At 60.7% G+C, this 55,718-nt stretch carries 57 protein-coding genes (2 of these 57 cut by a window edge); 13 read left to right on the top strand and 44 right to left on the bottom strand.

Annotated features, from left to right (window positions below; all coding sequences use genetic code 11):
* A protein-coding gene (locus V1T76_RS12915; RefSeq protein ID WP_330561444.1) for a DNA-3-methyladenine glycosylase family protein crosses the window boundary here: on the bottom strand, positions 1–64 show its 5' portion. The gene continues 578 nt to the left of window position 1, outside the view; the window shows 64 of its 642 coding nt (coding positions 1–64); it begins with the start codon at positions 62–64; its stop codon lies beyond the left edge, outside the window.
* A 127-nt stretch (positions 65–191) separates the two neighbouring features.
* Between V1T76_RS12915 and gluQRS the strand changes: the two genes are divergently transcribed.
* Positions 192–1,076 (top strand): tRNA glutamyl-Q(34) synthetase GluQRS, encoded by an 885-nt coding sequence (gluQRS, locus tag V1T76_RS12910; RefSeq protein ID WP_330561063.1) that lies wholly within the window; start codon positions 192–194, stop codon positions 1,074–1,076.
* 9 nt (positions 1,077–1,085) lie between these two features.
* On the opposite strand, the gene V1T76_RS12905 is transcribed toward gluQRS, so the two are convergent.
* Positions 1,086–2,060: an AEC family transporter gene (locus tag V1T76_RS12905; RefSeq protein ID WP_330561062.1), complete on the bottom strand. Its 975-nt coding sequence runs from the start codon at positions 2,058–2,060 to the stop codon at positions 1,086–1,088.
* 174 nt (positions 2,061–2,234) lie between these two features.
* Here V1T76_RS12905 and V1T76_RS12900 point away from each other — a divergent pair, with 174 nt between their 5' ends.
* Entirely contained in the window at positions 2,235–3,428 is a 1,194-nt protein-coding gene (locus V1T76_RS12900) for a hybrid sensor histidine kinase/response regulator (protein ID WP_330561061.1), read from the top strand.
* Between the two features lie 18 nt (positions 3,429–3,446).
* Here the strand turns inward: V1T76_RS12900 and map are convergent, their stop codons facing one another.
* From map to V1T76_RS12885, 3 genes are all read right to left on the bottom strand, one after another.
* Positions 3,447–4,217, bottom strand: a complete 771-nt coding sequence (gene map, locus V1T76_RS12895) for a type I methionyl aminopeptidase (protein ID WP_330561443.1) — start codon at positions 4,215–4,217, stop codon at positions 3,447–3,449.
* A gap of 1 nt (position 4,218) precedes the next feature.
* Positions 4,219–4,425 carry a ParD-like family protein gene (locus V1T76_RS12890; protein WP_148583704.1) on the bottom strand — a complete coding sequence of 69 codons (207 nt, stop codon included), beginning with the start codon at positions 4,423–4,425 and terminating at the stop codon, positions 4,219–4,221.
* Positions 4,426–4,540: 115 nt separating this feature from the next.
* Positions 4,541–5,524 (bottom strand): 2-hydroxychromene-2-carboxylate isomerase, encoded by a 984-nt coding sequence (locus tag V1T76_RS12885; RefSeq protein ID WP_330561060.1) that lies wholly within the window; start codon positions 5,522–5,524, stop codon positions 4,541–4,543.
* Here V1T76_RS12885 and V1T76_RS12880 point away from each other — a divergent pair.
* Positions 5,507–6,160 carry a phosphatase PAP2 family protein gene (locus tag V1T76_RS12880; protein WP_330561059.1) on the top strand — a complete coding sequence of 218 codons (654 nt, stop codon included), beginning with the start codon at positions 5,507–5,509 and terminating at the stop codon, positions 6,158–6,160. The genes V1T76_RS12885 and V1T76_RS12880 overlap by 18 nt on opposite strands.
* Before the next feature lie 7 nt (positions 6,161–6,167).
* Here the strand turns inward: V1T76_RS12880 and V1T76_RS12875 are convergent, their stop codons facing one another.
* The gene (locus V1T76_RS12875; RefSeq protein ID WP_040440926.1) at positions 6,168–6,428 is read right to left on the bottom strand and encodes a hypothetical protein; all 261 of its coding nucleotides are present in this window, start codon (positions 6,426–6,428) and stop codon (positions 6,168–6,170) included.
* A gap of 121 nt (positions 6,429–6,549) precedes the next feature.
* On the bottom strand, positions 6,550–7,008 hold the full coding sequence (locus V1T76_RS12870) for a low molecular weight protein-tyrosine-phosphatase (protein ID WP_330561058.1): 459 nt from the start codon (positions 7,006–7,008) through the stop codon (positions 6,550–6,552).
* A gap of 98 nt (positions 7,009–7,106) precedes the next feature.
* On the opposite strand from V1T76_RS12870, the gene V1T76_RS12865 reads away from it, so the two are divergent.
* The gene (locus V1T76_RS12865; protein ID WP_330561057.1) at positions 7,107–7,442 is read left to right on the top strand and encodes a 4a-hydroxytetrahydrobiopterin dehydratase; all 336 of its coding nucleotides are present in this window, start codon (positions 7,107–7,109) and stop codon (positions 7,440–7,442) included.
* Between the two features lie 47 nt (positions 7,443–7,489).
* Here the strand turns inward: V1T76_RS12865 and V1T76_RS12860 are convergent, their stop codons facing one another.
* Positions 7,490–7,720, bottom strand: coding sequence for a sulfurtransferase TusA family protein (locus V1T76_RS12860; RefSeq protein WP_330561056.1), 231 nt, complete (start codon positions 7,718–7,720; stop codon positions 7,490–7,492).
* Positions 7,721–7,902: 182 nt separating this feature from the next.
* Between V1T76_RS12860 and V1T76_RS12855 the strand changes: the two genes are divergently transcribed.
* Positions 7,903–8,454 carry a DUF924 family protein gene (locus V1T76_RS12855; RefSeq protein WP_330561055.1) on the top strand — a complete coding sequence of 184 codons (552 nt, stop codon included), beginning with the start codon at positions 7,903–7,905 and terminating at the stop codon, positions 8,452–8,454.
* 184 nt (positions 8,455–8,638) lie between these two features.
* On the opposite strand, the gene V1T76_RS12850 is transcribed toward V1T76_RS12855, so the two are convergent.
* Entirely contained in the window at positions 8,639–10,117 is a 1,479-nt protein-coding gene (locus tag V1T76_RS12850; RefSeq protein ID WP_330561054.1) for a methyl-accepting chemotaxis protein, read from the bottom strand.
* Positions 10,118–10,571: 454 nt separating this feature from the next.
* Positions 10,572–11,003: a nucleoside triphosphatase NudI gene (nudI, locus tag V1T76_RS12845; protein WP_330561053.1), complete on the bottom strand. Its 432-nt coding sequence runs from the start codon at positions 11,001–11,003 to the stop codon at positions 10,572–10,574.
* A 656-nt stretch (positions 11,004–11,659) separates the two neighbouring features.
* On the opposite strand from nudI, the gene V1T76_RS12840 reads away from it, so the two are divergent.
* From V1T76_RS12840 to V1T76_RS12830, 3 genes are all read left to right on the top strand, one after another.
* Positions 11,660–11,998 carry a P-II family nitrogen regulator gene (locus V1T76_RS12840; protein ID WP_006938248.1) on the top strand — a complete coding sequence of 113 codons (339 nt, stop codon included), beginning with the start codon at positions 11,660–11,662 and terminating at the stop codon, positions 11,996–11,998.
* Between the two features lie 20 nt (positions 11,999–12,018).
* Entirely contained in the window at positions 12,019–13,386 is a 1,368-nt protein-coding gene (locus V1T76_RS12835) for an ammonium transporter (protein ID WP_330561052.1), read from the top strand.
* 308 nt (positions 13,387–13,694) lie between these two features.
* Positions 13,695–14,915 (top strand): ammonium transporter, encoded by a 1,221-nt coding sequence (locus tag V1T76_RS12830; protein ID WP_330561051.1) that lies wholly within the window; start codon positions 13,695–13,697, stop codon positions 14,913–14,915.
* A gap of 78 nt (positions 14,916–14,993) precedes the next feature.
* Here V1T76_RS12830 and V1T76_RS12825 read toward each other — a convergent pair whose 3' ends face one another.
* The 4 genes from V1T76_RS12825 to V1T76_RS12810 form a co-directional block, all read right to left on the bottom strand.
* Positions 14,994–15,677, bottom strand: a complete 684-nt coding sequence (locus V1T76_RS12825) for an HAD family hydrolase (RefSeq protein WP_330561050.1) — start codon at positions 15,675–15,677, stop codon at positions 14,994–14,996.
* Between the two features lie 70 nt (positions 15,678–15,747).
* Positions 15,748–16,572: a carbohydrate ABC transporter permease gene (locus tag V1T76_RS12820; RefSeq protein ID WP_330561049.1), complete on the bottom strand. Its 825-nt coding sequence runs from the start codon at positions 16,570–16,572 to the stop codon at positions 15,748–15,750.
* A gap of 362 nt (positions 16,573–16,934) precedes the next feature.
* Positions 16,935–17,828, bottom strand: coding sequence for a cation diffusion facilitator family transporter (locus V1T76_RS12815; RefSeq protein ID WP_330561048.1), 894 nt, complete (start codon positions 17,826–17,828; stop codon positions 16,935–16,937).
* 222 nt (positions 17,829–18,050) lie between these two features.
* Positions 18,051–18,779 (bottom strand): DUF1223 domain-containing protein, encoded by a 729-nt coding sequence (locus V1T76_RS12810; RefSeq protein WP_330561047.1) that lies wholly within the window; start codon positions 18,777–18,779, stop codon positions 18,051–18,053.
* A gap of 440 nt (positions 18,780–19,219) precedes the next feature.
* Here V1T76_RS12810 and V1T76_RS12805 point away from each other — a divergent pair, with 440 nt between their 5' ends.
* Positions 19,220–20,323 carry a hypothetical protein gene (locus V1T76_RS12805; protein WP_330561046.1) on the top strand — a complete coding sequence of 368 codons (1,104 nt, stop codon included), beginning with the start codon at positions 19,220–19,222 and terminating at the stop codon, positions 20,321–20,323.
* 24 nt (positions 20,324–20,347) lie between these two features.
* Here V1T76_RS12805 and V1T76_RS12800 read toward each other — a convergent pair whose 3' ends face one another.
* The 11 genes from V1T76_RS12800 to V1T76_RS12750 all read right to left on the bottom strand — a co-directional run bounded on the left by V1T76_RS12800 (position 20,348) and on the right by V1T76_RS12750 (position 30,592).
* The gene (locus tag V1T76_RS12800) at positions 20,348–21,280 is read right to left on the bottom strand and encodes a diacylglycerol/lipid kinase family protein (protein WP_330561045.1); all 933 of its coding nucleotides are present in this window, start codon (positions 21,278–21,280) and stop codon (positions 20,348–20,350) included.
* 3 nt (positions 21,281–21,283) lie between these two features.
* Positions 21,284–22,501 (bottom strand): glycosyltransferase, encoded by a 1,218-nt coding sequence (locus V1T76_RS12795; RefSeq protein WP_330561044.1) that lies wholly within the window; start codon positions 22,499–22,501, stop codon positions 21,284–21,286.
* Complete coding sequence (locus tag V1T76_RS12790) at positions 22,498–23,730, bottom strand: cyclopropane-fatty-acyl-phospholipid synthase family protein (RefSeq protein ID WP_330561043.1); 1,233 nt, start codon at positions 23,728–23,730, stop codon at positions 22,498–22,500. Before V1T76_RS12790 ends, V1T76_RS12795 begins: the two co-directional genes overlap by 4 nt.
* A 16-nt stretch (positions 23,731–23,746) precedes the next feature.
* The gene (locus V1T76_RS12785; RefSeq protein ID WP_330561042.1) at positions 23,747–24,682 is read right to left on the bottom strand and encodes a fatty acid desaturase family protein; all 936 of its coding nucleotides are present in this window, start codon (positions 24,680–24,682) and stop codon (positions 23,747–23,749) included.
* A 57-nt stretch (positions 24,683–24,739) separates the two neighbouring features.
* The gene (locus tag V1T76_RS12780; RefSeq protein WP_330561041.1) at positions 24,740–25,879 is read right to left on the bottom strand and encodes a cyclic nucleotide-binding domain-containing protein; all 1,140 of its coding nucleotides are present in this window, start codon (positions 25,877–25,879) and stop codon (positions 24,740–24,742) included.
* A gap of 9 nt (positions 25,880–25,888) precedes the next feature.
* Positions 25,889–26,515 carry a DUF6962 family protein gene (locus V1T76_RS12775; protein WP_330561040.1) on the bottom strand — a complete coding sequence of 209 codons (627 nt, stop codon included), beginning with the start codon at positions 26,513–26,515 and terminating at the stop codon, positions 25,889–25,891.
* A 145-nt stretch (positions 26,516–26,660) separates the two neighbouring features.
* Positions 26,661–27,779 (bottom strand): acyltransferase family protein, encoded by a 1,119-nt coding sequence (locus tag V1T76_RS12770; protein WP_330561039.1) that lies wholly within the window; start codon positions 27,777–27,779, stop codon positions 26,661–26,663.
* A 128-nt stretch (positions 27,780–27,907) separates the two neighbouring features.
* Positions 27,908–28,828 (bottom strand): NAD-dependent epimerase/dehydratase family protein, encoded by a 921-nt coding sequence (locus V1T76_RS12765; protein WP_330561038.1) that lies wholly within the window; start codon positions 28,826–28,828, stop codon positions 27,908–27,910.
* Positions 28,829–29,019: 191 nt separating this feature from the next.
* A complete protein-coding gene (locus V1T76_RS12760) occupies positions 29,020–29,640 on the bottom strand; it encodes a DsbE family thiol:disulfide interchange protein (protein ID WP_330561037.1) in 621 nt (206 codons plus the stop codon).
* Complete coding sequence (gene ccmD, locus V1T76_RS12755) at positions 29,637–29,819, bottom strand: heme exporter protein CcmD (RefSeq protein ID WP_330561036.1); 183 nt, start codon at positions 29,817–29,819, stop codon at positions 29,637–29,639. The genes V1T76_RS12760 and ccmD overlap by 4 nt, the downstream gene beginning before the upstream one ends.
* Positions 29,820–29,824: 5 nt before the next feature.
* Positions 29,825–30,592, bottom strand: a complete 768-nt coding sequence (locus tag V1T76_RS12750; protein WP_330561035.1) for a heme ABC transporter permease — start codon at positions 30,590–30,592, stop codon at positions 29,825–29,827.
* A 174-nt stretch (positions 30,593–30,766) separates the two neighbouring features.
* Here V1T76_RS12750 and V1T76_RS12745 point away from each other — a divergent pair, with 174 nt between their 5' ends.
* Entirely contained in the window at positions 30,767–31,399 is a 633-nt protein-coding gene (locus V1T76_RS12745) for a LysE family translocator (RefSeq protein ID WP_330561442.1), read from the top strand.
* A 6-nt stretch (positions 31,400–31,405) separates the two neighbouring features.
* Here the strand turns inward: V1T76_RS12745 and ccmB are convergent, their stop codons facing one another.
* The 12 genes from ccmB to acnA all read right to left on the bottom strand — a co-directional run bounded on the left by ccmB (position 31,406) and on the right by acnA (position 44,621).
* The gene (ccmB, locus tag V1T76_RS12740) at positions 31,406–32,077 is read right to left on the bottom strand and encodes a heme exporter protein CcmB (RefSeq protein ID WP_006938206.1); all 672 of its coding nucleotides are present in this window, start codon (positions 32,075–32,077) and stop codon (positions 31,406–31,408) included.
* A complete protein-coding gene (gene ccmA, locus V1T76_RS12735) occupies positions 32,074–32,727 on the bottom strand; it encodes a heme ABC exporter ATP-binding protein CcmA (RefSeq protein WP_330561441.1) in 654 nt (217 codons plus the stop codon). Before ccmA ends, ccmB begins: the two co-directional genes overlap by 4 nt.
* Before the next feature lie 201 nt (positions 32,728–32,928).
* Positions 32,929–33,711 carry a hypothetical protein gene (locus tag V1T76_RS12730; RefSeq protein WP_330561034.1) on the bottom strand — a complete coding sequence of 261 codons (783 nt, stop codon included), beginning with the start codon at positions 33,709–33,711 and terminating at the stop codon, positions 32,929–32,931.
* 261 nt (positions 33,712–33,972) lie between these two features.
* Complete coding sequence (locus V1T76_RS12725; protein ID WP_330561033.1) at positions 33,973–34,863, bottom strand: hypothetical protein; 891 nt, start codon at positions 34,861–34,863, stop codon at positions 33,973–33,975.
* Positions 34,864–34,911: 48 nt separating this feature from the next.
* Entirely contained in the window at positions 34,912–35,835 is a 924-nt protein-coding gene (locus V1T76_RS12720; protein ID WP_330561032.1) for an RDD family protein, read from the bottom strand.
* The gene (locus V1T76_RS12715; RefSeq protein ID WP_330561031.1) at positions 35,832–36,827 is read right to left on the bottom strand and encodes a stage II sporulation protein M; all 996 of its coding nucleotides are present in this window, start codon (positions 36,825–36,827) and stop codon (positions 35,832–35,834) included. The genes V1T76_RS12720 and V1T76_RS12715 overlap by 4 nt, the downstream gene beginning before the upstream one ends.
* A complete protein-coding gene (locus tag V1T76_RS12710) occupies positions 36,827–38,068 on the bottom strand; it encodes a DUF58 domain-containing protein (protein ID WP_330561030.1) in 1,242 nt (413 codons plus the stop codon). Before V1T76_RS12710 ends, V1T76_RS12715 begins: the two co-directional genes overlap by 1 nt.
* Before the next feature lie 53 nt (positions 38,069–38,121).
* On the bottom strand, positions 38,122–39,078 hold the full coding sequence (locus V1T76_RS12705) for an AAA family ATPase (protein ID WP_330561029.1): 957 nt from the start codon (positions 39,076–39,078) through the stop codon (positions 38,122–38,124).
* On the bottom strand, positions 39,068–40,390 hold the full coding sequence (locus V1T76_RS12700) for a hypothetical protein (RefSeq protein WP_330561028.1): 1,323 nt from the start codon (positions 40,388–40,390) through the stop codon (positions 39,068–39,070). Before V1T76_RS12700 ends, V1T76_RS12705 begins: the two co-directional genes overlap by 11 nt.
* On the bottom strand, positions 40,387–41,043 hold the full coding sequence (locus V1T76_RS12695; RefSeq protein WP_330561027.1) for a DUF4129 domain-containing protein: 657 nt from the start codon (positions 41,041–41,043) through the stop codon (positions 40,387–40,389). Before V1T76_RS12695 ends, V1T76_RS12700 begins: the two co-directional genes overlap by 4 nt.
* A gap of 142 nt (positions 41,044–41,185) precedes the next feature.
* Positions 41,186–41,575 carry a bleomycin resistance protein gene (locus V1T76_RS12690; protein ID WP_330561026.1) on the bottom strand — a complete coding sequence of 130 codons (390 nt, stop codon included), beginning with the start codon at positions 41,573–41,575 and terminating at the stop codon, positions 41,186–41,188.
* A 370-nt stretch (positions 41,576–41,945) separates the two neighbouring features.
* Positions 41,946–44,621, bottom strand: a complete 2,676-nt coding sequence (acnA, locus tag V1T76_RS12685) for an aconitate hydratase AcnA (RefSeq protein ID WP_330561025.1) — start codon at positions 44,619–44,621, stop codon at positions 41,946–41,948.
* A gap of 485 nt (positions 44,622–45,106) precedes the next feature.
* On the opposite strand from acnA, the gene V1T76_RS12680 reads away from it, so the two are divergent.
* Both V1T76_RS12680 and V1T76_RS12675 read left to right on the top strand, forming a co-directional pair.
* Complete coding sequence (locus V1T76_RS12680; RefSeq protein WP_330561024.1) at positions 45,107–47,899, top strand: bifunctional aconitate hydratase 2/2-methylisocitrate dehydratase; 2,793 nt, start codon at positions 45,107–45,109, stop codon at positions 47,897–47,899.
* Between the two features lie 185 nt (positions 47,900–48,084).
* A complete protein-coding gene (locus tag V1T76_RS12675) occupies positions 48,085–48,684 on the top strand; it encodes a hypothetical protein (protein WP_330561023.1) in 600 nt (199 codons plus the stop codon).
* Between the two features lie 357 nt (positions 48,685–49,041).
* Here V1T76_RS12675 and queF read toward each other — a convergent pair whose 3' ends face one another.
* From queF to queC, 4 genes are all read right to left on the bottom strand, one after another.
* Complete coding sequence (queF, locus tag V1T76_RS12670; protein WP_330561022.1) at positions 49,042–49,509, bottom strand: preQ(1) synthase; 468 nt, start codon at positions 49,507–49,509, stop codon at positions 49,042–49,044.
* A 244-nt stretch (positions 49,510–49,753) separates the two neighbouring features.
* A complete protein-coding gene (gene queE / locus V1T76_RS12665; protein ID WP_330561021.1) occupies positions 49,754–50,482 on the bottom strand; it encodes a 7-carboxy-7-deazaguanine synthase QueE in 729 nt (242 codons plus the stop codon).
* Positions 50,479–50,862 carry a 6-carboxytetrahydropterin synthase QueD gene (gene queD, locus V1T76_RS12660; protein ID WP_330561020.1) on the bottom strand — a complete coding sequence of 128 codons (384 nt, stop codon included), beginning with the start codon at positions 50,860–50,862 and terminating at the stop codon, positions 50,479–50,481. The genes queE and queD overlap by 4 nt, the downstream gene beginning before the upstream one ends.
* Positions 50,855–51,544, bottom strand: a complete 690-nt coding sequence (queC, locus tag V1T76_RS12655; RefSeq protein WP_330561019.1) for a 7-cyano-7-deazaguanine synthase QueC — start codon at positions 51,542–51,544, stop codon at positions 50,855–50,857. The genes queD and queC overlap by 8 nt, the downstream gene beginning before the upstream one ends.
* Positions 51,545–51,868: 324 nt before the next feature.
* On the opposite strand from queC, the gene V1T76_RS12650 reads away from it, so the two are divergent.
* A complete protein-coding gene (locus V1T76_RS12650) occupies positions 51,869–52,915 on the top strand; it encodes a DNA topoisomerase IB (RefSeq protein WP_330561018.1) in 1,047 nt (348 codons plus the stop codon).
* Positions 52,916–53,025: 110 nt separating this feature from the next.
* Here the strand turns inward: V1T76_RS12650 and V1T76_RS12645 are convergent, their stop codons facing one another.
* The 3 genes in view from V1T76_RS12645 to ispG are tightly spaced (at most 21 nt apart) and all read right to left on the bottom strand, a layout consistent with a single transcriptional unit that may run on beyond the window.
* A complete protein-coding gene (locus V1T76_RS12645; RefSeq protein WP_330561017.1) occupies positions 53,026–53,763 on the bottom strand; it encodes a DUF429 domain-containing protein in 738 nt (245 codons plus the stop codon).
* Entirely contained in the window at positions 53,756–54,652 is an 897-nt protein-coding gene (gene pdxY, locus V1T76_RS12640; protein WP_330561016.1) for a pyridoxal kinase, read from the bottom strand. The genes V1T76_RS12645 and pdxY overlap by 8 nt, the downstream gene beginning before the upstream one ends.
* Positions 54,653–54,673: 21 nt before the next feature.
* On the bottom strand, positions 54,674–55,718 hold the 3' portion of the coding sequence (gene ispG / locus V1T76_RS12635; RefSeq protein WP_330561015.1) for a flavodoxin-dependent (E)-4-hydroxy-3-methylbut-2-enyl-diphosphate synthase. The gene runs 215 nt beyond the window's last position; the window shows 1,045 of its 1,260 coding nt (coding positions 216–1,260); its start codon lies off the right edge, out of view; the stop codon is at positions 54,674–54,676.

The raw sequence follows: 55,718 nt of genomic DNA, 5'->3' as shown, positions 1-55,718 counted from the left end.
GGTCAAGACGGATCAGTGCCTCAAGGCCGGCTTCGATGTCCTTTACGGTCGCAATAGGCGTCATGTCGGTTGGGCTTTGCCGGAAATGTCTGAGGTCGCCGGGCAAGACTGTCTCTTGCGCGGCCGCGCGGGAATGATAGGTAGGACTTCACCCATCAGCCCGTTCCGCGTCAACAGACTTTAAAGATCTCATGACCCAGCCCGTGTTCCGCTTCGCGCCTTCGCCCAATGGGCACCTGCATCTGGGGCATGCGCTATCGGCTCTGCTCAACGCGCGGGCGGCTGTCGCGCTCAGTGGCCGGTTTCTCGTGCGCGTGGAAGACATCGACCAGACCCGCTGCACGCCGGAGCTTGAGCGGGACATGTTCGAGGATCTTGCCTGGTTAGGCGTGCCGCTTGATCAGCCCGTGCTGCGCCAATCGGAAAACTTTCCGCAGTACAGGGCAGCCCTGGAACAGCTGCAGGACATGGGGCTGGTTTACCCCGCCTATCTGACGCGTGCAGAAATCAAGGCCTTTGTTTCTGCTGCCGAGGCCGATGGGGAAAGCTGGCCCCGCGACCCCGATGGGGCGCCGCTTTATCCAGGCGATGCAAAGGTTTTGCCGCCGGAGGAATTGAAAAGCCGGGCTGCCAGCGACGCACCGTTTTCACTGCGCCTCGACATGAAACGCGCTCTTGAACAGATCGGCGGTCCGCTGACATGGCAGGAAACGGGCGCGGAAGGCGATGCTATTTTTGCCGAGCCGGTCGCCGTTCCGGTCGATGCGGCTGCCTGGGGCGATGTTGTGCTTGCTCGCAAGGATACGCCGACAAGCTATCACCTGTCCGTTGTCGTGGATGATGCCAGACAAGGCATCACTGACGTGCTGCGCGGACAGGATCTCTATCATGCCACCAGCGTGCACAGGGTCTTGCAGGTGCTGCTTGGTCTGCCGGCGCCGGTCTACCGGCATCATCGGCTGATCCTCGGGCCGGACGGGCGCAAACTGTCGAAATCCAGCAAGGATACCAGCCTCAGGTCGCTGCGGGAGGCGGGCATGACGCATACCGAATTACGCAAGCAGATCGGACTTTAGGGTGTGGATTCAGCGCAGGCTCATGCCGAACCAGTGATCCAGGAACCAAATCCACAAGCTGGCCGTGACGATGGCGCAGAGCGTGGTCATGGTGATCGCATTTGCAGACATGGAATGGCCGGTGCCATAGCGGTTGGCGAAAATATAGGCGTTGACGCCCGTCGGGCAGCTTGCCGTCAGGGTCGCAACCGCCGTCCACAAGGGCGGCAGGTGGAATACGAAGGCCCCGACCGCGAAAACGACGATCGGCATGAGCAGCATCTTGATGACGCTGAGCAGCAGGCCTGGCACAATATTGCCGCGCATGCCGTATTGCACGAGGCTCATACCCAGGGACAGCAGGGCCAGAGGCAGGGCCGTTGCGGCGACGCGGCTGAGCACGTCAAGGGCGATCTCAGGCAGGTTCAGTCCAGTCAGTCGCCAGAGAAAGGCGGCGACGATGGTGACGACAAGCGGGTTTTTCACCAGGCTTTTTCCCGCGCCCATCAGCAATTGGGAGGTGGGGGGGGAGGTCGTGCCATTGTCGATTGCCGCCGCCCGTTCCATCGTCACTGCCATCAGCACCGTCATCGTGGCAAGGTGGATCGAGATGATCAGCAGCAGCGGAGCAAGGCCTTCGTCGCCATACACCGAAGCCACCAGCGGCAGGCCGACCAGAACCGTGTTGGCGAAGGCAGCGGAAATGCCGCCGATTGCGCTTGCCCTGGCATCGCGGCCGAACACCTTTCGAATGATCAGCGACCCCAGAACCCATGCAAAGCCGACGCCAATGAAGTAAGTTGCCCAAAGCGCCAGCGGTACGCCCGCGCTCAGGTCTGCGCTGATCAGCGTTCGGAAGATCAGCACCGGAATTGCCACCACATAGACGAACTGCCCCAGAGCTTCACTGACGCTCTGGGCAAGGATGCGTGTTTTGGCGAGGCAGTAGCCGATTCCGATCAGAAGGAATACCGGGGCGACGATCGTAAGTGTTTGTGCAAGCATCTAAGCGGCAACCCGAAGGCTGTTTCCGGTTTTTGGGACAGGGCAATGGTGGATGCCGGTGTGGATGGACAGCGGCCACACGGCAAGGTAAGCAGAATTTCGACCAACTTGGCTTTTTGCCGCTTGTCTGGCAAGCCCGGTTGAGCCCCGTTCAGGCGAAGGATCTCTGGCCGTATGGCAAATCATGACGAGGATAGCGTCAAGCTTGCGCTTCTGGCCCACGATCTCAGAACGCCGCTTGCCGCCATGCGTCTGACCGCGGAACTTATCGGGACAGGCCCTTTGAACGGGACGCAGAAGGAGCAGTTGTCGATCCTGATTCGCTCCATCGACGCCTTGACGCAGATGACGGGTGAACTGGTCACGGCCGCCGAACCGGGATCGCACGGCGAATTGACCCCTGCCCGGATCGCCGACGTGGTCACGGAAATCGCCGATCTCTTCAAGGTGGCGGCGGAAGCGAAAAACCTGACGTTGACGCTTGAAATCGACGGGGAGGCCGGCGAAGCGGTGACCCCCAGCGGCGGCACCTTGCGCCGGGTGATCATGACATTGCTGGACAATGCGGTGAAATACACCGCCGAAGGTGGCGTAACAGTCCAGGTTCAGGCAAGCGGCGGCGGTCCAGATGATATGCTCGGGCCAGACGTTGCTCCAGACGATGACCCGGGCGAAGCCAAGCCCTCTTCCATCCTGATTTCCGTTTCAGACAGCGGGCCGGGCATCGAACCGGAGGAAGGGGCGCGGCTGTTCCGTCCATTCGTGCGGGGCCGACATGGCCGGGAAACCGCGCCTGGAACAGGTCTCGGTCTTTGGGGCACGGCCCAATTCGTTCGCGACATGAACGGCCGTCTGACGCTGGAGCGTTCGGAAACCGGCGGCAGCCGTTTCAACGTCGAAATTCCGCTTCATGCAGACGATGAGGATCTGTTGCGGGCCGAGGGCCTGGCGTCCGGGGCATCGGCAGCAACCGCAAACGCTTCACCCACCGGGCCGCTGTCGGCGCACGTGCTTATCGTCGATGACAACGAAACCAATTGCCGTCTGCTGGCAGCGCTGCTGGAATCCTTCGGCATTTCGTCAGAGGCCGCCAGATCCGGCGAACAGGCCATAGGCCTTGTTCAGAAAACCGACTTCGATGCGGCGCTGCTCGACCTGCACATGCCCGGGATGAGCGGTGTTGAAACGGCTGTGGCACTTCGGTCTCTTCGTCCGGACCTGCCGCTGATTGCCGTGACAGCGGCGCTGGAATCGGTTGGCGACAAGCGCCTGCGCGAGGCCGGGTTCCGGGAAACCCTGACGAAACCCCTGTCCCCTGCTGCCCTTTTCGAGGCGATGAAACAGGCTAGCAGGCACAAAGTGGGTTAGGGGCTCCCCCAGGAGACCCTAGCTCGTCAGGGCTGTTTCGCCGCGGCGCAGGGTCAGGACCTCGACACCATCGGCGGTGACCGCGACCGTGTGTTCGAACTGCGCGGACAGCTTGCCGTCTTTTGTCACCACCTTCCAACCGTCCTCTTCGGTCAACACCCTGCTGGTGCCCTGGTTGATCATGGGCTCGACGGTGAAGACCATGCCTTCGCGCAGCCTCATGCCGGTGCCGCGCCGCCCGAAATTCAGCACGCTGGGTTCTTCGTGCATTTCCCGGCCGATGCCGTGCCCGCAATAATCGCGAACCACCGAATAGCCGTTCTTCTTTGCGTGTTTTTCGATCGCGTGGCCGATGTCGCCCAGATAGGCTCCCGGCTTCACCTGTTCGATCCCCTTCCACATAGCGTTCTGGGCAACGCGCACAAGACGTCTTGCGGCCGCACTGGCGTTTCCGACCACGTAGGTCTTGCTGGAATCGGCAATGAAACCGTTCTTTTCCAGCGTGATGTCCAGATTGATGATGTCGCCGTCACGGATGATCTCGTTCTGATCCGGAATGCCGTGGCAGACCACCTGGTTGATCGAGCAGTTCAGGACATATTGAAACCCGTATTGCCCCTTGCTGGCCGGACGGGCGGCAAGGTCCTCGGTGATGAAGCGCTCCACCATGTCGTTGACCGCAAGGGTCGACAGGCCGCAGAGGTCGACGCCATCGAGCATCTCGAAGACGGAGGCAAGCAACCTGCCCGAGTTGCGCATGAGGTCCAGTTCTTCCGGGCTCTTGACCATGTCAGGCAACCGCCGCATCTGCTGACGGAACCTGCGCTGCCTCGAGCTGCATCTTCACGATGTCGCTGTAGGAGAGGGTCGGGTTGGCCTCTGCCAGCATGCCGATCTTCATCCAGAATTCGGCCTGCGCATTGATGGAGCGGCACATGACCGTGCTGGCCCGGCGGACTTGCTCGTGCAGATCTTCATCGATCTTGACGATGCCCATGAGTGTCTCCTGAAGTGAGTGAATATATGAAACGTATATGTTTCATATATATTGTTCAATCCAGGATCCCGCAAGCCCGGTTTTGTGGGGGGGCTGGAACGGTTGCGATGCGGCCCTAAACGTCCGTGGCAACCATATTTCTTGCTGCTTCAAGGGCTTGTTCCAGCCGGTCATCCCCCCAGTAAAGCTCACCGTCCGGAAGGACAAAGCTCGGAGCGCCGAAAATGCCCAGTTTCTCCGCCTCAGCCACGGCGGCGCGCAGACTTATCTTGGTTTCCCGGCTGTGCGCGGCTTCCAGAACCTTCTTTGCCGGAGCGCTGGTTTCCAGAAGCAGCTCGGCCATCAGGCTTTCCTCGGCAATATCCAGCCCCTGTCCGAACTCGGCGATATAGACCGCCCGCGTAAAAGCGCCAATCCAGGGCTGGTTCTGACCTGCATGCGCAATGCGGGCCGCCAGCAGGGAATCCTGCGGAAAGGGCATAGGCATGGTGAGCGGCAGGCCGTAGCGTTCGCAAAGCCGTTCCATGTCGCGCCACATATAGCGACCCTTGGCGGGGAATAAATTGAAAGGGGAGGTCGGCCAGCCCTGTTTCTTGAAAATGGGTCCCAGCAGGAACGGCTTCCACGCTATGGTGACGCCATAGTCACTTGCCAGCGTTTCGATCCGCATGGCCGAGAGATAACTGTAAGTGGATGCAAACTCGTACCAGAATTCCACCACCGGTTTCCGGTCCTGCTGCAATGACACAATATTCGTGCCTGTAGGGGCCGCAGGCGGCTGAGTATTTTTCACATTCCGCAACTCCGCAAAATCTGAACCGGCCGGTATCAGGAAGGGATTGGACAGGACCATCGGATGCGCTAAAGAGCAGCCATGTCGCAGACCCGTCACCAACAGCATAATCCCAAGACCGGCTTGAGCAAAACTGCCAAGTGGTGCGTCACGCATCCAATGCTGTGCGCCGGGCTTTACATCTGTCTTGTGTCGCTGTTTTTTCTGGCCTTTCCCGGCGTCGACCTGAGGGCGAGCGGGCTTTTTCATTTCGGTGATGAGGGCTTCAAGGCCGAGAACATCGCGTTTTTGCGCGATGTCCGCCATCTGGGGCCGTTCCTCGTGCGGGTGATTGCCATTGCCTGCGTGGCGGTTCTGCTCATCAAGTTGCTGGTACCGGGACGCCCGCCGCTGATGCCCCTGCGCCAGCCTGTGTTTCTGCTGTCCACGCTGATCCTTGGTCCAGGGGTGCTGGTCAACCTGGTCCTGAAGGACAACTGGGGCCGCCCGCGGCCGCGGAATGTCGAGATCTTCGGTGGGGACCTGCCTTACCAGCCGGTCTGGAAAATCTCGAATTATTGCGACAGCAACTGTTCCTTCGTTTCCGGCGAAGGTTCGGCTGCCATGTGGCTGGTGGCGGCGGTTGCGTTGCTTGTGCCCGCGACCTGGCGGAAGGGCACCCTTGCCTTTCTGATCCCGCTTGGCCTGATCCTGTCGGCCAACCGTGTCGCCTTCGGCGGTCACTTCCTGTCCGATACGCTGTTGTCCTGGGGGGTAACGCTGCTGCTGATCCTTGCGGTCTACCATCTGCTGTACCGCAAGACCCCGCCCCTGGTGAGCGATCGTCAGCTCGATGAATGGCTTACTGTGTGGGGGCGGCGGCTGCAGCACATGTTGCAAAGGCTGGCATTTCGGGCGCGGCGGACGTTTCGCAAGGTCGGCCAGGTCTTTTCCGAGCGCTAAGTGCTTTTCATTTCTTGCGCGGCCTGGTGCGTTTCAGAATGCGGGCAAAGCGCAGGGGCGAGCGGTCTTCCACCCAGGTGATGGCCATGTTGAGCGGAGGCGTCTTGCGCCTGCGGCTGCGCAGCATACGCGCGGCGCTCCGGTTCGTGCCGACAATGATAATCATGCCAAGCGCAAGCAGCGGAACGCCGGTCGGGATCGGCAGCCAGACCGTTATCAGTCCGGCCAGGATCAGCGCGGCCGCAAGGGACCACCACAGAATTTTCATTTTCGTGCCAAGGAAGCCGTGCAGGTCAGACACCCTTACATCAGTGTCTGAGACGGATTTATGAACCCGGACCCGGCAATCCTCGGTCACGTGGTCTTTTCAAAACAAGATCCGGGGCTTCTTAAACGCGTGCTGTAAGATCCTGCAGAAGCCGTTCACCGCCGGTCCGCACAAGCTGGAACACCTGCTCGAAGCCGTCCGGCCCGCCGTAATAGGGATCGGGAACGTCCTGCGGCGGCGCGTTCAATAGAAGCCGCAGCCCGCTAGAGCCTGCCCCGCCCAGACGCTTGAGGGCGGCGAGATTGTCCCGGTCCATCGCGACGATGGTTTCGAAACGGCGGAAATCTCCGGCACTTACCTGCCGGGCCCGTTGGGAGGAGATGTCGATGCTGTGCTGCGCCGCGATCTCGATGGAGCGCGGGTCCGGCGGGTTGCCGACGTGCCAGGCGCCTGTTCCCGCAGAATCGATCTCGAACCTGTCTTCCAGGCCAGCTTCGCTTACGATGGTCCGGAAGACACCTTCGGCAAGCGGCGACCGGCAGATGTTGCCAAGGCAAACGAAGAGGACGGTGTGGGCCATGAGAGGTATCCTTAGAACAGACGCGGGGCCGAAGATGTCAGTCCGCCTTCGGGCTGACACAGAACTGGATTAGACGCACGGCAGGCGCAGGGTTCGCTTTGAAGCCGGCCCTCGCGCAAAACAAGGAGGATCATATGGTTGAACGACTGAAGCCGGAAGACCGCGCTGCCGGACTGAGCGACTTGCCGGATTGGCAAATGTGTGATGGCCGCGAAGCAATATCGAAATCCTTCAAGTTTCAAGATTTTCGTGAAGCCTTCGGGTTCATGACCCAGGTCGCGCTGGTGGCGGAAAAGATGAACCATCATCCCGAGTGGTTCAATGTCTACCGCAGCGTCGACATTACCCTGTCGACGCATGACGTCGGTGGCCTCAGCAAGCTGGATCTGAAGCTTGCGGTCGAGATCGACAATATTGCCGGCAAGATGCAGTGATGCTTCTAGCCGGGCACTGATTGTTTGGTGATTTATGGGGCCACACCCTAGCTGCCCTTGATCAGCACGAACCGGTGACCGCCCTCAACGCGTTCGGCCTCCAGCAGGGTATGACCCTGCTCATTGCAGAAATGAGGAATGTCGATTTCCGCCATCGGGTCGGTGGTCAGCACGGTCAGCTGCTCGCCGCTGGCAAGGCGGGTGAGGGCCTTGCGGGTCTTGAGCACAGGCAGCGGGCATTTCAGACCCTTCAGGTCGAGTGTCGTTCCGGTCGTCAAGAAAGTCTCCGTGACAGGGGCCGTTTCAACTCGGCCGGGGTGTTCCCTATATTAGGCTCTTCATACAAGAAGGGGTCGTCAGCCGCCAGAGTTTGACTTGTGCTGCGTTGACAGCGGGCAAGGGAAGCTGGCAGGAACGGATTCCGCCCGTTTCACCGTCTCACTTCCCGGAAGTTGCCCTCATGACAGACCAGCCAATCACTTCATTCGATGTTCTCGATTTCTGGTGGCAGGCCGGCCCGGAGAAGTGGTTCGCAAAGGACGACAAGTTCGACAAACGATGCCGGGAGCGGTTCCTGCCCGCCATCGAGGATGCGGCAGAGGGCAGGCTAGATGCCTGGGCCGAGACGGCCGATGGCGCGATTGCGCTGCTCATTCTGCTCGATCAGTTCCCGCGTAACGTCTTCCGGGGCAGCCCCAAGGCGTTCCGTGCGGACCCGAAAGCGGTTCAGATTGCCGAAATCGCGCTTGAGCGCGGCTTCGACCGGGCTTTTCCGAAAGAAGCGCGCAGCTTCTTCTATCTGCCGTTCGAGCATTCGGAAGACATGGCGCATCAGGAACGGTCCGTCGATCTCTGCCGGATTCTCGGAATTCAGGAAACCTACCACTACGCGCTGATCCACCTCGACGTCATCCGGCGCTTCGGCCGCTTTCCCCATCGCAACGAGGTTCTCGGCCGGGAATCGACACCCGAAGAGACCGCCTATCTGAAAAGCGGCGGGTTTTCGGCCTGATGGCAAAACAGCGGTTCAATGCCCCGGAACGCCGTTCCGGCAGCCGCTGCTTTTAACGTGACTGCACAAAGGCTTGCGGGCGGTGCCGGCAGGCTTAGAGCCTTACCGAAAACTGCCCGCGCAGCTTTCAAACCTGCCTTTTTGCTTGCGCAGCCTTCGGTGTGGCTGGGCGCCAAGTGGCTGCCTATAGCAGAGACTGGGATGCCTGCCTGACGTTCTGGGTGGAAGCGTCGATCTGTGCTGTCGCCGAAGAGATGGCCTGCATGTTGTTGGTGATCAACTCAACCCCTTGAGCTGCTGCCTGCATGTTCGATGAAATGTCGTTCGTAACAGCCGCCTGCTGCTCGACCGCCGACGAAATGCTGGCGGCAATCTCACCGATGCTGTTGATCACTTCCATGATGTTCGAAATCGCGGTCACCGCATCATCCGTGGTTTGCTGCACGGAGTTCACCTGGGTCGAGATTTCTTCGGTTGCCTTGCTTGTTTGCGAGGCCAGGCTTTTGACTTCGGATGCGACGACCGCAAAGCCCTTGCCGGCTTCCCCGGCACGCGCGGCCTCAATGGTCGCATTCAGCGCCAGAAGGTTGGTCTGGTTTGCGATTCCATCGATCAGTTCGATCACCGAGCCGATCGTCTTGGCATCTTCCGAGAGCCCGGACATGATCTGGCTGGAGCGTTCGGCTTCGCCAACGGCCTTGTGGGATACATCAAGCGCAACCTGAACCTGGCGGCTGATTTCCTGAATAGACGCCACCAACTCTTCTGAAGCTGCTGCAACAGTCTGAACACTGGAAGACGTCTGCTCGGATGCGGAAGCCGAGCTGGTGGCTTGTTCCGTTGTCTCGGCAATTGCCCGCGCGATTTCCTCAAGGTCGGCATCGATTTCGCGCTGCGTGTTGATGCGTCTGTGACGCTCGCGAACCTGTGCCGTGACGTCGGTGGCGAATTTCACCACCTTGTAAGGTCGGCCCGCTGCATCCATGATCGGGTTATAGGTTGCACGGATGTAGACTTCCTTGCCCCCTTTGCCGATACGCTTGAATTCGTCCGCCTTGAATTCACCGTTGGCGAGGTCTTGCCAGAAGCGCTTGTATTCCGGGCTGTTGCGGAATTCCGGCTCAACGAACAGGCTGTGTTGCTGGCCCTTTATTTCGTCGAGCGAGTATTCCATCACGGACAGAAAGTTGTCGTTCGCGTCCAGGATCTTGCCAGTCAAGTCGAATTGAATGACCGCCTGGGATCGGCTGATCGCGTTGACCTGTCCTAGGTAATCCGCGTTCCTGAGCTTTTCTTCCGTAATATCGGTGGCAACCTTGACCACTTTTACGACGCGGCCAGAACGGTTCTTGACCGGGTTATAAGATCCTTGGATCCACACTTCAGCGCCGCTCTTGGAAAACCGCAAGAATTCCGATGACCAGAATTCACCGTGTGCAAGCTTGTCCCAGAAGTCTCGATAGTCAGAGCTGTTTGAATACTCTGCGTCGACAAAGATCTTGTGATGCTTGTTCCGGATTTCTTCAAGCGTATAGCCCATGAGGCGAAGAAAGTTCTCGTTCGCCGTCAGGATCGTGCCATCGGGTTTGAACTCGATCATCGCTTGGGACTGGCTGATTGCGTCCAGTGTCGCTTGAGCTGCGCCGTCTAAAATTCCCAGCATTCTTGTGATTTCCCGCCACTAAACTCGTTGCATAAAATGTAAGCGTGGTGACCTTAAACAAAAGTTACTTTAGGTTATATTTGGCGCTGTATGTTTTACGGATTGCTGATGAAATCGAATTTTTGATCAAAAAAATCTCAACCTATCCTAGCGTTTAACCAACCTTTGGTCGGCTCTGTAGTCTTTAATTGCAACTTATGGTAACTATAAGTAGTGGTACGTAGTTTTTAGACTTGAGTTTTTCTTATATGTCGTAAAATGCCAAGTTTTTTACTTGTCATGGCAACTGTAAGACTTTAAGCAGTAAGGAAGTGTTCATACTTGAGGTGATGTGCTGCCGGCCCTGTCGAGGCAGGGCTCCATTTGCGCGGAAAACAGGCGGTAAACAGGCTCAAAAAGGGGTTGTGAGCGGTCTCATGCCGGGTGAGCTTCCGCGCCTGTTGCGTTTTTTCGTTCAGGAGGCAAGCAGGCCCTTGGCCCTGAGCGTGACGCGGGTGGCGTCGTTGAGGTCGTAGTTTTCAAGGTCTGCGGGAAGAACCCAGGCGTGATCCTCGAATTCGTCGTTGATGGAAACGTTCCGGTTCGAGGCTGTGCAGTCGAAGATGAGGTAGATCATATAGATCTGTTCGGTCGTGCCGTCCGGATATGTCTTTGTCCGGATATCGTCCCGGAAGGTCCAGGGTTGCACCGTCTCGATGGTCAGGTCGGCCCCCAATTCTTCAGAGATTTCCCGAAGCAGACCCTCTGTGATCTTTTCACCTTGTTCCAGGCCGCCGCCCGACAGGGCCCATTGGCCTGGAAAGACGCCGCGGTCGCTTGGCATCTTGCACAAAAGGTATGCGCCTTCATTTTCGATCAAAGGGCAAACAATAATTCTTTGACGCATGGCTTTCTCAATCTGTCTGATCGGTCGAGGAGATTTGTGGGGCTTAAACCGTGGCGGGGGCGGCCGAAGTCATTGGGTCGCTTTCTCTGTATGGCGGGAATGCCGGGCTATCTCAAGCCGTGCGACGCCAAAGGCGCCTGTCTGATTTCCTTCAGCCGCATGCCTTGTTGAAACATTGAGGTCCTGGCGCAGTCGCCGTGGTCCTTGCGGCCGCCGGCGTTTCACGCATGGCGGTCCAGGCGCCCCGGCGGTCTCGATTGTTCGCGGGTTTCTATTGCAATGCGGCTGCCGCATTTTTATGCGCATGGCCTTTGCCGCTTGTTTGTGCCTATTTTTTAAACACTAAATCGGCTGTTGTTTAAAACGTGGGCAGAAAAGCTGCCTGAAAAGCTGTCATCCCATTTTGGCCATAAAGTCCTTCCTGCTGTTTTTTGCGATGCAAAACCGCAGGATTCCGCGAAACAGTTTCTGAAAAAGCAAAGTTGGCACGGTCCTTGATTAGTAGGGGGCGACACCGGCCCGGGCCACTACACGTGGTGACGCCGAAGACCTGAGAAGATCCTTCCAGAGGGGGACAGAACCAGGCGCAGTTTCCGGGGTGGTTGGCCGAGCTTCTTCGACGGGAAGGGGCGCTAAGAAGGGGAATGGAACGAGCAATGAAAATAGTGATGGCCATCATCAAGCCGTTCAAGCTCGACGAAGTGCGCGATGCCTTGACCAGCATCGGCATCCAGGGGCTGACGGTGACTGAAGTGAAGGGCTATGGCCGCCAGAAGGGGCATACCGAAATCTATCGCGGCACCGAATATGCCGTCAGCTTCCTGCCGAAGCTGAAGATTGAGGTCGCTGTGGATGCTGCCTCCGTCGACAAGGTCGTCGAAGTGATTTCCGGCGCCGCCAAGACCGGCCAGATCGGGGATGGAAAGATCTTCGTCCATTCGATCGATCAGGTCGTGCGCATCCGTACCGGCGAAACCGACGCCGAAGCTCTGTGATTTAGGTAAGGAAACGTATCATGAAAAAACTTGTCGCTAAGGGCGCGACGTCGCTGGCTCTGCTGAGCCTTACGGCTTTGCCGGTGCTTGCGCAGGATACCGAAGCTGCAGCCGCTGCTGCTCCGGTCGCAGTCTCTCCCGAAGTTGCCTATATCTTCAATACGCTGCTGTTCCTCATCGGCGGCTTCCTGGTCATGTGGATGGCTGCTGGCTTTGCCATGCTCGAAGCCGGTCTCGTCCGCTCCAAGAACGTGTCGATGCAGTGCCTGAAGAACATCACGCTTTACGCCATCGCGGGCCTGATGTTCTGGATCACCGGTTACAACCTGATGTACACCGGCGTTGACGGCGGTTTCATGGGCTCCTTCGGCCCGTATGCGTTTGACGCCGTCGGCGGTGACGCACTCGACACCGGTTACTCCACGGCGTCCGACTGGTTCTTCCAGATGGTCTTCTGTGCGACCACCGCGTCGATCGTGTCCGGCACGCTCGCCGAGCGCATCAAGCTGTGGCCTTTCCTGGCTTTCACCGTTGTCCTGACGGGCATCATCTACCCGATCACCGGTTCCTGGGAATGGGGCGGCGGCTGGCTCAACGGCGAAGCCGTGAAGTCCATCGGCGGCGCCGAGTTCTCCGACTTTGCCGGTTCGACCCTCGTTCACTCCGTCGGTGGCTGGGCTGCCCTGGCCGGTGCGCTCATCCTGGGTGCCCGTAAAGGCAAATACGGTGCTGACGGCTCCGTGCACCCGTTCCCGGGTTCCTCTATGCCGCTCGCAACCCTCGGCACCTTCATCCTGTGGCTGGGCTGGTTCGGCTTCAACGGTGCGTCCCAGCTCGCAATGGGCTCCATCGGTGACGTCTCCGACATCTCCCGCATCTTCGCCAACACCAACATGGCTGCTGCTGCCGGTGTCGTCGTCGCGGTCATCCTGACCCAGATCCTCTACAAGAAGGTCGATGTGACCATGGCTCTGAACGGTGCCCTGGCCGGTCTGGTTGCCATCACGGCAGAACCGCTCGCACCGAGCGTGTGGGTTTCCGTCTTCGTCGGCGGCGTCGGCGGTGTGATCGTGGTCTTCGCGGTTCCGATGCTCGACAAGCTGAAAATCGACGACGTCGTCGGCGCCATTCCGGTTCACCTGCTGGCAGGTATCTGGGGTACGCTGATCGTGCCGCTGTCCAACTCCGACGCTTCCTACCTCACCCAGCTCATCGGTATCGTGTCCATCGGTGTCTTCACCCTGGTCGTGAGCTCCGTGATCTGGTTCGTCCTGAAGGCCACCATGGGTATCCGGGTGTCCGAGGAAGAAGAAGCGCTGGGTCTCGACAAGGTCGAAATCGGTGTGGAAGCCTATCCGGAATTCGGAACCGGCTCCGGTCGCCTGTAAGGCGCCCATCCGAATACATCTCCCAGGCGGTCTATTGGCTCAGACCGCAAACTTGGAAAGCCCGGGGGCAACCCCGGGCTTCTTTTTGTTCAAAAGCTCGTTTGAGGTCGATCAGCCTAAAAAATATGCGAATGGCTAGAAATTAATCTGATTAAAAGCCCGCGATGGGTGGCTGTCTTCCCTCTGCGATTAAAACATTGGCTGATTCCCGCGCCTTTTTTCATCTTTTGCCCTTTTGGCATGCAGTTTGAATGCTGTGCGCTCCGAAACGCAAAAACAAACGGCAAATTGCCTATCTGGGGGTCAAAATGAATCAATCCGGGGTCGGGGCGGACGTCTTTTTCGTCCTTGTGGGAGCTATTCTCGTTTTCGCCATGCACGGGGGCTTCGCTTTTCTGGAGGTCGGCACCGTCCGGCAGAAGAACCAGGTCAATGCATTGGTGAAAATCCTTGTCGACTTTGCCCTGTCGACGGTGGCCTATTTCTTCGTCGGATATGCCATGGCGTATGGAACGACCTTTTTCGTCAATGCAGCGACGCTGTCCGGGGGCGGCGAGGGGTTCGAACTTCAGGGCCTGAGCCTGGTGAAGTTCTTCTTCCTGACCACCTTCGCCGCAGCGATCCCGGCGATCATCTCCGGCGGTATTGCGGAGCGGATGAAGTTCTGGCCGCAGTGTCTTGCGACCGTCGCTTTGGTCGGTATCATCTATCCTCTGTTCGAAGGGCTGGTCTGGAACGGCAACTTCGGTTTCCAGGGATGGCTGGAAGCCACGTTTGGCGCACCATTCCATGACTTTGCCGGCTCTGTGGTGGTGCATGCCGTCGGCGGCTGGATCGCGCTTGGCGCTGTGCTGCTGCTTGGCGCGCGCAGGGGCCGCTACGACCGCAACGGCCAGCCCATCGGCATTCCGCCGTCCTCTCTTCCCTGGCTTGCCATGGGGTCCTGGATGCTTTGCGTCGGCTGGTTCGGCTTCAACGTGATGACGGCTGCATCGCTTGAGAGCATCTCCGGCCTGGTGGCGATCAACTCGCTCATGGCCATGGTCGGCGGTATTCTGGTGGCGCTGGTCGTTGGCCGCAACGATCCGGGGTTCGTTCATAACGGCGCTCTGGCCGGTCTCGTGGCCGTCTGCGCGGGGTCGGATGTCATGCATCCGATCGGCAGCCTGATTGTTGGCGGTGTCGCCGGGGCTGTCTTCGTCACCGGTTTCGAGATCTGCCAGAACAAGCTGAAGGTCGATGACGTTCTGGGCGTCTGGCCGCTGCACGGCATTTGCGGTGCCTGGGGTGGTCTCGCTGCCGGGGTCTTCGGGCTGGAAGCCCTTGGCGGCCTTGGCGGCGTGTCTCCGGTTTCGCAGGTGATCGGCACCGTTCTGGGGGCAGCCTACGCTCTGGGAGCGGGGCTTGCAGTCTACGGTGTCCTGAAAGCCGTCCTGGGCCTCAGGCTGTCACAGGAAGACGAACACCGCGGCGCCGATCTTTCGATCCACAAGATCAGCGCCAATCCGGAACACGATCTGGGGCGCTGAAATGCCGGACCGCGCGCCGGGTGACGGCGCGCGGTCCTTTCGGGAAAATTCGGAATTCGGGCCGAAAACCAGCCTCGCTCAGGCAGCGGTGCTTTCGCCGCGAAGCAAGCCGGCAAGGTTGTCGTGGCTGTCCACCACCTTGTGTGCTCCGGCGGCAAGCAACTGTTCGCCGTGGCCATCATGACAATGGCCACCGCCGACAAATCCCCACACGGTCATGCCAGCGGCAAGGCCGGCCTTCACGCCGTTGACGCTGTCCTCCACCACGAGGGCGGCTTTCGGGTCAATGCCCAGTTTTTCAGCCGCGAACAGGAACAAGTCCGGCGCCGGCTTGCCGTTGGCAACCTGCTCTCCGGAATAGATATGCGGCTCGAAATAGGGAAACAGCCCGGTGTGCTGCAGCTTGTGGGTCAGACGGTGCATGCGGGAGGAGGAGGCAACGGCGCGCGGGCCGTCATGAGCTTCCAGCAACGCCTTGATGCCCCTGATTTCCTCAAGCTCGCGGTCGATCCTCTGCTGGGTGGCGGCGTCCAGCTCCGGACCGAAGGTTTCGGGCAGCGGTCCCTTTCCAAGCGTCTGGTAGTCCCGGTCGAGCGCTGCCCAGAAATCCGTGCTGCCAAGCCCCTGGAACTTGTCCATATAATCGTGAAGCTCATACTTGAGGCCTATCCGGGCTAGATGCTCGCGTTCGACTTCGACATAGATGATTTCCGAATCCACCAGAACGCCGTCACAGTCGAACAGGATCGCTTCAAATGCCATGGATGAGGGGCCTTTCGGGTTAACCGGAAAAACTGGGGCAGGGGATGTCGGTGTTCAAGACTGGCTGCCGTCAGTGCGAGCCGTCGAACAGGCCTTTAACGACTTGTCGTTGAAACAATATGACAAGCAGGGCTGGTGGCACCAAGGCAAGCACGGCCAGCATCAATCCCCGCAGGCTCGAATTGCCGAAAAACTGCATGCCGCGCACCAGCGTGTAGGTGCTTTCATCCGACGTCACGATGACCGGCCACAGATACTGGTTCCAGCCGTTGACGAACATCACCAGGAAGAGGGCCGCTGCTGTCGGCAGCGACAGGGGCACCAGTATGTCCTTGAAGAACTTCAGCGGGCCGGCGCCGTCGATCCGGGCCGATTCCAGCAGTGCGTCGGGCACCGTCATAAGAAACTGGCGGAAGAACAGTGTTCCCAGACCGGAGGCCACCAGAGGCAGGATGAGGCCTGCCCGCGTGTTGACGAGGCCGAGGTCCACAGTCACGGCGTAGGTCGGCAGAAACCGCGATTCCAGCGGCAGCAGCAGGGTCAGCAGCAGCACGGCGAAGATGGCGCTGGCAAAGCGGACGCGGAAATAGATCAGCGCGTAGGCCGTCATGAGCGACAGAACGACCTTCAGCGTTGCAAAGCCTGCACCCAGAAGGAAAGAGTTCCACATCATGGACAAGGCCGTGACATCACCTGAAAAGCCTGCGCCCGCCTGCAGAAAGTTTCCGTAGTTTTCCAGCGCATTGCCGCCCAGATCGAGCCTCGGTCGGACGCGGCCACCCTCATGGGTGGTGGCGGCAAAGATCGCATAGACGGGCAGCGTCATCAGGAGAGCGCCGCCTGTCAGAATCAGATGATCAAGAAGCTGGGCATGCCAGCGCCGCCAGTTGGGCATATGCGATTGGTTCCTCAAATCGATCCGAAGTAACCGGGGCGGGCGTGCTGCGGGGCCGGAGCACTGGGGTCAACGTCGCAAGGGCGGTTCACCGACGAAGGTCCGCAGCGAGCAACTGCCCATGCAGACCTGTTGCCGAGACGGCGGCGGCGATCGCCGGTTGCAGAGTATTATGGATAGTCACGAGCCAGGGCAAGAAGGATTTCGGTCGGCCTGCAGGCACTACAAGCGCAAATCTGACGGTCTGCCTTGGCCGCAAAAGACACTTGTCTATGACGTATGTTCAGACATCCGGTGTCGATGAAGATTGCAACTCGTCACAGACGGTGCGGCACAGTCCCCTGCTTTTTTTGATGGCTTGCCTAAAGCACCACTATGCCGGAGTGTTTGGCCTTGTGTTCAGGTTCGACGTGAATGGTGATCCGGGCGCCAGGGACATCTTCAACGATGGCAGCCTCGATGCGGTCGCAGATCTCATGCGCCTTGTCGACGGACATTTCGCCCGGCACCACCAGGTGAAAGTCGATGAAGGTGGATTTTCCGGCAATGCGGGTGCGCAGGTCGTGCGCCTCCAGGGCGCCTTCGCCATGTTCTGAAATCAGAACACGGATCTTGTCCAATGTGTCGTGCGAAGCGGCTTCGTCCATGAGGCCGCCGACGGATTCCTTGACGAGACCCCAGCCGGACCAGAGCACTGTCAGGCCAACGAGAACCGCAAGCGCGGGGTCCATGACCTTCCAGCCGGTGAGCATTACCAGCACAACACCGCCCAGAACACCGACGGAGCTGGCGACATCCGTCATCAGGTGCTTGCCGTCGGCAACCAGGGCCGGTGAGCGCGCGTGCTTGCCGTATTGCATCAGATAGCGCGCCCAGGCACCGTTGATGACGGCGGCAAGCAGGTTCATGCCGATGCCGGCGGGGGAATATTCCGGGCTGTCGCCACTGACAAAGCCGAGCCAAGCTGCACGGAAAATCGACAGGGCGGCAAGCACGATCATGACGCCGACGAGAACCGCCGCGAAATACTCCACCTTGTCATGGCCATAGGGGTGGTTGCTGTCGGCCGGTTTGGCCGCGAACCAGACGGCCGCGAGCGTTGCGACGGCGGACGCAATGTTGACGATGGTTTCCAGCGCATCGGAGTAGAGCGCGATGGAGCCCGTCAAAAGGTAGGCACCGATCTTCAGGCCGAGAACAATCACGCCGAAAACGATGCTCAAAAAGGCGATCCGAAGCCTGCGCTTCAACTTCATGCGTTCCCCCAGAACCCATTCGCTCCGCCGGATGAAGGCAAAGCAGAGAACGTGACCGGCCGCTGGGTGTTGCAAACCGTGCGCCAACAAGGCGTTCACGGTTTAAGGCCGGCCGAACGGGGCAAGGGGTAGCAGTTTTCTCCGGTGTTACAACCCGGCTTGTGGGATGAATGCCCTGATTTTCAGAGGGAATTGATATTTGGCCACACAAAAGGAGGCGGTTCAGAGACCGCCGATCCTGTTCATTGTTGCTGCGCCAATGATCCGGCCGGGGCCATCGGGATTTTCAAGCTGCACAACAACCGCGCAACGGGCATCGCCCTTCAGCATCAGCTTGGACTTGGGCATGCGGAACGTTTCCTGGCCGCCGGACCACATGCCCATGGGCTGCAGGTTGCGCACCACATTGACGTAACGCACCTTGCGGCCCGCGTTTTCGCCGCGGCCGATGTCGACCAGAGCCTCATCCTGCATGCGCAGGAAATAGATCGTCGCCATGTTGTATCCCTTTGGCAGGGTACCGTTCACCGTCGCCTGAACGACCATGTCGGTGATCTTCAGATCGATCGTGGCGGTGAAGGCATCCGTGCGTTCCAAAGCGGCCCTGACGTCCCCCTCGCGGCTGCCGATGACATGCTCTTCACCGTTGATGACCATCTGCGGGGTGTAGACCGAGCGGTCGCCGCGCCGCGTGGCGTAGGCGCGCTGGCGCTGTGAATTGACGGGACTTGCCAGCGTGTCCTTCCAGCCGAGGTAATCCCAGTAGTCGACGGGCAGCACCATGGTCAGGACGTTGTTGTCCTCTTCCACCAGCTTTTCCGCCAGCCGGTCGGCCGGTGGGCAGGAGGAGCAGCCCTGACTGGTAAACAGCTCGATGACCTTTTCGGGCTGCGCCAGCGCGCTGTTCAGCGGCGCGGACAGGGCAACTATTCCGCCGGTTACAAAAAACATTGTTCGGAGGGCCTTGCCGGCCTTCCGGGAGAACGATCCCACCATTTGGTTCATGTCCTTCTTCGAGTGCTACCAAAATATGCAATCGCGCTCTCAACCGAAAGTCACGAGCGGGTGACTTTGCCAATCGACGCGCTCATTCGCGCGTTTGTGACAGGGTTTCACCATTTGGCGTGGGGCACTTTCGGCAAAAACGGCAGGAGCGCTGTCAGCCTATCGGCCTGCCGGCTGCCTGTGCAGGCGGTGCTGGATTGTCCGGGAGAGAGAATCATGTGGTTGACGACCGGCACCAAGCTGTTGCCCGGTGCCTTGGCCGGTGTTTATCGCATAGTCTGCCAGGTCTCGGCCGGGTGCTGACCCGTCGTCCTGCCTGTTTAAACCGGAGACAAGATCCCCTGCCTGGCGAACAAAAAAAAGGTCATGAGGTCTGTGACTTTGCCGTGCTGACAAGCGCCGCGCTTCCGTGGATGACCGGTCCCTCCTTCATCTCGCTCTGGCATGCCTGTGGCCTGACGGCCCTTGGCTATCGCGTCGTCTATGTTCTTCCCTGGCTCGACGCACACTCGCAGCAACGCCTGTGGGGCGAGGCGCGCTTTGCCGATTTTGAAGAGCAGCTCGCCTGGCTACAGAGCGAGCTTCAGTCCTTCGGGCCCTACAAGCTGCCGGACTGCCGGCCATACCGGGCGCGGTACGTTGCAGGCATGGGGTCGATCGTGCCAATGGAGGACGTCTACCGCGCCGCGCCGCCGGCCCGGTGTCTGGTCGCCAGCGAACCGGAGCACCTGTGCTGGTATCCGGTAACGACCGGGCGCAAGGGCATTCGCGCAGACAAGACCATCGGCCTCTGCATGACCGATTACGAAACCTACATCCGTATGTCCGGGCTGCCTTTTCCGGGCAGTCTCGCCCGCCTGGTGTCCTATCTTCATGGCCGCGCCCTGCGGCTGCGCATCGATCTGCCTCTCAGTCTGTCACCGGCGCTGACCTTGCCGGGCGTCACCATGCCGGTGGAACGGGTGACCGGCGTCATGCCCGGCTATGCGCAGGTGCCGTTGGTTACAGAAGAAACGGAAGGGATCTATTTCCTGGGGGCGTTCCTCTGGGAAAAGGGTCTCGACGACCTTGCCCGCATCGCGGCTCGTGCCGACAGGTCCATCGATGTCATTGGCGGCGGCCGCGATGAAGCCGAGTTTCGGGCCTTCGCGCAGAAGGAAGGCGCGGATTTGCGTTTCTTTGGGCCAAACCGCCGGTTCTGGTCCGATATCGGTCGTTACCGCATCATGGTGAACCCGTCCCGCAGCGAAATCCTGTGCACCGCCACCGCCGATGCGCTCGTTGCCGGCCGGCATGTCATCCTGCCCGATTGCCCGGGCAACCTTCCCTACAAGGCTTATTCCAACGCGCATTTCTATACGGATCTGGATGGTGCTCTTGAGGCGCTGGATTATGCCTTGAAGACTGTGCCGGAGCCACCGGTTGCCGCACGTGAGGATTTTGACTGGATGAGTGCCTGCCGCCGTCTCGCCGGGCTCGCCGGACTATAAGGCTGAGGTCGCTCGCTTCAGAATTCAGTGCTGGGGCTTTGGAACGCACAGGCGTATCGGTTCGTCGCATACCGAAATCTGCGCCGGAACATGGGCAACAATGTCGCCGTCTGCCTGTATCGGGTCGCCAGAGGGGCCAAGAATCTCGACCGTCCGGACAGGGTGCTGAACGGCAAGGCCAAGCCGCAGCAGAAGACCTGTTGGGATCAGCAGAAAGCGCCCAAAGACGGACATGGCTCCGCCTGGTGGAAACACCGTAACATGCAGCCCCGGACTGGCGAGGTCGCCGCTTGGCGCGAGCACGAAGGTCCCGCCATAGCGCTTTCCACGGCTGACGATGAGTGTCGCCGCCTGAACGGCCTTGCCGTCCATCTGAACACTCAGCGGCGGGCAGGACCAGTGCCGCAGGGTGCGGAAGACCTCCAAGAGATAGGCCGCTTTGCCGAAAAGGGTCTTTGTTGCACGGCTGAGGCCCGACACCACCTGGGCGTCGAGACCGATGCCGGTCATCATCATGAAGCGATGACCGTTGACCTGGCCGGGCTGCATCTTGAGTACGTGCGCTTCCGTGAGACAGCTTGCAATCTTGTGCGGGTCCGTACCGATGCCCAGTTCATGGGCCAGCACATTCGCCGTTCCAAGGGGAATGAGACCGAGCGGAGGTGTTTGCGGGCCGGCACACTGGACCGCATCGTTGATTGTGCCGTCGCCACCTGCAATAGCCAGGATATCGGCGTCGCCTGATGTCGTTTCCCGAACGAAAGCGGCGGCATCGCCTGCTTCTCTCGTGGTCAGGATTTCGCAGGAGTGCCCACCTGCCTCAAGCAGGGCCAGGACGGCGTGGAAGCGGGTTTCGCGCTTGTGGCCGGTGCGAGGGTTGTAGACGACCCGGATTTTCAGGCCCTGCCCTTGCAGGTGACTGCCTCCCGTTGTGGGGCCCTGGTCGTCGGTCGGCATCGATCAGGCTCGGGATACGTGCCGGGTACGCGGCACGTCGCCGGATAGCCGCGAAGCATTCGCGGCATGGGTGCGGGAAGCGCCGATGCGGTCCATGATCTCAAGGATGTCGGCAGGCGAGGTGTTGGCGGCAACCGGCTGCCGTGCCTGGCCGGTCTCTGCGGCGGATATGGCTGCCTTGAAATGCTGTGAAAAATCAGCCGTCGTTGAAAAGGCCTGTCCCGCTCCCGTCTTTACAACATGGCGCAGGACAGCGGCTTCCTGCGGCAGCGCCAGGCTCTTGTCGAGCAGCATGGACAGGCCGAGCGCCATGGCTTCGCTGGTGCTGCCCGGCCCGGGTTTGCCGATGAAAAGATCGCTGGCGGAAAGATACTGCGCAACCTTGTCGGTAAATCCGAGCACCTGGACCGGATACGGCAGATCCATGGTGCGCAGTTCGTCGGCAAGTGCTTCGTTCCGGCCACAAAGAAACACCACCTGGGCAGTGTGCGGGACGTCTCGCATTGCCTTGGCCAGTTCGATCATGCGCATGCTGCCCTGGGCCCCGTAAAGCACGGTCACGACGGGTCTGGCAGGATCAAGGTTCAGCGCCTGCTTGCTGGCGCGCTGGGTCGGGTCGGTGAATTCCGGCCGGATCAGCAAGCCGCCCATCGCATGGACCTTGCCGGCAAGCTTCGGCAGTTTTTCAGCATTGCGCACGGCATCCTGCGTGCCGCAAATCGCGTGATAGTCGCCCCGGTTGGGAAACCAGACGCCCCTTGCCAGTTCCGCCCAGTCGGTGATCATCACCGCGCCTTCGGGCATCAGACCGTCGTCAATGGTGGCGCGGTAGCGTTTCAGGGCTTCCAGCATCACCCGGTTTCCCAGCGGCATGACCGACAGCACGACATCCGGGCGGATCTCTTCGAAATGCCGCGCCAGGATCTTGATGGCAGGCGGTTCGCAGAACACGTAGTTCAGGCGCAGGGCCGCATAGAAAAGCCAGCAGGTGAGGCCCGTGCGCCCCTGTCGCAAGATGACCTCGTTGTAGATGTTCTCACCGGTGCGAGAGCCGAAGCGGCTGAAGAGGTCGAGATGCGGGATCAGCGAGGTATAGGGGTTTATCAGGCTAACCCTGTATCTGCCGGACCCTTCGAGGCATGCTTTGAGGGCGAAGGCGCTGGCCCTGTGGCCACCGCCTGCGTCCGTATAGATCACTGCCACATGGACGGGATCCGTCATGCACCACCTTCCGGGGCTGCACCGGCCGGAGAGGTGCCGGATTTTGGCAGCACTAGATGCTCCCGGGTCATCGGCACGTCGTTGTTCAGCCCCTTGGTCATCAGCAGATGATACAGCCGGTTGTCGCCCCAGCTGAAGGAGGAGCTTGCCACTTCCAGATACAGCCGGAAGCTTCTGACGAAGGTGTCGTCATACATCTCGCGGATACGCTCGATGTTGGCGTCGAAATTGGCGAGCCAGTATTTCACCGTCGGCGGATAATGCAGCCGGATATTCTCAAGGTCGATCATGTAGAGATCATTCCTGCCGGCGGCCTCGACCATTGTCGTCAGTGGTGATGCCTGTGTTCCGGGGAAGATGTATTTGTCGATCCAGGGGTCGATCGGCCGGGGAATTTCGTTGCCGATCGTATGTACGAAGGCAAGGCCCTGCGGCTTGAGGATATGGGCGATCCGTTCGAACACCGGTGCGATCTGGGCATTGCCCATGTGCTCGACCATGCCGATCGAGGCAACCTTGTCGTAAAGGCCGTCGGCTTCGCGGGCGTCCTTCAGGCGGATCTCGATCTTGTCGGAGAGGCCGCGCTCGGCAATCTTTCGAACCGCGTAGTCGCGCTGTTCCGCCGAAATGGTGAAGCCGACACCCGTGATGCCGTAGTTTTCGGCGGCATACATCAGAAAGCCGCCCCAGCCGCAGCCGAGATCGGCAATGTGTTCACCCGGTTTCAGGCACAGCTTGCGGCAGACCAGTTCCAGCTTGTTGTTCTGGGCTTCGTCCAGCGTGTTGTCCGGCGAGGTGAAATAGGCGCAGGTATAGATCATGCCCTTCCCGAGCAGGATCTCGTAAAACTCGTTGCCGATGTCGTAGCTGAAGGAAATGTTTTCGCGCGAGCGGGCAATGGTGTTGCGTGCGCGCAGGAAATGAAACGCCAGCTTGAGCCGAAGCATCAACGACATGGGCCGCTCGGCGAAATCGATGGCAAAGCCGAGGTAGAAGAGCTTCTTGATGTCGCCTTCCACCTCGATGTCGCCCAGCATGTAGCTCTCGCCAAAGCCCATGAAGGCGTCCGAAAGCACCCTGGAAAGTGCCCGTTCGTTCTTGAAAATCAGGATGAACTCCGGCTCGGACCCGATGGAGAAGCCGGTTCCGTCCCAATAGCGAACCTCGAACTGTGCGTCAGGAGAAGCCGCAGACATGGCTTCTGCGAGCTGGCGGATAACGTCTTTCATCGGTGGGCTTTCTGAATCAACGAAGAGAATTGGCAGGACGGCGTTTGGGCCCGCTGATCGCAGTCCAAATCGAAATGATGCTGTCCCTGTACTCCGGCATGGTCCGCTTCAGCTCGTCGTGGAGCGCGGGCAGATTGTGATAGGGCACACCAGGGTACATGTGATGAGCCGTGTGATAGCGAAAGCCCACGGGCTGCACGATCAGAGCCAGGGGCGATTCTATCGTGAAACTGTCGATCATCTGGTCTTCCCGGCCGGAGGTTTCTGCCAGGCGTTCCAGCTCGTGTTCCAGCGGAATGCGCGCGGTCAGAAGCGCCCATCCCAGAACCAGCACTGCATAATAGAAAGGCAGCGCACCGGGAAAGAAGACGATTGCGGCCAGAAAGAGCACCAGCGTCACCCGGGCGTGCCGGCTGACTTCAGCCTGCTGTTCGGGCGTCAACGACGAGCTGAGCGAAAAGCCGAGCTTTTCTGTCGCCCAGCGGTCGAGCGCCGCTTCCAGCCGGAAGGCGCCGAACGCGGCGGTTATCGTCATCAGAAGATTGGTGAAAGGCACCAAAAAGGGGATGACCAGCAAAACCATGGTCATGGCAAATGGATTGCCGCGTACGAGCGGGTATTGCGGGTCTTCAGGCGTGCCGAAAACGCCGAGCCGATGATGGGCCAGATGCGGCAGCTGGAACCGCAGCGGCGGCACCATGACAATGAGCGCCACCGTCCAGGTGTAGAACGTTCGGAAGCTGCGCAGCTTCTCGTCCTTGATATGAACGATCTCGTGACAGAAAAGACCTGCGCGGTGCAGGCCGAAAGTTGCCAGTAGCCAGGGCAGGATGACCATTGGCCAGGAAGCGTTCACACCCCAAACGAAGCCGGCAACAAAGAGCGCCAGGTAAATACCGAAATCGCGAAAATAGATGGCTGGTCGAGGTATGAAATAGTCACGCGCAATCATGTCGTTCCAACCTGGTGCGATAGGGTCGAGGCAGCAGCACTAGCTTAGGCTAGTGTCTCAGATCAAGCCTGTATTGAACGCTGCGACACCCATCATGTAATGAATGAGTATAACGCCGGCGATGTTCTGGTGTCTGATGTAGATCCAGCCGAAAATAAATCCGGTGCCAATGGTCATCAGCACGGCTGGAATGCCGAAATGCAGGTGAAACATTCCGAACAGCACCGAGGCGAGCAGAACCGAGCGCCATTTGCCCTTGTCGCCCAGAAACCTCTGGAAGGAAGACTGCAGAAAGCCTCTGGCGATGATTTCCTGCAGGGCGCTGTGAAGAAAATAGCTCAGGGTCCCCAGCAGATTGAACGGCAATGGTTTGCCAGGCAGCGCGTCGAAGGATTTCAGCACCGCCGCCAGACCCCATGCAAAGATGCAGAGCCCGACTGAAATGAACGCGCCTTCGATCAGGGATTTCTTCAGACCGACAGTGGTTATCCCGAGCGACGTGACCGAAATGCCCATATGGCGGATCACGAACAGGCTGGGAACCAGCAGGATGGCGAGATACTGCCAGGCGAAGACCTCGGTGTAGACATCCACATGGACGATTGTCCGGGCCAGCACGTTGTTCACCAGCGTGCCGATGGACATCATGATCAGCGAGTAGACGAAGAACTTGCCGAATTGTTGCTGTTCGTTTCGAAGGTCCAGTTCCCGCTGCAGGGCCGCGACGTGCTCTTGCGTGGAGGCGCGCATGCGCCGGGTGACGAAGGAGGCGAGCGCGCCCTTGAATTCGGCGAGTCTGGCTTGGCCGTCGGCGAGCTCAAGGATCCGGTCCGGCTCGATTTCCAGCACGACGCCGCCCGTTTCCGCGCGGACCGTAGCCGAGCGTGGTTCACCGTCCAGAAGGGCCATTTCGCCGAAGGGCTGTCCGGGCCCTATTTCCGCAACACGGTGGTCCGCGCCCGTCTCTCCCCCCTTGCGGTAGATGCCGAATGTACCTTCCAGCACGATGTAGAGCGCGTCGCTGCATTCTCCCTCGACGATGACATCCTCATGCGCGGCGACAGGAACCTCGCGTGAGGCCGCCTGTACCGCGTCGGCAACCCGCTGCGGCATGAACTCCGTCATCTTCCGGAAGATCGCCTGAAGATCGTCCGTTTCCCGGGGCTTTTCTTCAACGTGACTGGAAGCGCTGTGCATGCGGATACCCTACCTCGTGGTCCTGAACCAGCGTCCGCCGAAATACAAAAGCACGACGATCGGCATCAGCAGAACATGGTAGCTGCCATAAAGGCCAAGGCCCCAGAAGCCCGGGCTCTGCATCGGGATCATCGCGGAGACGCCAAGTGTAAGCAAAATGCCGGCGATCATCGCCAGCGTGCCCCTGTTCTGGCGCACCCGGACGATGCTGAGGACAAGGAGGAAAATGAGACCGACGGAGTAATAGAGGATGACCGACAGAAAATCGTCGGAGGTCAGGATCATGAACACCGGCCAGAGTGCGCCCAAAGCACCTGCGGCCACAAATCCCTGGCGCAGAGGCCGGGACAGATACTGAAAGCTGGCAGCGACAATCATGCTGAGACTGCCCAGGACAATGACGATCCGGGTGGCGATCACGAACGGGCGGTGCCCTTCGTGGCCGATGGCTTCGAAGAAGCCATGATCAATCGCGCCCAGCATCGAGGCCAGTCCGATCAGGGCCAGTGTCAGGGCCCAGATCCAGGCGGGAGACAACGGCTGAACACCGGGGCGACAGCTGAGGCCGGCGAGGAAAAAGAGCTCGCACGCCAGGATCACGTCTGTCAGTGCGGAAAAGGCAAGTTCGGAAAGCAACGGACTACTCGTGGTTGGTGCCAAACTGGCCGGGAGGGCGGCTGGCAGTCGGTGGTCTGATAGGCGCCGGTTGGCCGCAATGATCGGCTGTCGGCATTGAAATTATGTTAAGCGGCCTGCCGCTCCCGGATGCAGAAGTTGCGGTTCAGGGCAGTGCCTTGGTCGGTGCTGGCGCCGGTCTTTTGCCGTTGACCCAGGATTTCAAGGCGCGCTCCGCCGGCATTTCGTAAACCTTGTAGAGGAAAACCGAAAACGCGGCGGTGATGCAGAGCGAAACCGGAAAGAAAACCACATCCGCCGGGATGGCTGGCCTCAGGAAGATGTTCATCAGATGGAGCGACGGCTGGTGGACCAGGTAGAAGGCGAAAGAAGCGTTGCCCAGAAGCACGAGGGGGCGAGTTGCAAACACCTGGGTAAGTGCGGCGCCTTCCGTCAGATGGGCAAAAAAGAACAGCGTGATCACCGGCAGAAAGAACAGGGAATAGCGGAACGGGTCCGGCACGTCCGGTGCCAGCCACATGGTCGCGAACAGCAAAAGATAGCTTACCGGTTGAACGAAGCCTGGCAGCCGGACACCGCGGCGCCAGACCTCGTGCAGCACCATGCCGACAAGAAACTCCAGGATGCGAAAGCCCGGAAAGATATAGAACAGCCAATGGGAGAACGCATACTTGCCAAAGAAGATCACATCGCCCAGGAAAAGCTGAACGAGAACAGCTGAGACGAATACCACAAGGCCGAGCCCCAGCGTCAAAGCAAGAAGTTTGCGCGGTGAAAAGGCGACCAGGGCGAAGAAGCACAGATAGAAGAACATCTCGTCCGACAGGGACCAGGAGGGCGCGTTCAGAGAAAAATAGATCGACGAAACGGGAATCCAGCTTTGCAGGTAGGTCAGGTTCAGGACCGTCTTGATGATGCTGAATTCCTCGGAGTAGATCGCCTCGACCTGCATGATCGAGAAGTAGAGAAACGGCAGGCCCGTGAGGAAATGCAGGGGCGTCAGGCGGGCAATCCGGAGCAGGAAGTATTTGCGGAAGGAAATCGTGCCGGCAAGGATCCTCGTCTTGTAGGACTGCGTCAGCACGAAGCCGGACAGGATGAAGAAGAACGAGACGCCGACGTAGCCCTGTTCGGCAATGGTCTTGACGAAATCGCCGCTCGTATCCCAGCGGAAATGCACTCCGAAGACCAGCAAGGCTGCGAAAAAGCGCAGTCCGGTCAGTTGTTCCAGTCGAACTTTTGCCCCGCTGCCGGTTACATTCATGCGCATATTCCCCCTTTACCGATGGTCAATAAAGACCCCGGAGCCTGGCTTATCTATGCTGGCGCTGATTTATTATGGGTAAATCTTCCGAAATGGCCGGTCCGGCGAGATCGTGTGCCGTTGGAGCGTCAAGAGGCGCTTTGCTTCCTCACCCAGTCCCAGGTTTCCCGGATGCCGCGGTGAAGCGGTACGGTGGGCAGCCAGTCGAACGTCGCCTGTGCCTTGGCGATATCCAGCACCACCCGCGGCACGTCGAAGTTGCGGCCCGCCTTGTAGACAGGCTGCAACGTGCGGCCTGTGGTCTGGCTAATGATCTCGACGATCTGTGAAATGGATGTGCCTGCGCCACTTCCGGCATTGAAGCTACCGGTGGCACTGGAGACCAGAGCGCGGTGACACAGGTCGGCAACATCCTCGACGTGAACGAAGTCGCGCACGATGCTGCCGTCGCCCCAGATTTCGATGGGTTCATCATCCGACACCTTCCGCAGGTAGGTTCCGATCACACCAAGCAGGCCGACCTGTGCCTGGCGCGGTCCATAGATGTTCGCCGGCCTCAGCGCGACGAACTCCAGCCCCTGGAGCTGCTGTTCCATGCGCAGGTATTGCTCGATCGCCAGCTTGACGATGCCGTAGGAGGAAATCGGATTCAGCGGATGGTCCTCCGGCACCGGATCCTGCCCCGGAATGCCGTAGACCGTCCCGCCGGAGGAGAAGAAGACCAGTTTCCTTGTGCCGCTCGCACGCATGGCTTCCAGAAGGCGGACGGTCGGAATGAGGTTGCCGGAGATATCCGCCGCCGGATCGAGGTTCGAGGTCGAGGGAACGGTGGTGCTGGCCAGATGCACAACGGCGTCCACACCGGACAGAGCATCGGCTAACCGGTGATGATCGGACAGATCCTGAAACACGTAGTCGACGCCGGGAAGCGGTGGCCGGTAGAGTTCCGGCCGGGTGTCCATGACCCGAACCGACAGGCCCTGCTGCAGGCACTTGTCCACCACGTGAGAGCCGATGAATCCGCAGCCGCCGATTACAAGAACTTTCAAGTCAGGCCTCTCCGCTCTCGGCGTTTCAAAGTGATCCGGACTTTAGAGCGGGCACGGAGCAAATTGTAAATGGGGGCCCGCCTGTGGGCCGGTGACACCAGTGGGAAAGTGGTGGGCTAAACAAATCGGCCGCTTTCAACAGGATAGGTGGTCTCAAGACCACGCTGCCGGTGTTCCTGAAATCCGCAAGGTCAGGACTTGTCACCTGCCATGATCTTCTTCAGTTCGGGCAGGAAGACGTTCTGGTAGGTTTCACCGCTCAAAGGGCCGATGAACTTGTACCGAATCATGCCGTCCCCATCGATGACGAAGGTTTCGGGCACACCGTAGACCCCCCATTCGATGGCCGTGCGGCCGGCGGTATCGGCGCCGACGCGCTGATAGGGATTGCCGAGGCTGCCCAGAAACCGGCGCGCGTTTTCCGGCTTGTCCTTGTAGTTGATGCCGAGAAGCTGAATGCCCTCAACCTTGGCCAGATCTTCCAGAAGCGGGTGTTCCTGTCGGCAGGGAACGCACCAGGAGGCAAACACGTTGACGACGGAAATCTTGCCGCTGAGATCCTGTCGGGAAAATCCGGGAACAGCAGTGTCGCCCTCGGTCAGGCCTTCGACTGGCGGCAGGTCGAATTCCGGCGCCGGTTTGTTGATCAAGGCGGAGGGAATTTTCTGCGGGTCGCCGCCAAGGGTCAGCTGAAACAGGAACAGGGCGGCCAGGCCGGCGAACACCACCAGCGGCAGCAGTACCAGAACCGGGAACCCGCGTTTCGCGGTTCGCGGTTCGGTTTGTCCGGCACCGGTATCGTGGGACGTCATGAGCTTGCTTTTCCTTCACCCGCCGGCCGGGCGCGCGCGATGCCACGGGCAGCCAGGTCCTTGAGGGCTTTTTCCTGCTGGGCCTTGTCGATGCGCACCCAGGCGATCAGGCCGAGGACCGTCAGAAGACAAAGGCCATAGGATGCCCAGATGAAACCAGCGTGTGGGCCTAGATCCATGAGACTTACTCCGCAGGCTGTGCCGTGGCAGCCGCCGTGCCCGGCTGCGCGGCGCTGGCGGCACGCAGGCGCAGGGCACGCACGCGGCGGCGCAGGATTTCGTTGCGCATCGCCATCAGGTGCAGCACGAAGAACAGCAGTGTAAAGGCAACCGCCATGACCAGAAGCGGCCAGAGAATGTCCGGGTGAATGGTCGGGCCGTCCATGCGCATGACGCTGGCGGGCTGGTGCAGCGTGTTCCACCAGTCCACCGAAAACTTGATGATCGGCAGGTTCAGCGCGCCAACGAGCGTCAGAATGGCTGCCGCCTTGCCGGCCTTGATCGGGTCTTCCATCGTGCGCCAGAGCGTCATCAGGCCCAGATACATGATGAAGAGGACCAGGACCGAGGTCAGCCGGGCGTCCCATACCCAGTAGGTGCCCCACATGGGCTTGCCCCAGAGCGATCCCGTCACCAGCGCCATGAAGGTGAAGGCCGCGCCGATGGGAGCCGCGCTCTTGGCGGAAACATCCGCCAGCGGATGCTTCCACACGAGGGTCCCGAGAGACGACAAGGCCATGACAGAGTAGCACATCATGCTGAGCCAGGCGGCCGGCACATGGATATACATGATCCGCACCGTATCGCCCTGCTGATAGTCCTCCGGCGCGACGAAGAAACTCATGTAGAGCCCGGCGGCGAACGCGATAACGCACAGGCCGATGAGCCAGGGCAGAACCACCTGCACCAGCCTCAAAAACCGCGTCGGATTTGCGTAATCCCAAATTGCCATGGAACCGTTCTAATCGAGAGCGTTGCGCGCTTCAATGGACGAGTATGCCGCAGTGCGCTTTGCGCGGTGTCAAGCCTAAGCGCAAATCCAAGTCCGCGCGTGTCAGATTACAGTTTGTGTTTGCTGCCAATGGTAGTAATTGGGTCTACCGGCTTCACCTTCAAGGACCTCACCTTGCCGGATTTTTCAACGCTTCTCATATTCGCCGCTGCCTCGCTGGTTCTGACTGCGACGCCCGGACCCGACATGCTGCTCATTGCCTCGCGCAGTATCAGCCAGGGAAAGTCCGCAGGCTTCCTGACCTACGCCGGCATCGCGCTGGGCACCTATTGTCATGCGCTTGCGGCGGCCATGGGCCTGTCGCAGCTTCTGACGACGGTCCCGGCCGCCTATGAGGCGATCCGCTGGGCGGGATGCGCCTATCTGCTTTACCTCGCCTGGAAGGCACTGCGGTCGCAAGGCACGGGGCTTGAGCCGGTGAGTGGCCTGAGACGTCTCAGCCACCGGCGCATTTTCCTGGAAGGCCTGGCAACCAATCTTCTCAACCCGAAGATGGCACTCTTCGTGCTGGCCCTGTTTCCGCAGTTCATTTCTGCCGATGGCGGCTCGCTGACGGCTCAGATGCTGGTGCTGGCGTCCGTTATCAATGGCATCGGATTTCTGGTGAACGGTTCAGTCGTTCTGCTTGGCGGCCACATCCGCAGCCGTCTTGCCGGTCTCACGCGTTTCCCGAAGTTGCCCCAATATCTGCTGGCGACCGTCTTTGCGGGTCTTGCTTGCCGTCTGGCCCTGAGTGGACGTAACTAGTCGGCGTCAATCGCCAGCAAACCTGAGCGCGGCGGCGGCGGCAAGCGGGCCGATCACTGCCGCGATCAGGGACAGCGCGCACAGGATGAGGAACGGCGTGAGGAACGGCACGGGGTCATGAATGGCGGCATCCGCGGCGCTGACGCCGAAAATCAGCACGGGAATGGCCAGCGGTATGACCAGCACGGCCAGCAGCAGGCCGCCGCGGCGCAGGGAGACGGTGAGCGCCGCGCCAATAGCGCCGATCAGCGTCAGGGCAGGCGTGCCGACCAGCAGTGTCAGCGTGACGGCTCCCGTGGCGACAGGGTCGAGATTGAGAAAAATGCCGAGCAAGGGTGCGGCAATCACCAGCGGCAGACCGGTTGCGACCCAATGGGCCAGGCATTTGATCAGCACCAGAAGTTCCAGCGGACGCCCGGCCATCAGCATCAGGTCCAGCGTGCCGTCTTCCCGGTCGGCCTGAAACAACCGGTCCAAGCCAAGCAGGGTCGCCAGAAGCGCCCCGATCCACAAAATGGCGGGACCGATGCGCGACAGCAGGTTCAGGTCCGGTCCGACGCCGAAGGGTATGACGGTGACAACGGCCAGGAAGAACAGGACGCCGACCAGCGCGCTACCGCCGACGCGCACCGACAGTCGAAGATCCCGCCGAAACAGAACTGCAGCCCAGGAACTCATGCGGGCAGATCCTCCTCTTCCGGGAAAACGGGATCGGCGGTGCGCAGATGCAGGATGCTGGTTTTGGCAAGAGCCAGTTCGGTATGGGTGGCAGTCACGATCAGGCCGCCGGCCACCAGATGTCCGTTCATCAGCTCCAGAAGCTGGCCTTCGGACGCCTTGTCGAGGGCTGATGTCGGTTCGTCCATCAGCCAGATCGGGCGCGGGGTGACCAGAAGCCGGGCAAGGGCCAGGCGCCTTGTCTGGCCGGCCGACAGAAACCCCGCCGGCAGGTCAATCGTATGGCCGATGCCGAGCAGATCGAGCGCGGCCTCTGGCGACAACGCGGTCGCCTGGTAGGCGGGTGTCGTGACCGGTGAGGTAAAACCCTGCCAGAACGACAGGTTTTCAAACACTGAAAGGGCAGCCTTGACCGCGTTCTGATGGCCAAAATAGTGGGCGTGTTCGGCTGGCGGCCGGTCTTCGACACCGTCATCCAGCCGCAAGGTTCCACCGGCAAGGGCAACCAGACCCGCCAGCGTGCGCAGCAAGGAGGACTTGCCGATGCCGTTCGCACCCGTCACGACCAGCGCCGTGCCGGAGGGAAGCTCAAAGGAGAGATCCTGAAACACCCGGCGTCCGCCACGATCAATGGTCAGGTTTTCGGCAATGAGTTTCAGGGGAACGCTCCGGCGGCTGGTTGGGTTGAACCTTGTTAGTTGGCTGCCCCGTTATGATGCAAGGAAAATTCCCCGCCTTGTCCTTGCTCAAAGACAAAACACCCGGGGCAGGCCCCGGGTGTTTGCTGTCCGGACCCGCTCGCCGGACGAATTTGGAGACGCAAGGCGGACAGGCCCTGCGTTGCAACGCGGTCAGTCGAAGACGGCCGCGATCTGGTCGACGCTGACGCCTTCCTTGATTTCGCGCAAACGTGCATAGATCAGCGCGACAAGGATACTGAGGAAGCCCGCACCGACGGTGGAAATGGCCGCAAACAGGATGACGCCGATAACCATGCCGATGCTGCCGGCGGAGGCCACGAGGCCGACGACAAACAGGGCAACGATGTTGATGATGCTGGCGCAGATGATGGCCAGAACCAGCGCGCCCAGGATCGGCCAGCGGTATTCCTTGGTCAGGTACTTGCTGCGGCCGAGGCCACCGAAGCCGGCGCGTTCGATCACGACGGCCGGTGCCATGACGGCAAATACCGCATAGACCCACAGGCCCGGGACGATCAGCAGGACCAGGCCGATGCCGACCAGGATCGAGACGACGATCGTCAGGACGGCCAGCGGAACAACAGAGCTCAGGGCCGGGCCGAAATAGCGGCCGAGGCGCACCGGACGCGACAGCTTGGCGTCATAGGCGAGCTGCACCAGAAGGGCGGTCGTGATGGAGTAGACCACCATGCTGATCAGGACCGACAGGACGTTGGCAACGATGCTGCCTGGTCCGGAAAACTCCTGCGGCTGGACGCCAAGCGCTGCGCCAAAGCCGATCAGAGCACCGGAAATCAGAAAGCCGATCAGGTTCGGCACGAAGCCGACGATGACGACCTGGATGAAATGCCTGAAGAGGATAGAAAAACTCTCGCCGATAATGGAGCCAACGCCCAGGGAGGCCGTGGGTTGGCTAATAGTCGTGTCGGTCATTCAATTGCTCCGTAATCTTCCAATAGTTTTTTCAAAAGCGGGTATTCAAATTCAGCTCATATGCCAACAAGTGAAGCTCGCCAAGCGGGCGAAAATTATCTGCCGGAGGCTATGGACTGTCCGAAAACCGTGAATCTCTGAATGCGCAAACATCATGTCCACCTTCCGACGAAGACGTGCTGCTTTGCGGTTATCCACCATAAATCCATCTGTCGCAGCCCTCAAGCGGGCCCGGACGTGGAAGCTTGAGCCTCCTGACACTCAGTCGAAGACGTCGGCCACCTGGTCGACACTGATGCCTTCCTTGATTTCGCGTAAGCGTGCGTAGACCAGTGAGGCAAGAATTGCCAAAGGGCCGCTTGCCAGTGCGTTTGTTGCGGCAAAGACGGGCAGAGCCCAGGCAGTATGTCCCTGCCTGGCGAGAAATTCCACGGGTAAGGCGCCGGCAAGTGCAATGGCAAACGAGCAAAGCCAAACCGGCAGCACGGCTCCTGCAATCTGCCAGCGGTAGGTTTTCGTCAGCGACCAGGAGCGCTTCAGCCCGCCGAATCCGATCCGCTCAATGACAACAGCGGGCGCAAGAACCAGAAAGACCGAACATCCCCACAGCGCAAGGAAAGGCAGACCCCCGAGCGTCAGGAGCGAGATGACGATCGTATCAAAATAGACGGCGGTGATGATCGGCGGCAGGGCAATCAGAACGAAGACGATGAGCAGCAGGCTGTTTTGCAAACAGATCGCCGGGCTGGCCCTCAAGGCCGGCAGAAGATAGCGGGCAATCGAGACGGGTCGGTTCAGCTTGATGTCATAGGTCAGTTGCGCAAGACATGCCGCGGTCATGGCAAACACCAGAACGTCGACGCAGGCCGTGACAAGATCCCTCAGCCCTGCCAGATCGCTGGCGTCATCGGATTCCAGATTGAGCGCTGCTTCGATGCCGACCATCGACCATGCCAAAAAGGCTCCGAGCAGGCTAATCACGAAGCCGATTACAAGCACAGGCAGAAGCTGCCGGAGCATGATCGAAAAACTGCTTCCAATCAGCGCGCCAACGCCGAGTAGCTGTCGGACAGACTGCTCCTGTGTACCCCCGGTCTGGCTCACACGGTCGCGGAAATAGGCTCTGAGCGCTTGATTGTCTTGTTTCTGCAAACTGATTGGTCCACTGGGGCTGGAAATGCGCAGCGTCAGGCGGCGCGGCTAACGTTCCTCGCCAGACTGGGCGTAGTGCTTGTTTTCCCGCTTGTCGCCGAAGAGCTGGCGTTGCTCAAGGTGTTCCCGCTGGGCGTTGTAGAACGCCTGAAGGAACGGCAGCCGGTCCACCGGAGGCACCGGTGCGGCATAACCGATCTTCTTGCGTATCTTTTCCACGATGGCTTCCAGCGTGGCGTTGCGCTGGCGGGCCGCTTCGGCTCCGGCCGGTGTGTTCTGGCCACGAAGCAGAGATTCCAGCGTCTGCAGTTCGAAGGCGCCGTAATGGTCGAGCTGGTGCGACAGGAAGACGAATTTCTTGCGTGTCGTCCCGATCGGGACCGTCTCGCTGGCCAGATCCTTCAGAAGCACCGGCACGGGCAGGTGGATCACATGGGTGCCGGCCATCATGTCGCCCAGCCTGCGCCGGTAGCGGTTGAACAGGGGGATCATCAGCGCCATGGTGACCCAGGCAAAAGCCGCGAGCGAGGCGAGCGGCGTTGCCGAATCCAGCGTCAGCAGCAGCGTTCCAGGCAGAAAGATTTCCGCTTCCTTCATCAGATTGCGCAGGACAAGTGCGCGTGCGGTCAGCGGTCCGCCGTCGTGGGAGACCACCTTGATCTTCATCAGGCGCTTGCCGATGGTCTGGCCGTTCCAGGCCAGCTCGGACATGACGTAGTAAGGAACGCGGATCAGAAAGAACAGCAGGGCGCCGATGGCCACCAGCGTCTGAGGCGAAGTCAGGTCCAATATGCCAAGCAGGATCAGCACGCAGATCGCGGCGATCGCGGTCAGCACGATATCGGTGAGCTGGGCCGCAAAGCGCACACCAACGCCTGCAATGGGCAGCGTCAGCGGCACGCCCTCCGGTGGCACAAGCGTTGAAGGGGAAGGTCTGTCCGATCTGGCCCGTTTCCAGAAGCGCAGTCTCATCGCCGGCTCCGCCCACCCAGGAGGAACCAGGACAACCAGAGCGCGCCGATGCCCCAGCCGATGATCAGCCGTGCCTCAAGGTCTTGCACCAGTTGCCGGCCGAAGCCTTCCAGAAGTGCCGCAGCCACAAGCATGATGGCCGCGACAATGGCCAGTTTAACCGCATCGCGCCCGGCTTCCCTGAGGGCGACACTGCGCGATCTGTTGCCGGGAAAAAGCACCGCGGTCCCCAGTTGCAAGCCGCCGCCGCAGGCGATGCAGATGGCCGAGATTTCGGTCACGCCATGGATAGACAGCCAGCCGGCAAGGTCGAGGCCAAGCCCCCGGTCGACGTGAAGGGCCAGAAACGCGCCAAGAGACAGGCCGTTGTAGAACGTCAGCAAGATGGCGGGTGCGCAGGCAAAGACGCCAAGTCCGAAAACGAAGATGGCAATGCGGGTGTTGTGGGAAAACAGATAGGTAGCGAATGCCCCGAGCCCGCTTGCCTGACTGTCGCCGTAGATCACGGAGCGCAGGGATTCCGTGGTTGCGTCCGGCCCTCTGCCCCCGGCCAGGTCCGCCGGCATCATCACGTAGAACCAGTCGTTGTTCTCGAAATAGAGCAGATAGCCCGTCAGGGCGCCAAGCCCCATGCACAGAAACCCGAGCAGGATATAGAACCAGGACCGGCGCATGGCCTTTGGCGCACCTTCCCTCAGGAAGCGTTCCAGCAAGCCGCCAAGCCGTTCCTGCGGGGCATAGACGCACAGATATGCGCGGGCCGTGAGCGCTTCCAGATAGCCGAGCAGGGCTTTGTCGAGCGAGATTTCGCGGGCGATCGCCAGTGAGGTCGTCGCCTGCCGGTAAAGCGAGGCGAGATCCCGGGTCTCCGCGAATTCCATGTGCTGAAGGCCGCGGCCTTCCGCCTTGCGGACCAGGGTTTCCAGTCTCTGCCAGTCGGCTTCCCGTTCCTTGCGGAACCGGGCGGAGCGCATCAGATCCTGTGTGTCCATCAGATCAGCTCCCGGGCCTTGATTTCGAGATAGGCGGAAATCAGCCGTGCGGTCACGGCATTCGGTTTGGCGTCGACAATGGTGACACCCATTCGGGACAGTTTTTCGAACACCAGCCGGCGCTCGTTGAGCGCCTGATTGGCGGCCACAAGCCGGGCCGCGCCATCAAGGTCACCCGGAGCCGTTTCCACAAGCTGTTCCAGGTCCGGGTCGCGTATGGCAACGAAAATCAGGAGGTGCCTCTTGGCCAGGATGCCGATGTTTTCCACCAGCAGTTCGGCAGATGTGGTGTCAACGAAATCTGTGAAGATGATCAGCAGGCTGCGCTTGGGCGTGCGTGCATTGAGTTCTGTCAGGGCCAGAGTGTGGTTGGTTTCGCGGCCGACATAGGAAAGTTCCGCCGTCCAGCTCCGCAGGCGCGCAAACGCCGTGCGGCCCGCGGTGGGTGCGGAGAAGGTGCGCGGTTTGACGTCGTAGGAATAATAGCCGACCAGATCGCCGCCGATGGCGGCCGCCCAGGCAGTCGCGAGCGCGGCGGTCACGGCGTGATCGATCTTCGGCAGGCCGCCGATCTCCTCCCGCATCAGGTAACCGTTGTCGAGCGCGACGATGACATGATGGTTGCGCTCGGCGCGCAATTCCTTGGCAACGAGAGAACGCCGCCTTGCGGAGCGTTTCCAGTCGATGGTCTTGATGTCCATGCCCTGGACGAAATCGCGAAGTTGCTGGAATTCCGACCCTTCGCCCACCGCGCGGTTTTCCTTCACGCCATAAAGCGTCGACAGCACGGTGGTGGTGATCTGCCCGGATTGCACCATCCGGATGTTCGGAACCACGCGAATTTCTGCCCCGACGGCCAGCTTCGGCACGAACTCCAGCAGTTTGAGGCGGGAGCGCCAGAACAGCCAGAGATGGTCGACACGCCAAATGCCCCGCCGAACCGCCCGGCAGGCAACTTCCACCCGGGCAGAGCCATCCGTTGCCGGCGCAAAGGCGAATTCCGTGTCGCCGCCAAGTCCGTCCGGCCAGTCGATTTTCCCCCATAGCCCTTGCGGTGCCCGGGCAAGATCCAGTTCCAGCCTGGCAGTCTCGCCGACGAACACCTCTGCCGGGGCTTCAAAGGTCAGGTTTTTCGGTCGGCGGAGCGACATCGCCAGATCGACGCCGAGCAGCACGACGAGCACGACCCAGGGCACCGCGCCGATTTCTCGCGCAGCGCCCCCGGTGACAACCGTGATCACCGAGATGACCAGGGCCACCGCGCCAAAGGCGAGCAGTCGTTTGGAGGGCCGGATCAGCGGGGAGCCTCGATCTGGTTGAGAATGTTTTCCAGAACCTGCGCCGGGCTGCGGCCTTCGATCTCGGCCGCCGGGCCAAGGACGATCCTGTGGCGGAGGGCCGGAACGAACAGGCGTTTGACGTCATCGGGAATAGCGTAATCGCGTCCGTTGAGCGCCGCCGTTGCGCGTGCCGCGCTTGCCAGCGCGTCGGCCGCACGGGTCGAGGCGCCGAAGGCGATCTCGGAGCTCTGGCGGGTCGCGCGGATCAGGCGCAGGATATAGGCCAGGATGTCATCTTTCAGGATGATGCTGTCGACCAGCGCCCTTGTTTCCTCAAGGGCGGCCGAATCAAGCACCTTGGACAGCGTGGCGGTTTCCATACCGGCTTCCAGCGGCTTGTCTGCGTGCTGGCGGAGGATCGCCATTTCGATGTCTTCCGGCGGAAAGTCGATCACCAGCTTGAACAGGAATCGGTCGAGCTGGGCTTCCGGCAGGGGATAGGTGCCCTGCTGCTCGATGGGGTTCTGCGTCGCCACGACGATGAACTCCCGTCCGAGGGAATGGTCCGTACCATCAATGCTGACCATGCGTTCGCTCATGGCCTGAAGCAGGGCGGCCTGGGTCTTGGGTGGGGCGCGGTTGATTTCGTCGGCCAGCAGCACCTGCGAGAACACCGGTCCCTTGGTCAGCACGAAAGTGTTGGTGCGGAAATCGAAGATCGAGGTGCCGAGCACATCGCCGGGCATCAGGTCCGGCGTGAACTGGATGCGGCCGAAATCGAGTGCAAGCGCCGCCGAAAAGCTGCGGGCAAGCAGCGTCTTGGCCGTGCCGGGAGGGCCTTCCAGCAGCACGTGGCCGCGGGCAAACAAGGCGATCAGCAACAGGTCGATGATGTCATCCTGTCCGAGAACGGTCCGGCCGATCTCGGTCCGCAAGGCATCGGTCCGTTCGCGCAGCGCTTCAAGCGTCATGGGTTATTTGCTCCAATACCTGTTCCAATTGGTCGATGTGCTGGATGGCTTCCGCTGCGGGAAGCCGGGCAGGCAGTTTTCGTATGTCGGCCAGGATCGCGCGAAGGCGCGGCGCCAGGGCCGGGTGACGGCGTTCGGTGTAGGTCAGAAAGGCGTCTTCTCCGGCATAATGACGGGCATGGGCCGGTCCGAACAGCGCCGACGCCGTTGCCGAAATACGAGCGGTCGCATATTCGCGGACAAGGGCTCCATCCTGCCCGGAAAGCCGCATCAGTCGTCCGCGCGCCTGCACCGCCAGATCCTTGCCTGCGCCGGGGCCTGCCTCCTCGTCGCGAATGGGGCCATAGCGGCTGAACCCGCGCCACAACGCCAATCCCAGCAGCAGCGCGCCGCCGAGCCACAGGGACCGGAAAGGCGGGCCGAAGAAGCGCAGCAGATCTTCCCAGGTGCGCTCGCGCCTGGGCTCGCTTACGGGATCGCGCAGCCAGGAGGACCGGCTGTAGTCGATGACGATATTCCGGGTACCGGCCTTCTCGGTCAGGACATCGAGGGCAATCCCGGCATTGTCGCCCAACCGCAGGCCGTGGTTGTTGATCAGGTCCGGATCGGACAGCACCAGGATGCGCTCCTGCTCGGCGCCGCCAGCGTTTGCCAGCGGGCAGTCGGCCAACAGCATGGCACCGGCGTCGCCGACGATCGGGCGGCAGCTTTCGTTGGCAAAGGTCTGGGCGGCGTAGATTTCTGCCCGCAGAGGCTTGCCTGCCTGTGACCGGTACCGGAAATCGGTGAAGGCCCGGGTCGAGGCGCCGATCTTTGTGCTGCGTGTACCGGTGATCTTGTTCACGATGGCCTGCAGGCGGTCCGCCTCAACCTTCAGCACAGGGTGGGCAAGACCCGTCAGGCGCATGCCGCTGCGCCATTTCGGCAGCACAAGCAAGGTCGGCACGCGCTCGGCCTTTTCGGAAATGACGATTGTGTCCATATCGTATTCGTCCTGCTGCTGCAGCAGTTCTTCCTTGGTGGCCGGGGTGCTGCGGCCGCTTTCCGGCAGCGTGTCGTAAAGCGGAACCACCAGGAGGCCGACCGCTGTCTGGTCCATCAGCCAGCCACCGGCAAAATTCTGGGCGCTGGCGCCGTTCTTCACCAGCCACACCTGAAGCCCGTCGAGCCCGGCCGGAGAGCGGCGCAGCACTTGCTGGCGCTGGGACAGTATGTACCAGCCGGCGATGAGCACCGCGACGCAGATCAGCGCGATGACCGCGGTTTCAAGGCTTGGTCCCTTGGCTTGCGTGTTTGCCGTGCTCTCGCTCATGCCGCCTCCGGACCGAGCAGGTAACGGCAGTTCGCGACATGGTCGTTGAACTCATCCTCGCTGACATCCCTGCCGCCGAACTGCACCCGTTCTGCCATGGTCACGAGCTTGCGCAGAAGATCGCGCGCATGGCTTTCGGGCAACTGGCGCAAGGCGTCGCGTGCCGTCCAGCTGCGCTGCATCAGGATGCCGTTGGCCGCGATGGCGGTGGCCAGCACCTTTTGCGTCAGCAGAACAAGGGCCCTCTGCCGGTCTTCCATGCGCAGGATCTCGTCGAGCGGGGCCAGCTTTTCCGCCCACACGGGAGCCTGGCCGCGTATTTTGGGGCGGCTGCTGCCGGGGTTGTCGGCGTCACGGCCGAGAGACACCGTCAACCGGCCGCCGAAGCGCAGGAAGAGATAGGCAACCACGAGAAGGACAGCGCCGACGATCAGGCCGGGGATCCAGCGATTTTCAAACGTCACCTGAGGTTTGTCCGCTGCCGGTTTCGGCGGCTCCTGCGCCGTGTCCAGCTTGGGCGCCGGTGCGGAGGGGTCGAAATAGGTTACGTCCGTATCGATCCCGCGCAGACGGATCGCACGCAGGTACTCCTTGCCCGAGTCGCCGATTTCAAGCGGTTCCTGAACGGCTTCTTGTGCATATGAGGGAAGCAAGGTCCCTGAAAGGATCAATAAGAAACAGACGATCGAAAATCGGCGCATGCCGGGTTTATTAGCCGCTCGGTCTGAGCTTCGCAACCGACAGCTACTGCCAGAGTTCCGTTAGGATCACGCTCCCCGTTTTTACTCAGGTCATTCACTGCCCTATCCGCTCCAGATGCTCGCCGAAATAGAGCATGTTCCCGTCCGGGTCCCTTGCGCCGAATTCGCGCATGTCCCAGGGCCGGTCGGTGATCGCTTCGGCGATATCGGCGCCCGCTTCTGTCACCGAGGTGTAATAGCCGTCGATCCCGGCCACGAAGCAATAGGCCGTCGCCGGATGCCGTCCGGCCCCGGCCGACAGATGCAATTCGACATGGTCCCGGCACAAAATGGCATAGCGGACGGGCTCGGCCTCCGTATCCGCCCATTCGAACCGGCTCTCGAACAGGAGCCTGTTCCGGTAATAGGCGACGGCGGCCTTCAGGTCGGCGACCGGAAAGACCGGAGCGATATGGGAGAGATGCGGTGGTTTGGTATCTGGCATGAGGAAACCTCCAGAACTGCCTGAGGTTGAGCCTGACGGACTTTTCCACCAGTGGCAAATAACAAAAGCGCCTTGCAGGGTCCGCGGCAAGGCGACTAACTCTCGGCTGGTCATTCCGGACGGTCTGCAGCGTAGCTGCATGGCCCGATCCGGAATCCAGTGAATCAGCGTGAGCGAAAGCGAGCACAAACTCAAACAAGCATCTGACGCTTAAAAAAGACGCGCCAGCGGCGCGAAGCATGCACTGGGTTCCGGATCAGCGCGCAGCTTCGCTGCACTTGTCCGGAATGGCTCGCCGAGGGGTTTGTTATCTGAAAAAAACGGGCCCCTCAGGGCCCGCTTCCATCTCACCTGATTTGAAAAGCCTGCGTCAGCTCGTCACGAGGTTCCTGAGCACGTAGTGCAGGATGCCACCGGCCTTGATGTATTCCAGCTCATCCAGCGTATCGACACGGCACAGGCACTCGATGGTCTTGGTGGTGCCGTCCTCGTAGGTGACTTCCACGTCCATCATCTGGCGCGGCTGGATGTCGGCGATACCCTTGATGGTCACGCGTTCCTTGCCGGTGATGTTGTGCGACTGCCAGCTCTCGCCTTCCTTGAAGGTGAGCGGGACAACGCCCATGCCGACCAGGTTGGAGCGGTGGATACGTTCGAAGGACTGGGCGATGACCGCCCGCACGCCAAGGAGGTTGGTGCCTTTTGCGGCCCAGTCACGGGATGAGCCCGTGCCGTATTCCTTGCCGGCGAAGATGACCAGCGGAACACCTGCTTCCTTGTATTCCATGCAGGCGTCGTAGATCCATTCCTTCTTGCCGTCCTTCATGGTGACGCCGCCTTCGACACCCGGAACCATCTGGTTCTTGATGCGAATGTTGGCGAAGGTGCCGCGCATCATGACTTCGTGGTTGCCGCGGCGCGAGCCGTAGGAGTTGAAGTCTTTCTGGGCGACCTGGTGCTCGGACAGGTATTTGCCTGCCGGGCTGTCCAGCTTGATCGAGCCGGCCGGAGAAATGTGGTCGGTGGTGATCGAATCCAGGAACAGGCCCATGACCGCCGCGTTCTCGATGTCCTGAAGCGGCTTCGGCTCCATGGTCATGCCTTCGAAGTAGGGCGGGTTCTGGACGTAGGTAGAGGACACCGGCCAGGTGTAGGTCAGGCCGCCTTCCACCTTGATACCCTGCCAGTGCTCGTCGCCCTTGAAGACGTCGGAATAGCGGGTGCGGAACATTTCCTCGTTGATCGAGGCACGGATCAGATCGGTGATCTCTTCCGTGGTCGGCCAGATGTCCTTCAGATAGACCGGGTTGCCGTCCTGATCGTCGCCGAGCGGATCCTCGGTGATGTTGACGTTCAGGTTGCCGGCAAGGGCGTAGGCGACCACCAGCGGAGGCGAGGCCAGATAGTTGGCGCGCACATCCGGGTTGACGCGGCCTTCGAAGTTACGGTTGCCGGACAGCACCGAGCAGGCAATCAGGTCGTTGTCGTTGATCGCCTTGGAAATCGACGGATCCAGCGGGCCGGAGTTGCCGATACAGGTGGTGCAGCCGTAGCCGGCCAGCGTGAAGCCCAGTGCGTCGAGATCGTCCTGCACGCCGGCTTTTTCGAGATAGTCGGTCACGACCTGAGAGCCGGGGGCCAGGGAGGTTTTCACCCACGGCTTTACCTTCAGGCCCTTCTTCAGCGCGTTGCGGGCCACAAGGCCGGCGCCGATCAGAACGGACGGGTTGGAGGTGTTGGTGCAGGAGGTGATGGCGGCGATCACGACGTCGCCGTTGCCGATGTCGTAGTCCTTGCCTTCAACGGCGACGCGCTTGGAAAGCTCGTCCGCCTTCTTGAACTCCTCGGTCATGGTCTTGGTGAAACCGGTGGCGGCATCGGAAAGATTGATGCGGTCCTGCGGGCGTTTCGGGCCGGAGATCGCCGGAACGACGGTGGAGATGTCGAGTTCCAGCGTGTCGGTGAAGACCGGTTCCTCGCCGCCCGAGCGGAACATGCCCTGTGCCTTTGAATATTCGGCAACCAGGGCGACGCGGTCCTTGTCGCGGCCGGTGGCTTCCAGATACTTCAGGGTTTCCTTGTCGACCGGGAAGAAGCCACAGGTCGCGCCGTATTCCGGCGCCATGTTGGCGATGGTGGCCGCGTCTTCTAGGGACAGGTTGTCGAGGCCGGGGCCATAGAATTCGACGAATTTGCCGACGACGCCCTTCTGGCGCAGCATTTCAACGACACGCAGCACGAGGTCGGTCGCGGTGATGCCTTCGTTCAGCTTGCCGGTCAGCTTGAAGCCGATGACTTCCGGGATCAGCATGGAGATCGGCTGGCCGAGCATGGCCGCTTCCGCCTCGATGCCGCCAACACCCCAGCCCAAAACGGCGAGGCCGTTGACCATGGTGGTGTGGCTGTCCGTGCCCACCAGCGTATCCGGATAGGCGATGGTTTCGCCGTCCTCGTCCTTGGTCCAGACGGTCTGGGCCAGGTATTCCAGGTTCACCTGGTGGCAGATGCCGGTCCCCGGGGGCACGGCACGGAAATTGTTGAAGGCGGACTGGCCCCAGCGCAGGAACTCGTAGCGCTCGCGGTTGCGCTCATATTCCAGCTCGACGTTCTGCCGGAAGGCGTCCTTGGTGCCGAAATAGTCGATCATCACCGAGTGGTCGATCACGAGGTCGACGGGAACCAGCGGGTTGATCTTTTCCGGATCGCCGCCGAGTTTCACGGCAGCGTCGCGCATGGCGGCAAGGTCGACCACGGCCGGAACGCCGGTGAAATCCTGCATCAGCACGCGGGCAGGGCGGTAGGAGATCTCGTGATCGGACTTGCGGGTCTTCAGCCATTCGGCGCAGGCAAGAATGTCTGCCTTGGTCACCGTGCGGCCATCTTCGAAGCGCAGCAGGTTCTCAAGCACCACCTTCAGCGAGAACGGCAGTTTGGAAACACCTTCAAGGCCGTTCTTTTCCGCTTCGGGGATGGAAAAATAGGTGTAGGTCTTGCCGCCGGCGGTCAGTGTTTTCTTACACTTGAAGCTGTCGAGGGACTGGGTCACGACGTGCGATCTCCTTCATTGTCCAAAAGGCCCGGGCCGTATGTACCGGTGCCCGGTATACTCTCTCAAGGCTCCGGAAACGAAGCTGAAAAGCCGCGTGTTCCGTCATCCTTTCGCGCGGGTACGATGAGAGCCTCTCCCTCAGTCGCCGCCGCAAATTGATGCGCCGCACCTATAGCAACCTTTGGCACCAACCGCCAGACATGTCGCCGAAGCCGGGCTCGATACTTCGGGTGAAGTATCAGCCTCTTGAGCAGCGTCTTCCGGAGATTGGATCCGGGAAATACCTTCGAAAAACCGAAGGTGCGGCCCGGGGTGCGGGTAGATGCGTCATCCAGTATATAGGCATCATTTATTGGATGGGAAGATATTGCATACCATTGTATACTGAATTAAAACGCCGCTCAGCCAGTTTGTTCCGGAGCGTCAGTTCGACTGCGAACCGGAGTTCAAGCCTGATCCAAACCGAGGACGCCGGGACCACCATGAGCTTGTATGAAGACTACCTGAAAGAGATCGAGACCCGTAAAGAGCAGGGTCTGCATCCCAAGCCTATCGAAGACGGTGCACTTGTCGAAGAGATCGTCGCCCAGATCAAGGATACCGGTCACAAGCACCGACAAGAGTCGCTCAAGTTTTTCATCTACAACACGCTGCCGGGCACCACGAGCGCGGCCGGTGTGAAAGCGCAGTTCCTGAAGGAGATCGTTCTCGGCACGTCTGTCGTTGACGAGATCACCCCGGCTTTTGCGCTTGAGCTTCTGTCACACATGAAGGGCGGGCCCTCCGTCGAGGTTCTTCTGGATCTGGCGCTTGGCGACGATCCGCAGATCGCCCGGGACGCGGCCGAAGTGCTGAAGACCCAGGTCTTCCTCTACGATGCCGACACGGACCGGCTGAAGGCCGCCTATGAAGCCGGCAACGAAGTTGCCAGGGACATTCTGGAAAGCTACGCCCAGGCCGAATTCTTCACCAAGCTTCCGGACGTGGACGAGGAAATCAAGGTCGTTACATATGTTGCCGCCGAAGGCGATATTTCCACCGACCTTCTTTCTCCCGGCAACCAGGCGCATTCGCGCTCCGACCGTGAGCTGCACGGCAAGTGCATGATTTCGGAAGCGGCGCAGAAGGAAATCGAGGCGCTGAAACTGCAGCACCCGGGCAAGCGCGTCATGCTGATCGCCGAAAAGGGCACCATGGGCGTCGGCTCCTCACGCATGTCCGGTGTCAACAACGTGGCACTTTGGACCGGCAAGCAGGCAAGCCCCTATGTGCCGTTCGTCAACATTGCTCCGGTCGTTGCCGGAACCAACGGCATTTCGCCGATCTTCCTGACCACCGTCGGCGTGACCGGCGGCATCGGTATTGACCTGAAGAACTGGGTCAAGAAGCTGGACGAAAACGGCAAGCCGATCCTGAACAATGACGACAGCCCGGTTCTGGAGCAGAAATATTCCGTCGAGACCGGCACGGTGCTGACCATCAACACCAAGACCAAAAAGCTCTACAACGACGCCGGCGACGAAGAGCTGGCCGATGTTTCTTCCGCGCTGACCCCGCAGAAGGTCGAGTTCATGAAGGCCGGCGGTTCCTACGCCATCGTTTTCGGCAAGAAGCTGCAGAGCTTTGCCGCCGAGACCCTCGGCATCGAGACGCCGCCGGTGTTTGCCCCCAACAAGGAAGTGTCGCACGAAGGCCAGGGCCTGACGGCGGTTGAAAAGATCTTCAACCGCAACGCCGTCGGGGTTGCGGAAGGCAAGGTGCTGCATGCCGGTTCCGATGTTCGTGTGAAGGTCAACATCGTCGGTTCCCAGGACACCACCGGCCTGATGACTGCCCAGGAACTGGAAGCCATGGCGGCAACGGTGATTTCACCGACCGTCGACGGCGCCTACCAGTCCGGTTGCCACACGGCGTCGGTCTGGGACCTGAAGGCACAGGCCAACACTCCGAAGCTGATGAGCTTCATGCACCGGTTTGGAGTGATTACCGGGCGCGACCCGAAGGGTGTCTATCATCCGATGACGGATGTGATCCACAAGGTGCTGAACGATATCACAGTGGACGACTGGGCCATCATCATCGGCGGCGACAGCCATACCCGCATGTCCAAGGGCGTTGCCTTCGGCGCGGATTCGGGCACGGTCGCACTGGCACTGGCCACGGGTGAAGCAACCATGCCGATCCCCGAATCGGTGAAGGTTACCTTCAAGGGCTCCATGAAGGACTACATGGACTTCCGTGATGTGGTTCATGCCACCCAGGCCCAGATGCTGAAGCAGTGCGGCGACAACGTCTTCCAGGGCCGGATCATCGAGGTTCATATCGGCACGCTGCTCGCCGACCAGGCGTTCACCTTCACCGACTGGACAGCGGAAATGAAGGCCAAGGCCTCCATCTGCATTTCCAACGACGATACGCTGATCGAATCCCTGGAAATCGCCAAGAGCCGTATCCAGATCATGATCGACAAGGGCATGGACAATGCCAGCAAGGTTCTGCAGGGCCTGATCGACAAGGCGGACAAGCGCATTGCTGAAATCCGCTCCGGCGAGAAGCCGGCCCTGAAGCCGGACGACAACGCGAAATATTTCGCGGAAGTCGTGGTGGATCTGGACCTTATCGATGAACCGATGATCGCCGACCCGGACGTCAATAACGCGGATGTCTCCAAGCGGTACACCCACGACACGATCCGCCCGGTTTCCCATTACCGCGGCGAGAAGAAGGTCGATCTGGGCTTCGTCGGCTCCTGCATGGTGCACAAGGGTGACGTCAAGATCGTCGCCCAGATGCTGAAGAACCTGGAGAAGGCTGGCGAGAAGGTCGAGTTCAAGGCACCGCTCGTGGTGGCCGCGCCGACCTACAACATCATCGATGAGCTCAAGGAAGAGGGTGACTGGAGCATTCTGCAGAAATATTCCGGCTTCGAATTCGACGACAGCGCGCCGAAGAACACGGCCCGCACCGAATACGAGAACATTCTCTATCTGGAGCGTCCGGGCTGCAACCTCTGCATGGGCAACCAGGAAAAGGCCGCCAAGGGCGACACGGTGCTGGCGACTTCCACGCGTCTCTTCAAGGGCCGCGTCGTGGAAGATTCCTCCGAGAAGAAGGGCGAATCCCTGCTGGCCTCGACGCCGGTCGTGGTTCTGTCGGCCATTCTCGGACGCACGCCGAGCCTTGAGGAATACAAGGCAGCTGTCGAAGGGATCGATCTGACCAAGTTCGCACCGCCGAACCAGAAGCCGCTCGACGCACAGTCGGTACATTTCTAAGAGCTCGCTGAGTTCATCAGGAACGCAGATGAAACCTGGGGCCGTCCGATCGATGCCGATCGGGCGGCCCCGCTTTGTTTGCGGCGTTGAAAGCGTGGGGCATTGTCCGGCGGCGGGAAAACGTGTTCCATGGAGACGGCCGGGAATTGCGGCCGATTTCTCGAAGTGATTTCACGGGGGCTTTCATGACGTGCCGCTTGCCCGCAGTTGTTTTTCTTCTCGCCGGATCGATCCAGGGGGCTCTGGCAGATCCGTGTCAGGATCGTTTCACGGAGCTTTATCTGCAGCTCGACCAGACGACGCCAACCAAGACCCAGGTGACCACCGCCTTCAAGGGCGCACCACCGACTACCAACGACTTCTTCTATCTGTCGCAGGATCACTACCTGACGGTGCCGACCTCGCCGGAAGGCCCGTGGGTGTTGGGGTATGGCAACGTGCTCTATCAATCCGCCGACCAGGGGTCGACCTGGGAAAAGATCCGCGAGATGGATACGAGCCAGAACGCGGAGCAGGCGCGCGCCGACAAGGAGACAAACGCGGCCACCATTCGTAATGCGACATGCGGCGAGGAGGAGCTGGACGGTGAGGCCGTGGAGGTGGTCGCAGCGGATATCACCGTCAGCCAGGGCATGGTCACGGAAAACCGCTATACCTACTTTGTCCGCCGGAGTGACGATTTCATCGTCAAGGCGATCTACGACACCAAGGCGCCGTCGTTCGAGATGGTGACCACCCAGGAGATCGAAAAAGCGACGGGATTAAACCTGCCGGTGCCGGAGTAAGGCAGCCAGGCGGATGGATCGTGGTGCGGTCGGCGGGTGTACCTGTCGGTCGGTCTCTTGTTCGGAGCAACAGGTGTTTCTGGCAAGCGAGGCTCTCCCTGCCCGCAGATGTCGTCCCGGGCTTGACCCGGGATCCATTCCCGATCGCGGCGCGTTCGAAAAACTCCATTGCGTTGAGGCAGTCGCTTTGGGTCTTGGACAAGTTGTGAGGCTCTGGAAATGAGTGGGGCCCTAGTCTCGCGATGCTCGGCCGGCGGTGACACTTCCAGGTGGGGCGACGTCTGGCGTTGATCGATTGGGCAGAATTCCTGCCCGGACCTCGGGATCGCCGTATCGGCGGAACTAGCCCAGCTTGCCTTAGCCGCGCCCGCGATAGGGGGCAACGCCCTGGTCGGGGATCCAGACGCCGTCCGGGGCCGGACCGGTCTGATAAAAGACATCGATGGGGATGCCGCCGCGTGGATACCAGTAGCCGCCGATGCGAAGCCACTCGGGATCAAGCAGGTCGACCAGGCGTTTGCCGATGGAGACCGTACAGTCCTCATGGAAGGCGCCGTGGTTGCGGAAGGAGCCGAGGAACAGTTTCAGCGACTTGCTCTCCACCAGAAAATCGCGCGGGACGTAGTCGATCACCAGGTGGGCGAAATCCGGTGCGCCGGTGATCGGGCAGAGCGAGGTGAATTCCGGTGCGACGAACCGAACCATATAGCCGGTGCCTGCCTGCGGGTTCGGCACTTTTTCCAGAACCGCCTTGTCCGGATCGCCCGGAAGTTCGGTGGACGACCCAAGCTGGGTCAGGTTCTCGTAGATGCTCTTGTCGGACATGACTGTCTCCTGAATTCGAACCCGTTCTACGGACGCGCTTCTGCGCTGTCGGTGGATGGGCTCCGTGTTCCTGAATGAGCTCGCAAAGACCCGACTTCGGGCTTTCGCGTCCCTGCGCCCTCATCCTGAGGAGGACTTTCAGGTCCGTCTCGAAGGATGGGCCGCTTGTTCTGTGCGTGCCCCCCATCCTTCGAGACGCCGCTGCCGCGGCTCCTCAGGATGAGGGGGGCAACAGGAGAGCTTGCTACACCCCCCGCAAATTGCCCCAGATCATGGTGTGAAGCTGAGGCAGGACGGTGGCTGCGTACCATCTGTCGGAGGTGACCCGGTCCACCAGCCAGCGCATACGTTCCATGATGCCGGACATGTCTATGGTGGCATCGGTGTCGGTTGCCGCCGGCGGCGTATGGTTGCCCGGTTGCAGGAAGCAGCTGAGCTGCGGGTAGCGGTCTGAGACGTCCCGTGCGAAGGCATAATCCGCCTCATCGAAGACGACGACCTTCAGCACTGTCTGCGTCTCCGGTCCTGCCGCCTCGACGCATTCGGCCAGGCGCTGCCAGTCGGTCGTCATGCCGGAGGAGGGCGGTTTTGGGCTCAGCGTCAGGACATCAAGATCGGTAAACCAGTCTTTTGCCAGGCTGCCCTGTGTCTCCAGCGCGAAGCGATAGCCTTCCTTGCGGCCGAGCGTTATCAGGCTGCCGAGTGGCTGGATCGCGGGATTGCCGCCGGAAAGGGATATGGTCAGCGGATTGCCGCCGGACAGGATCTCCACCTGCATCAGAATGGCTTGCGGCGTCATCGGGCACCATTCGTCCCGATGGGCGCTGTCGACCGCATGCAGCGTGTCGCACCAGGAGCATCGGTAATCGCAGCCGCCGGTGCGCACGAACACGGTGGGTTGGCCAATCAGAGCGCCTTCCCCCTGAATGGTGGGGCCGAATATCTCGCTGACCCGGATCTGTTCGATGCTCATGCCGCCCGTGCCCCCGGATAGACGAGGGGACGGAATTCGGCGCAGGTCTTCGGTGTTTCCTTGACGCGCACCGCCGAGGTTTCCGGCCAGCGCTGGCGGCACCAGTTGTAGAAGAAGCGCGCCATGGTTTCGGCGGTCACGCAATCGTTGCCAAGCACATCGTTCAGGTGCCGGTGGTCGAGCGTGTCGTCGATGAAGCGCTTGAACTCGGAGAGTTCGCGATAATCGCGCACGAAGCCGATGCCGTTCAGCTCTTCCGACATCAGTTCCACCTCGACCACGTAGTTGTGGCCATGCAGGCGGGCGCAGGGGTGGTCTTCTCCCAGGCCCAGGATCTGGTGGCTGGCGGAGAAATGGAATTCCTTGGTGATCCTAAACATTGCACGCCTCCTTCCAGAACGCTTCGTCGGCGTAAACCGTCGGGTCGATGCCGCCGGCCAGGTGAAAGGCTTCGCGCCGTTCCACGCAGGTACCGCAGCGCCCGCAGTGAACCTCGCCGCCCTTGTAGCAGGACCAGGTCTTTCGGTAGTCGACGCCGAGCTTCAGTCCCTCGGCGGCGATATCCGCCTTGGAGGTGTGGACGTAAGGCGTATAGAGGCTGATCTCGCCCATGCCTTCCAGCGCGTGGCGCTGCATGGTCTCGAAGCTTTCGGTGAAGGCCGGACGGCAGTCCGGATAGATGAAGTGGTCGCCGCCGTGAACGGCGGTTGCGACCGCCTCGGCACCGCGCGCGCTGGCAATGCCAAAGGCAATGGAAAGCATGATCGCGTTGCGGTTCGGCACAACGGTGATCTTCATGGTTTCCTCGGCATAGTGCCCGTCCGGCACGTCCAGATTGTCGGTCAGCGCCGAGCCCGTGAGCTGGCGGCCGATATTGGAAATGTCGATCAGGATATGCTCGGTTTTCAGCTCATCGGCACAGGCCTTCGCGTAGTCCAGCTCCTTCTTGTGGCGCTGGCCATAGTCGAAAGAAACGAGGCCGATCAGCTCATGTTCTCGCGCAACCTTGTGCGCAAGGGTGACGGAATCCATTCCGCCGGAACAGATGACAAGTGTTTTCAACGATGTGGTCCCTTGTTTTCGCTGTTGAACGCCCGTTGAGACGCTCGTCACCGGGTAGGCTGCGACCGGTGGTTCCCTTGTGGGGAACGGCGCGCGTTTTAACAGGTTTTTGCGAAAAGGGAAGGGTGAGGCGCCGGGAATTCTCCTCTCGGTGCGCAGCTGCGCCCGTTTGTGCGGCGCTCCGGTCTCCGGAACCTTCCCTTCGCAAGCGGGTTACCTTGAGGATGAGGTGTCACTGTCATCCGGACGGACGGTCAGTGGCCCATGCGGTTTCCTGCGCGTGAGACGGGAACGCAGTTGGCGCGCCAAGGGGAGCAAACGGCCATGAACGCGCATTTCGATCCCGGTGATCCCGCCGCGCAGGTCGGCGCCATCGGGCTGGTCTATGTCAGCGACAGCGAACCGGGGATCCGCCGTGTACGTCGGGGTCGCGGATTTTCGTATCACCTGCCGGACGGCGGTCTTTTGCGGGAAGCGGCGGAGCTCCAGCGGATCAAGAGCTTGGGACTGCCACCCGCCTATGAGAGCGTCTGGATTTGCTCGCAAGCAAACGGCCATCTTCAGGCAACGGGCCTTGATGCCCGCGGGCGCAAGCAGTACCGATATCACTCAGACTGGCAGACCTTTCGCACCCACAACAAGTTCGAGCAGTTGGCCGCCTTCGGCAACGCCCTGCCGCGTCTTCGGCGACGGGTGCTGAAGGACCTTGAAGGCGACGCCACGGAGGAGCGGACGGTGCTGGCCGCGCTGTGCATGCTTCTCGACCGCGCACATCTTCGTGTCGGCAACCGGGCCTATGCGGAGGAAAACGGCAGCTATGGTGCAACGACGCTTCTGAAACGGCATTTAAGATTGAAAGGTGATCGGCTAGAGCTTGATTTTACCGGCAAGGGCGGCAAACGGGTGCGGCGTCGCTTGCGTCACCCTCGTCTCAGCCGTGTCCTTGAGGAAATTTCCGATTTGCCGGGCCGCCAGCTTTTTGCGTGGCGGGACGGGGATGACCAGCTTCGACCCGTGGATTCCGGTCGGCTGAATGCGTATCTGGCCGAGGTGACAGAACTCGACGTCACGGCGAAGACGTTCCGGACTTGGGCGGGCAGCGTGGCGGCTTACGATGTGGCCCACGAGGCGATTTGCGAAGGCGGCCGCCCCACCATCCGGGCCATGGCAGAAGCATCTGCGGAAGTTCTTTCCAACACACCGGCGATCAGCCGGTCGAGCTACATTCATCCCGCCGTTATCGCGCTTTCAGAGGACGCACTGCCCGCGAGCGCAAAATGGTTCGCTCGTCAGGACCAGACCAGAGCGGGCCTGAGGGCTGCCGAGGGGCGGGTGCTCGGGTTTCTGGAGCGGTTCAGCGGTGGGCTGTAGAAAACTTCAAACATCTGAACGGTCAAACTATTGCGGTTTCGCGAGCGGGCTTTCTGGAAAGCTGATCACACGGAAAACGCCCTTCCCGCGTTGGCTTCAGACCTTTCGCATCACGCCCAGATTGCCATTCGCAGCCCGCGCTCGTCGCGGCGATACTCTTTCGGAAACGGTTCCGCGGCTCCCCGAAGGATCCGCTCGGCAATCAGGCTGTTGGCGGCGGCATCCAGAAGGTCGTCGCCGCCACAACCGCGCGGCGGGGCTTGATCGAGGAAGTCCTTCGGCAACCCTTTTGACACCAGCAAGTCACGGCGTTGGTCGAGGCCAGCCGGGTTGGCGCGGCTCTTGACCTTCTTGGGCAGGCTCATTTCCGCCTCGCCGTTGAGGCGCCAGAAGGCAAGTTCCGGGTGAACCTCATGGACACGCGTCTCCAGCTCGGGCGACATCAGGGCGTCGATTTCCCGTATCTTCGGAAACAGGAAGAAACATTGCTTGGAGACTTTTTTCGGCGGGTCGGACGTCTCGAGCGCCGTGGCGCAGGCCTTCAGGTACTCGTCTTCGTAAACGGCGGCCCGGGAAGGCACCGTGAAGACAGAGGATTGGCGCATGCCCAGATGTTTGCGGGCGGCCTTTTCCGGTCCGCGGCCGCCAGGGCCGATGCGGTCCGGCAAGCCAATGGGCATGTCGACGGCTATGGTGGAAAGCTGCGGGGTGTAGCCGACGATATCCGCGAAAGCCGGGACGACAATCAGTTTCGGATCGGTAGGAGCATCAAGATTGCGGATGATCGCCACCCAGCCGGCCTTGCAGCCGTCAACACCGGCAACCCATGTGCCTGACCCGTCAGGCACGGGCCTTTGCTTCCAGAACCCGGCGCGAGGTGACGAGCGCCATTGCCTTCACCACGGAGTTCTGCTCCTCGGCAAACAGCAGTTCGTCCGCTCCCTTGCGCACGCTGCGGGCGACCAGTTCGAAAACGGAGGCCGACGCGCGTTTCAGGGCTTCCTCGTCGTTTTGTCCGGCCAGAAGGTTGGACAGGAACAGGCCTGCGATCAGGTCTCCGGTGCCGTGCGGCGGATTGGCGATGGCGGCATGTTCGGCGGCAACGGCACCGCGCGGGCCTGCCAGAAGATTGGCAATGGCGTTGCGGCGCAGGGCTGGGGACGAGGTCACCATCACGCGCTCGTTCCCAAGGCTGCGGGCGGCGGCAAGAGCTTGCGGTTCACTTTCGATTTCGCAGCCCGTCAGCCAGCCGAGCTCGAAGGCGTTGGGTGTCACGACATCGGCCAGCGGTACCAGCTGGTCGCGGATTGCTTCGGCCGTTGCCGTGGGCACATAAAGATTGCCATTGCCGTCGTGTTCGTCGCCCATCACCGGGTCGCACAGGTAAGGCGCTTCCGGATTGTGTGCCTTGACCGCCTTGATGAGCGAGGCGATGGGGCCTGCCTGTTCGGGATCGCCCAGATAACCGGAAATGACCGCACCCACTTCCGCCAGTTTCGGAGAAGACGCCAGATCTTCCACAATCGCGGCGAAGTCGGCGGCAGGGGCGACAATGCGTTTGCCCTTGCCCTGTCCGGGATGCCACGGCAGCAGGATGGTCGGCAGAAACCAGACATCGTGGCCGATACGCTCCAGCGCGAAGGTCAGTCCGCGTCCGCTGATACCGCCACGGACCACCTGCGACGTGATCACCAGAACCGGCTTTTTCTGTGGCTCGGGAGCGCCCGGCTGCATCATGGGGTCGTGTTCCTTCTGGGGTCAGGCGGCGTCGGACGACGACTTGCTGCCGGTGCCGAAGCGCTTTTCGATATAGTCCAGAACCATCTGCTTGAACTCATCGGCAATGCCGGGTCCGCGCAGGGTCATGACCTTCTCGCCGTCGATGAAAACGGGGGCGGAGGGGGTCTCTCCGGTGCCGGGAAGGGAAATGCCGATGTCGGCATGTTTGGATTCGCCCGGGCCATTGACGATGCAGCCCATCACCGCAACGTTGAGGCTTTCGACACCCGGATACTGCTCGCGCCACTTGGGCATGGAATCGCGGATATGGCCCTGGATGTCCTGGGCCAGTTCCTGGAAGACCGTGGACGTGGTACGGCCACAGCCGGGGCAGGCGGCCACCACCGGCACGAAGGCACGGAAGCCCATCACCTGCAACAGCTCCTGCGCCACCTGCACCTCGCGGGTGCGGTCGCCGCCCGGTTCCGGCGTCAGCGACACGCGGATGGTGTCGCCGATGCCCTGCTGCAAAAGGATACCCATGGACGCAGCGGAGGAAACGATACCCTTGGTGCCCATGCCGGCCTCGGTCAGCCCCAAATGCAGGGCGTAGTCGCAACGGCGGGCGAGATCGGCATAAACGGCGATCAGGTCCTGTACCTGGCTGACCTTGGCCGAGAGGATGATCTTGTCGCGGCCCATGCCAAGGCCCTCGGCGCGCTCGGCCGACAGGAGCCCGGACTGGATGATCGCTTCGCGCATGACGGCCGCTGCCGACACCGGATTTGCACTTTCGGCATTCTCGTCCATCAGCTTCGTCAGAAGCTCCTGGTCGAGCGAACCCCAGTTGACGCCGATCCGGACCGCCTTGTCGTATTTCTGCGCGATATCGATGATCTGCGAGAATTGCGTGTCGCGCTTTGCCTTGAAGCCGACGTTGCCCGGGTTGATGCGGTACTTGTCGAGAGCTGCGGCGCAATCGGGATAGTCGGTCAGCAGCTTGTGGCCGATGTAGTGGAAGTCACCGACCAGCGGCACCGTGATGCCGATCCGCTCCAGCCGTTCCTTGATCCGCGGCACCTGG

The sequence above is a fragment of the Roseibium sp. FZY0029 genome, assembly GCF_036350355.1.
In the GTDB taxonomy this organism is placed as follows: Bacteria; Pseudomonadota; Alphaproteobacteria; order Rhizobiales; family Stappiaceae; genus Roseibium.
This window is presented reverse-complemented; position numbering and strand designations above follow the sequence as displayed.

What these genes read in the sequence shown, in the direction of transcription:
- V1T76_RS12715 (WP_330561031.1), bottom strand. Translation starts at nt 36,827, where the DNA reads ATGGACACACAGGATCTGATGCGCTCCGCCCGGTTCCGCAAGGAACGG.
- V1T76_RS12650 (WP_330561018.1), top strand. Translation starts at nt 51,869, where the DNA reads ATGAACGCGCATTTCGATCCCGGTGATCCCGCCGCGCAGGTCGGCGCC.
- V1T76_RS12790 (WP_330561043.1), bottom strand. Translation starts at nt 23,730, where the DNA reads ATGAAAGACGTTATCCGCCAGCTCGCAGAAGCCATGTCTGCGGCTTCT.
- queE (WP_330561021.1), bottom strand. Translation starts at nt 50,482, where the DNA reads ATGAGCATCGAACAGATCCGGGTCAGCGAGATATTCGGCCCCACCATT.
- V1T76_RS12700 (WP_330561028.1), bottom strand. Translation starts at nt 40,390, where the DNA reads ATGAGCGAGAGCACGGCAAACACGCAAGCCAAGGGACCAAGCCTTGAA.
- V1T76_RS12905 (WP_330561062.1), bottom strand. Translation starts at nt 2,060, where the DNA reads ATGCTTGCACAAACACTTACGATCGTCGCCCCGGTATTCCTTCTGATC.
- V1T76_RS12885 (WP_330561060.1), bottom strand. Translation starts at nt 5,524, where the DNA reads ATGGCGGACATCGCGCAAAAACGCGATGTTCTCGGCCTTGAAGCCCTC.
- V1T76_RS12780 (WP_330561041.1), bottom strand. Translation starts at nt 25,879, where the DNA reads ATGCACAGCGCTTCCAGTCACGTTGAAGAAAAGCCCCGGGAAACGGAC.
- V1T76_RS12875 (WP_040440926.1), bottom strand. Translation starts at nt 6,428, where the DNA reads ATGAAAATTCTGTGGTGGTCCCTTGCGGCCGCGCTGATCCTGGCCGGA.
- queF (WP_330561022.1), bottom strand. Translation starts at nt 49,509, where the DNA reads ATGTCCGACAAGAGCATCTACGAGAACCTGACCCAGCTTGGGTCGTCC.
- V1T76_RS12900 (WP_330561061.1), top strand. Translation starts at nt 2,235, where the DNA reads ATGGCAAATCATGACGAGGATAGCGTCAAGCTTGCGCTTCTGGCCCAC.
- V1T76_RS12830 (WP_330561051.1), top strand. Translation starts at nt 13,695, where the DNA reads ATGAATCAATCCGGGGTCGGGGCGGACGTCTTTTTCGTCCTTGTGGGA.
- V1T76_RS12840 (WP_006938248.1), top strand. Translation starts at nt 11,660, where the DNA reads ATGAAAATAGTGATGGCCATCATCAAGCCGTTCAAGCTCGACGAAGTG.
- V1T76_RS12870 (WP_330561058.1), bottom strand. Translation starts at nt 7,008, where the DNA reads ATGGCCCACACCGTCCTCTTCGTTTGCCTTGGCAACATCTGCCGGTCG.
- V1T76_RS12795 (WP_330561044.1), bottom strand. Translation starts at nt 22,501, where the DNA reads ATGACGGATCCCGTCCATGTGGCAGTGATCTATACGGACGCAGGCGGT.
- nudI (WP_330561053.1), bottom strand. Translation starts at nt 11,003, where the DNA reads ATGCGTCAAAGAATTATTGTTTGCCCTTTGATCGAAAATGAAGGCGCA.
- V1T76_RS12680 (WP_330561024.1), top strand. Translation starts at nt 45,107, where the DNA reads ATGAGCTTGTATGAAGACTACCTGAAAGAGATCGAGACCCGTAAAGAG.
- ccmD (WP_330561036.1), bottom strand. Translation starts at nt 29,819, where the DNA reads ATGGATCTAGGCCCACACGCTGGTTTCATCTGGGCATCCTATGGCCTT.
- V1T76_RS12855 (WP_330561055.1), top strand. Translation starts at nt 7,903, where the DNA reads ATGACAGACCAGCCAATCACTTCATTCGATGTTCTCGATTTCTGGTGG.
- V1T76_RS12890 (WP_148583704.1), bottom strand. Translation starts at nt 4,425, where the DNA reads ATGGGCATCGTCAAGATCGATGAAGATCTGCACGAGCAAGTCCGCCGG.
- V1T76_RS12675 (WP_330561023.1), top strand. Translation starts at nt 48,085, where the DNA reads ATGACGTGCCGCTTGCCCGCAGTTGTTTTTCTTCTCGCCGGATCGATC.
- V1T76_RS12705 (WP_330561029.1), bottom strand. Translation starts at nt 39,078, where the DNA reads ATGACGCTTGAAGCGCTGCGCGAACGGACCGATGCCTTGCGGACCGAG.
- V1T76_RS12720 (WP_330561032.1), bottom strand. Translation starts at nt 35,835, where the DNA reads ATGAGACTGCGCTTCTGGAAACGGGCCAGATCGGACAGACCTTCCCCT.
- V1T76_RS12690 (WP_330561026.1), bottom strand. Translation starts at nt 41,575, where the DNA reads ATGCCAGATACCAAACCACCGCATCTCTCCCATATCGCTCCGGTCTTT.
- pdxY (WP_330561016.1), bottom strand. Translation starts at nt 54,652, where the DNA reads ATGATGCAGCCGGGCGCTCCCGAGCCACAGAAAAAGCCGGTTCTGGTG.
- V1T76_RS12825 (WP_330561050.1), bottom strand. Translation starts at nt 15,677, where the DNA reads ATGGCATTTGAAGCGATCCTGTTCGACTGTGACGGCGTTCTGGTGGAT.
- V1T76_RS12850 (WP_330561054.1), bottom strand. Translation starts at nt 10,117, where the DNA reads ATGCTGGGAATTTTAGACGGCGCAGCTCAAGCGACACTGGACGCAATC.
- V1T76_RS12815 (WP_330561048.1), bottom strand. Translation starts at nt 17,828, where the DNA reads ATGAAGTTGAAGCGCAGGCTTCGGATCGCCTTTTTGAGCATCGTTTTC.
- V1T76_RS12800 (WP_330561045.1), bottom strand. Translation starts at nt 21,280, where the DNA reads ATGCCGACCGACGACCAGGGCCCCACAACGGGAGGCAGTCACCTGCAA.
- queD (WP_330561020.1), bottom strand. Translation starts at nt 50,862, where the DNA reads ATGTTTAGGATCACCAAGGAATTCCATTTCTCCGCCAGCCACCAGATC.
- V1T76_RS12810 (WP_330561047.1), bottom strand. Translation starts at nt 18,779, where the DNA reads ATGTTTTTTGTAACCGGCGGAATAGTTGCCCTGTCCGCGCCGCTGAAC.
- V1T76_RS12835 (WP_330561052.1), top strand. Translation starts at nt 12,019, where the DNA reads ATGAAAAAACTTGTCGCTAAGGGCGCGACGTCGCTGGCTCTGCTGAGC.
- gluQRS (WP_330561063.1), top strand. Translation starts at nt 192, where the DNA reads ATGACCCAGCCCGTGTTCCGCTTCGCGCCTTCGCCCAATGGGCACCTG.
- ccmB (WP_006938206.1), bottom strand. Translation starts at nt 32,077, where the DNA reads ATGAGTTCCTGGGCTGCAGTTCTGTTTCGGCGGGATCTTCGACTGTCG.
- map (WP_330561443.1), bottom strand. Translation starts at nt 4,217, where the DNA reads ATGGTCAAGAGCCCGGAAGAACTGGACCTCATGCGCAACTCGGGCAGG.
- V1T76_RS12820 (WP_330561049.1), bottom strand. Translation starts at nt 16,572, where the DNA reads ATGCCCAACTGGCGGCGCTGGCATGCCCAGCTTCTTGATCATCTGATT.
- V1T76_RS12750 (WP_330561035.1), bottom strand. Translation starts at nt 30,592, where the DNA reads ATGGCAATTTGGGATTACGCAAATCCGACGCGGTTTTTGAGGCTGGTG.
- V1T76_RS12785 (WP_330561042.1), bottom strand. Translation starts at nt 24,682, where the DNA reads ATGATTGCGCGTGACTATTTCATACCTCGACCAGCCATCTATTTTCGC.
- V1T76_RS12770 (WP_330561039.1), bottom strand. Translation starts at nt 27,779, where the DNA reads ATGAATGTAACCGGCAGCGGGGCAAAAGTTCGACTGGAACAACTGACC.
- V1T76_RS12760 (WP_330561037.1), bottom strand. Translation starts at nt 29,640, where the DNA reads ATGACGTCCCACGATACCGGTGCCGGACAAACCGAACCGCGAACCGCG.
- V1T76_RS12730 (WP_330561034.1), bottom strand. Translation starts at nt 33,711, where the DNA reads ATGACCGACACGACTATTAGCCAACCCACGGCCTCCCTGGGCGTTGGC.